Source organism: Salicola sp. AFF1 (assembly GCF_056783195.1).
Map to the genome: position 1 here is coordinate 1 of NZ_JBXAYL010000014.1, position 57,001 is coordinate 57,001.

The 57,001-nt window shown below is 61.0% G+C and carries 52 protein-coding genes (1 of these 52 cut by a window edge); 32 read left to right on the forward strand and 20 right to left on the reverse strand.

What is annotated here, in order from left to right:
* Positions 1-263 precede the first annotated feature (263 nt).
* The gene (locus AC1RQI_RS10640) at positions 264-1,235 is read right to left on the reverse strand and encodes a glycerophosphodiester phosphodiesterase family protein (RefSeq protein WP_481904764.1); all 972 of its coding nucleotides are present in this window, start codon (positions 1,233-1,235) and stop codon (positions 264-266) included.
* A gap of 327 nt (positions 1,236-1,562) precedes the next feature.
* Positions 1,563-2,066, reverse strand: a complete 504-nt coding sequence (locus AC1RQI_RS10645; protein WP_481904766.1) for a hypothetical protein — start codon at positions 2,064-2,066, stop codon at positions 1,563-1,565.
* A 317-nt stretch (positions 2,067-2,383) separates the two neighbouring features.
* Between AC1RQI_RS10645 and AC1RQI_RS10650 the strand changes: the two genes are divergently transcribed.
* The gene (locus AC1RQI_RS10650; RefSeq protein WP_481904768.1) at positions 2,384-3,142 is read left to right on the forward strand and encodes a substrate-binding periplasmic protein; all 759 of its coding nucleotides are present in this window, start codon (positions 2,384-2,386) and stop codon (positions 3,140-3,142) included.
* A gap of 29 nt (positions 3,143-3,171) precedes the next feature.
* Here the strand turns inward: AC1RQI_RS10650 and AC1RQI_RS10655 are convergent, their stop codons facing one another.
* From AC1RQI_RS10655 to AC1RQI_RS10665, 3 genes are read right to left on the reverse strand one after another with little or no spacing between them, the layout of a single operon-like run.
* Positions 3,172-4,200, reverse strand: a complete 1,029-nt coding sequence (locus AC1RQI_RS10655; RefSeq protein WP_481904770.1) for a sodium:calcium antiporter — start codon at positions 4,198-4,200, stop codon at positions 3,172-3,174.
* A 17-nt stretch (positions 4,201-4,217) separates the two neighbouring features.
* A complete protein-coding gene (locus tag AC1RQI_RS10660) occupies positions 4,218-5,573 on the reverse strand; it encodes a YihY/virulence factor BrkB family protein (protein ID WP_481904772.1) in 1,356 nt (451 codons plus the stop codon).
* Positions 5,574-5,586: 13 nt separating this feature from the next.
* On the reverse strand, positions 5,587-6,006 hold the full coding sequence (locus AC1RQI_RS10665; protein ID WP_481904773.1) for a secondary thiamine-phosphate synthase enzyme YjbQ: 420 nt from the start codon (positions 6,004-6,006) through the stop codon (positions 5,587-5,589).
* A 192-nt stretch (positions 6,007-6,198) separates the two neighbouring features.
* Here AC1RQI_RS10665 and ilvD point away from each other — a divergent pair, with 192 nt between their 5' ends.
* The 5 genes from ilvD (at position 6,199) to AC1RQI_RS10690 (ending at position 15,439) form a co-directional block, all read left to right on the forward strand.
* Positions 6,199-7,878 (forward strand): dihydroxy-acid dehydratase, encoded by a 1,680-nt coding sequence (ilvD, locus tag AC1RQI_RS10670; RefSeq protein ID WP_481904775.1) that lies wholly within the window; start codon positions 6,199-6,201, stop codon positions 7,876-7,878.
* A 75-nt stretch (positions 7,879-7,953) separates the two neighbouring features.
* Positions 7,954-9,915 (forward strand): hypothetical protein, encoded by a 1,962-nt coding sequence (locus AC1RQI_RS10675; protein WP_481904776.1) that lies wholly within the window; start codon positions 7,954-7,956, stop codon positions 9,913-9,915.
* 756 nt (positions 9,916-10,671) lie between these two features.
* Positions 10,672-12,594, forward strand: a complete 1,923-nt coding sequence (locus AC1RQI_RS10680; RefSeq protein WP_416635497.1) for a PrkA family serine protein kinase — start codon at positions 10,672-10,674, stop codon at positions 12,592-12,594.
* Positions 12,595-12,617: 23 nt separating this feature from the next.
* Positions 12,618-13,907 (forward strand): YeaH/YhbH family protein, encoded by a 1,290-nt coding sequence (locus AC1RQI_RS10685; protein ID WP_481904777.1) that lies wholly within the window; start codon positions 12,618-12,620, stop codon positions 13,905-13,907.
* A gap of 11 nt (positions 13,908-13,918) precedes the next feature.
* On the forward strand, positions 13,919-15,439 hold the full coding sequence (locus AC1RQI_RS10690; protein WP_481904778.1) for a SpoVR family protein: 1,521 nt from the start codon (positions 13,919-13,921) through the stop codon (positions 15,437-15,439).
* A 17-nt stretch (positions 15,440-15,456) separates the two neighbouring features.
* Here the strand turns inward: AC1RQI_RS10690 and AC1RQI_RS10695 are convergent, their stop codons facing one another.
* Entirely contained in the window at positions 15,457-16,041 is a 585-nt protein-coding gene (locus AC1RQI_RS10695; RefSeq protein ID WP_481904779.1) for a hypothetical protein, read from the reverse strand.
* Between the two features lie 192 nt (positions 16,042-16,233).
* Between AC1RQI_RS10695 and AC1RQI_RS10700 the strand changes: the two genes are divergently transcribed.
* Positions 16,234-17,010, forward strand: coding sequence for a hypothetical protein (locus tag AC1RQI_RS10700; RefSeq protein WP_481904780.1), 777 nt, complete (start codon positions 16,234-16,236; stop codon positions 17,008-17,010).
* Positions 17,011-17,061: 51 nt separating this feature from the next.
* Here AC1RQI_RS10700 and AC1RQI_RS10705 read toward each other — a convergent pair whose 3' ends face one another.
* Entirely contained in the window at positions 17,062-18,093 is a 1,032-nt protein-coding gene (locus AC1RQI_RS10705) for a hypothetical protein (RefSeq protein ID WP_481904781.1), read from the reverse strand.
* 188 nt (positions 18,094-18,281) lie between these two features.
* Between AC1RQI_RS10705 and AC1RQI_RS10710 the strand changes: the two genes are divergently transcribed.
* Positions 18,282-19,445: an MFS transporter gene (locus AC1RQI_RS10710; protein ID WP_481904782.1), complete on the forward strand. Its 1,164-nt coding sequence runs from the start codon at positions 18,282-18,284 to the stop codon at positions 19,443-19,445.
* A gap of 7 nt (positions 19,446-19,452) precedes the next feature.
* On the opposite strand, the gene AC1RQI_RS10715 is transcribed toward AC1RQI_RS10710, so the two are convergent.
* On the reverse strand, positions 19,453-19,791 hold the full coding sequence (locus tag AC1RQI_RS10715; RefSeq protein WP_481904783.1) for a tRNA-binding protein: 339 nt from the start codon (positions 19,789-19,791) through the stop codon (positions 19,453-19,455).
* Between the two features lie 332 nt (positions 19,792-20,123).
* On the opposite strand from AC1RQI_RS10715, the gene sufB reads away from it, so the two are divergent.
* The 7 genes from sufB (at position 20,124) to AC1RQI_RS10750 (ending at position 26,556) form a co-directional block, all read left to right on the forward strand.
* Entirely contained in the window at positions 20,124-21,653 is a 1,530-nt protein-coding gene (gene sufB / locus AC1RQI_RS10720; RefSeq protein ID WP_416635508.1) for a Fe-S cluster assembly protein SufB, read from the forward strand.
* A gap of 194 nt (positions 21,654-21,847) precedes the next feature.
* Positions 21,848-22,609, forward strand: coding sequence for a Fe-S cluster assembly ATPase SufC (sufC, locus tag AC1RQI_RS10725; protein WP_481904784.1), 762 nt, complete (start codon positions 21,848-21,850; stop codon positions 22,607-22,609).
* A gap of 9 nt (positions 22,610-22,618) precedes the next feature.
* Positions 22,619-23,926, forward strand: a complete 1,308-nt coding sequence (sufD, locus tag AC1RQI_RS10730) for a Fe-S cluster assembly protein SufD (RefSeq protein WP_481904785.1) — start codon at positions 22,619-22,621, stop codon at positions 23,924-23,926.
* On the forward strand, positions 23,923-25,140 hold the full coding sequence (locus tag AC1RQI_RS10735) for a SufS family cysteine desulfurase (protein WP_416635514.1): 1,218 nt from the start codon (positions 23,923-23,925) through the stop codon (positions 25,138-25,140). The genes sufD and AC1RQI_RS10735 overlap by 4 nt, the downstream gene beginning before the upstream one ends.
* Positions 25,141-25,175: 35 nt before the next feature.
* Entirely contained in the window at positions 25,176-25,532 is a 357-nt protein-coding gene (locus tag AC1RQI_RS10740) for a HesB/IscA family protein (RefSeq protein ID WP_481904786.1), read from the forward strand.
* Between the two features lie 17 nt (positions 25,533-25,549).
* Complete coding sequence (gene sufT, locus AC1RQI_RS10745; RefSeq protein WP_481904787.1) at positions 25,550-26,089, forward strand: putative Fe-S cluster assembly protein SufT; 540 nt, start codon at positions 25,550-25,552, stop codon at positions 26,087-26,089.
* Positions 26,089-26,556, forward strand: a complete 468-nt coding sequence (locus tag AC1RQI_RS10750) for a SufE family protein (protein WP_416635520.1) — start codon at positions 26,089-26,091, stop codon at positions 26,554-26,556. The genes sufT and AC1RQI_RS10750 overlap by 1 nt, the downstream gene beginning before the upstream one ends.
* A 28-nt stretch (positions 26,557-26,584) precedes the next feature.
* On the opposite strand, the gene AC1RQI_RS10755 is transcribed toward AC1RQI_RS10750, so the two are convergent.
* Positions 26,585-27,739: a flagella assembly protein FlgT middle domain-containing protein gene (locus AC1RQI_RS10755; RefSeq protein WP_481904788.1), complete on the reverse strand. Its 1,155-nt coding sequence runs from the start codon at positions 27,737-27,739 to the stop codon at positions 26,585-26,587.
* Positions 27,740-28,143: 404 nt separating this feature from the next.
* On the opposite strand from AC1RQI_RS10755, the gene AC1RQI_RS10760 reads away from it, so the two are divergent.
* The 3 genes from AC1RQI_RS10760 to AC1RQI_RS10770 all read left to right on the forward strand — a co-directional run bounded on the left by AC1RQI_RS10760 (position 28,144) and on the right by AC1RQI_RS10770 (position 30,289).
* A complete protein-coding gene (locus tag AC1RQI_RS10760) occupies positions 28,144-29,481 on the forward strand; it encodes a conjugal transfer protein TraF (protein WP_481904789.1) in 1,338 nt (445 codons plus the stop codon).
* 96 nt (positions 29,482-29,577) lie between these two features.
* A complete protein-coding gene (locus AC1RQI_RS10765) occupies positions 29,578-29,838 on the forward strand; it encodes a YkgJ family cysteine cluster protein (protein WP_416635526.1) in 261 nt (86 codons plus the stop codon).
* Positions 29,839-29,929: 91 nt separating this feature from the next.
* Entirely contained in the window at positions 29,930-30,289 is a 360-nt protein-coding gene (locus AC1RQI_RS10770) for a rhodanese-like domain-containing protein (protein WP_481904790.1), read from the forward strand.
* Between the two features lie 29 nt (positions 30,290-30,318).
* Here AC1RQI_RS10770 and AC1RQI_RS10775 read toward each other — a convergent pair whose 3' ends face one another.
* Entirely contained in the window at positions 30,319-31,050 is a 732-nt protein-coding gene (locus AC1RQI_RS10775) for a Crp/Fnr family transcriptional regulator (RefSeq protein ID WP_416635530.1), read from the reverse strand.
* Positions 31,051-31,212: 162 nt separating this feature from the next.
* On the opposite strand from AC1RQI_RS10775, the gene AC1RQI_RS10780 reads away from it, so the two are divergent.
* Together AC1RQI_RS10780 and AC1RQI_RS10785 are read left to right on the forward strand one after the other, a co-directional pair.
* On the forward strand, positions 31,213-31,788 hold the full coding sequence (locus AC1RQI_RS10780) for a DUF2452 domain-containing protein (protein WP_481904791.1): 576 nt from the start codon (positions 31,213-31,215) through the stop codon (positions 31,786-31,788).
* Between the two features lie 256 nt (positions 31,789-32,044).
* Positions 32,045-32,977: a carbohydrate kinase family protein gene (locus AC1RQI_RS10785; protein WP_481904792.1), complete on the forward strand. Its 933-nt coding sequence runs from the start codon at positions 32,045-32,047 to the stop codon at positions 32,975-32,977.
* A gap of 222 nt (positions 32,978-33,199) precedes the next feature.
* Here AC1RQI_RS10785 and AC1RQI_RS10790 read toward each other — a convergent pair whose 3' ends face one another.
* Positions 33,200-34,156 (reverse strand): radical SAM protein, encoded by a 957-nt coding sequence (locus AC1RQI_RS10790; protein WP_481904793.1) that lies wholly within the window; start codon positions 34,154-34,156, stop codon positions 33,200-33,202.
* Between the two features lie 317 nt (positions 34,157-34,473).
* On the opposite strand from AC1RQI_RS10790, the gene AC1RQI_RS10795 reads away from it, so the two are divergent.
* On the forward strand, positions 34,474-35,247 hold the full coding sequence (locus tag AC1RQI_RS10795) for an enoyl-CoA hydratase (protein ID WP_416635538.1): 774 nt from the start codon (positions 34,474-34,476) through the stop codon (positions 35,245-35,247).
* Positions 35,248-35,275: 28 nt separating this feature from the next.
* On the opposite strand, the gene AC1RQI_RS10800 is transcribed toward AC1RQI_RS10795, so the two are convergent.
* Complete coding sequence (locus AC1RQI_RS10800) at positions 35,276-36,409, reverse strand: patatin-like phospholipase family protein (RefSeq protein WP_416635540.1); 1,134 nt, start codon at positions 36,407-36,409, stop codon at positions 35,276-35,278.
* Positions 36,410-36,510: 101 nt separating this feature from the next.
* Between AC1RQI_RS10800 and AC1RQI_RS10805 the strand changes: the two genes are divergently transcribed.
* Positions 36,511-36,819 (forward strand): hypothetical protein, encoded by a 309-nt coding sequence (locus AC1RQI_RS10805; protein ID WP_481904794.1) that lies wholly within the window; start codon positions 36,511-36,513, stop codon positions 36,817-36,819.
* Here AC1RQI_RS10805 and AC1RQI_RS10810 read toward each other — a convergent pair whose 3' ends face one another.
* Positions 36,820-37,242 (reverse strand): hypothetical protein, encoded by a 423-nt coding sequence (locus AC1RQI_RS10810; RefSeq protein ID WP_481904795.1) that lies wholly within the window; start codon positions 37,240-37,242, stop codon positions 36,820-36,822.
* A 52-nt stretch (positions 37,243-37,294) separates the two neighbouring features.
* The gene (locus tag AC1RQI_RS10815; protein ID WP_481904796.1) at positions 37,295-38,050 is read right to left on the reverse strand and encodes an outer membrane protein; all 756 of its coding nucleotides are present in this window, start codon (positions 38,048-38,050) and stop codon (positions 37,295-37,297) included.
* Positions 38,051-38,236: 186 nt separating this feature from the next.
* Here AC1RQI_RS10815 and selD point away from each other — a divergent pair, with 186 nt between their 5' ends.
* Positions 38,237-40,510 (forward strand): selenide, water dikinase SelD, encoded by a 2,274-nt coding sequence (gene selD / locus AC1RQI_RS10820; protein WP_481904797.1) that lies wholly within the window; start codon positions 38,237-38,239, stop codon positions 40,508-40,510.
* 15 nt (positions 40,511-40,525) lie between these two features.
* On the opposite strand, the gene AC1RQI_RS10825 is transcribed toward selD, so the two are convergent.
* The 3 genes from AC1RQI_RS10825 to senB form a co-directional block, all read right to left on the reverse strand.
* Entirely contained in the window at positions 40,526-41,269 is a 744-nt protein-coding gene (locus tag AC1RQI_RS10825) for a putative 4-mercaptohistidine N1-methyltransferase (protein ID WP_481904798.1), read from the reverse strand.
* Between the two features lie 159 nt (positions 41,270-41,428).
* On the reverse strand, positions 41,429-42,784 hold the full coding sequence (senA, locus tag AC1RQI_RS10830; protein WP_416635551.1) for a selenoneine synthase SenA: 1,356 nt from the start codon (positions 42,782-42,784) through the stop codon (positions 41,429-41,431).
* Between the two features lie 45 nt (positions 42,785-42,829).
* On the reverse strand, positions 42,830-43,801 hold the full coding sequence (gene senB / locus AC1RQI_RS10835) for a selenoneine biosynthesis selenosugar synthase SenB (protein ID WP_481904799.1): 972 nt from the start codon (positions 43,799-43,801) through the stop codon (positions 42,830-42,832).
* A gap of 150 nt (positions 43,802-43,951) precedes the next feature.
* Here senB and AC1RQI_RS10840 point away from each other — a divergent pair, with 150 nt between their 5' ends.
* From AC1RQI_RS10840 to AC1RQI_RS10870, 7 genes are all read left to right on the forward strand, one after another.
* On the forward strand, positions 43,952-44,809 hold the full coding sequence (locus AC1RQI_RS10840; RefSeq protein WP_481904800.1) for a putative selenate ABC transporter substrate-binding protein: 858 nt from the start codon (positions 43,952-43,954) through the stop codon (positions 44,807-44,809).
* The gene (locus AC1RQI_RS10845) at positions 44,809-45,459 is read left to right on the forward strand and encodes a phosphonate ABC transporter ATP-binding protein (RefSeq protein ID WP_481904801.1); all 651 of its coding nucleotides are present in this window, start codon (positions 44,809-44,811) and stop codon (positions 45,457-45,459) included. The genes AC1RQI_RS10840 and AC1RQI_RS10845 overlap by 1 nt, the downstream gene beginning before the upstream one ends.
* A gap of 1 nt (position 45,460) precedes the next feature.
* Positions 45,461-46,933, forward strand: coding sequence for a PhnE/PtxC family ABC transporter permease (locus AC1RQI_RS10850; RefSeq protein ID WP_481904802.1), 1,473 nt, complete (start codon positions 45,461-45,463; stop codon positions 46,931-46,933).
* Positions 46,934-47,099: 166 nt separating this feature from the next.
* A complete protein-coding gene (locus AC1RQI_RS10855) occupies positions 47,100-48,221 on the forward strand; it encodes an HD-GYP domain-containing protein (protein ID WP_481904803.1) in 1,122 nt (373 codons plus the stop codon).
* 131 nt (positions 48,222-48,352) lie between these two features.
* Positions 48,353-48,844 (forward strand): copper chaperone PCu(A)C, encoded by a 492-nt coding sequence (locus AC1RQI_RS10860; RefSeq protein WP_481904804.1) that lies wholly within the window; start codon positions 48,353-48,355, stop codon positions 48,842-48,844.
* A 17-nt stretch (positions 48,845-48,861) separates the two neighbouring features.
* Positions 48,862-49,386, forward strand: a complete 525-nt coding sequence (locus AC1RQI_RS10865; RefSeq protein WP_481904805.1) for a DUF2489 domain-containing protein — start codon at positions 48,862-48,864, stop codon at positions 49,384-49,386.
* Positions 49,387-49,393: 7 nt separating this feature from the next.
* Positions 49,394-50,980, forward strand: coding sequence for a sensor domain-containing diguanylate cyclase (locus tag AC1RQI_RS10870; protein ID WP_481904806.1), 1,587 nt, complete (start codon positions 49,394-49,396; stop codon positions 50,978-50,980).
* A 21-nt stretch (positions 50,981-51,001) separates the two neighbouring features.
* On the opposite strand, the gene AC1RQI_RS10875 is transcribed toward AC1RQI_RS10870, so the two are convergent.
* The 3 genes from AC1RQI_RS10875 to AC1RQI_RS10885 all read right to left on the reverse strand — a co-directional run bounded on the left by AC1RQI_RS10875 (position 51,002) and on the right by AC1RQI_RS10885 (position 55,488).
* A complete protein-coding gene (locus tag AC1RQI_RS10875) occupies positions 51,002-52,369 on the reverse strand; it encodes an HDOD domain-containing protein (protein ID WP_481904807.1) in 1,368 nt (455 codons plus the stop codon).
* A gap of 73 nt (positions 52,370-52,442) precedes the next feature.
* Positions 52,443-54,521, reverse strand: a complete 2,079-nt coding sequence (recG, locus tag AC1RQI_RS10880; protein ID WP_481904808.1) for an ATP-dependent DNA helicase RecG — start codon at positions 54,519-54,521, stop codon at positions 52,443-52,445.
* Between the two features lies 1 nt (position 54,522).
* Entirely contained in the window at positions 54,523-55,488 is a 966-nt protein-coding gene (locus AC1RQI_RS10885; protein WP_481904809.1) for a hydrogen peroxide-inducible genes activator, read from the reverse strand.
* A 68-nt stretch (positions 55,489-55,556) separates the two neighbouring features.
* Here AC1RQI_RS10885 and AC1RQI_RS10890 point away from each other — a divergent pair, with 68 nt between their 5' ends.
* Together AC1RQI_RS10890 and AC1RQI_RS10895 are read left to right on the forward strand one after the other, a co-directional pair.
* Positions 55,557-56,414, forward strand: coding sequence for an NAD(P)H-binding protein (locus tag AC1RQI_RS10890; protein WP_481904810.1), 858 nt, complete (start codon positions 55,557-55,559; stop codon positions 56,412-56,414).
* A 30-nt stretch (positions 56,415-56,444) separates the two neighbouring features.
* Positions 56,445-57,001, forward strand: partial view of a hybrid sensor histidine kinase/response regulator gene (locus tag AC1RQI_RS10895; protein WP_481904811.1) — the beginning only. 2,941 nt of this gene lie beyond the right edge of the window; the window shows 557 of its 3,498 coding nt (coding positions 1-557); it begins with the start codon at positions 56,445-56,447; its stop codon lies beyond the right edge, outside the window.

Below are 57,001 nucleotides of genomic sequence, written 5' to 3' on the forward strand. Positions count from 1 at the left end.
TCTTCACGATGGTTGACTGTTCACTCACCATTTTGGCACTTCGATGCCGGTTAGGTGAGGAGGAGTCCATCCCATTGCTTACGATGCCGGTGTCAACAAACGCATATTTCGTGGTTCAGTCATCGCCACCTTACTCGTTGCTCAATTCCATTGAAATCGGTATTGCTTAGTTCGGCGATTTTATAAGCAATGATCTCTCCAAAAAATTGGATCTATTCAAAGGCAGGAAAAGCGTCGGCCAAACTGGCCGACGCTTTGGGTTCTCAGTTACTGGGACTGACTTGCGCGAGGCGGTCCGGGAAGTTCGTGAAGATCCCATCAACACCGAATTCGTCGATCAGGGTCTCCATAGTATCCGTCTCGTTGATGGTATAGATATGCACGAGCAAGCCCGCATCATGCGCCTTCTGAACGAAAGACGGCGAGAACATCTCGCGATCACCATAGACATGGTTGGTGCCCAAACCAACCGCATACTCGCTCACGGCTTCGAAGTCAGAGGCTTTGAAATCTTCTGGTGCCGGTAAACCGCTGACCCAGTCAGTGATTTCGTCGCTCGTGCGATTGCCATCCTCATCCTTCTTGGGCCAATAATAGACCAGCTGGACCAGCGGGATGTCTTCGTTCATCTCGTGCATTTTCTTCAGGCTGTTCGGCTGGAACGACTGCAGCACAACATTGTCCCGCTCCACCAGGCCCTTGGATTCAACCGTATTCACCAGCTTCTCTTCAAGCGCGTCCGAATACATCTCCGGCGACTTGGTTTCGATGTAATACTTCATGTTGACGCCGAAACGGTCAATGACCTCATCAAGAGTCATGATCTCAAGACCCTCATAGTCGGAGCTCGCCTTTTCGGGGTATTCCTCGTTGAACCAGGAGCCCGCATCAAGCGCCTTGAGCTCCTCAAGCGTATGCTCCTTGACCTTGCCCGAGCCATCGGTGGTCCGGTCCACAGTGGTGTCGTGGATGACAACGAGCTCGCCGTCTTTCGAGAGATTGACATCGAATTCCAGGTAGTCCACATCGCCGATGCTCTGGGCGAGTTCAAACGCGGGCTCGGTGGCTTCCGGCGCGTGCCCGGATGCGCCCCGGTGCGCGATGTTGGCGAAGTCGGGGATGCCGGCAACGCTGACCTCGTCATTATTGCTGCTGTTACTGCTGTCATCATCGTTGCACGCCACCAGCATCAGGCTCACGGCGAGCAATGCCAGGGTTTTTAGTGTTTGTCTCAAGATTAGAGCCCTCTCTACTTTCATTCAGTTGTTTAATGGGAGTTATCGGGCATTCCATCGCTCGCTTAGCCCAGGCGGCGCGGAAACCGCCTGGTAGCAGCACGGTCTTGCAGGGATACGGAATCCGGCACCGAAACCATTCGCCCCCTGCTGCATTTGTGCGGAAGCGGATAGTAGGGAAGGCAAGGGTTAGATTCAAGCAAAAAATGTGGTTTTTACGTATTGCAACAAAGTGGCCGCCCAGATCGCACTAGGCGGCTATCCCACCCCAAAGACCGCTTGAGATGGGCTCTGGACTGCCCACGCCGGAAAACAGAACGTCAGCGTTCAGGAAGCGGGCTGGTCGGCGCTACGTCCAGTAACCGCGATCCAGTGCGCGAGATAGAGGTATAGAACCACCTGGACCAGATAGTTGACTCCAAGCTCCATAAACATCCTGGCTTGGGAACTCTCGCCTGACTGCTGACCCCCTTCAGAACCTGCGACAATTCCAGCGACAAGCCCCGCAATAAAACCGACGACCAGCGCCAGGATCAGGATGCGAACGGCCACCGGTACGCTCAGGCACAGGAAGCGGCGAAGGAAGTCCTGATTGTCCGACGCCTGATTGCGGTAATAGCAGTAGAAAACGCCAACAACGGTGATCCCAATCATGATGGCCAGGTCGACGGCCCGTAGCCAGCCTGGGACAGCGCTCGCGCCCGCTGCTGCCATTACGGTGCCCAGGATGCCGATGAGGCTGAAGGCGAGGATGTACTTGAACTCCTCGTTCTGGGTTACCTGACCGTTTCGCAGGTCACTGGCAACGTAATCCACTTTCCATAGGTACATTGAAACCTCCATTGTTCCGAATATTGGTAAGAACGCCCTGAGGCGGGGGCGTCAGGCTAACGAGGAACGTTTCCAGGCTTCAACCCTGCCCCACGCAAGACGTATTGTGAGACTGTGTTAACAGGATCCGCCGACCCTGCTGGTCAGCCATGCCCCCGAGCTTGCTATCCTTACGTCTAAAGAGTGCTCCTTTACCCTTGAGCTGGCCCTATTTTGAATTTCTTTACGCACCCCCAAGGACACAGGGCGTTGGTGTCGATAGAATCAACGACCTCGCGACACTTTTGCCCATGCCCCCGCTGAACACCAGGTGATCGATGACACGCTCCAGCCGCGCCCGCTTCATTCCCGCGCTTGTGCTGCTCATGACATTATCAGCGTCAGCGGAACCTGAGCGAAAGCCGCTGGAATTCGGCTTCATCCACTTCCCCCCCTTCGGTTACCTTGATGACCAAGGCCATCCGAAAGGCTATCTAGTGGCATTGTCCCGCCGCGTTTTCCGCGCGATGGACCAGCCGGTAACGTTTGTCCAGCACCCGGCTACCCGCCTGTATCGCCAACTGGACGCCGGAGATACCGCCTTCACCCTTGGTGCCGCCAAGCTTCAACGACTGGCCGATACCGCGATTGAAACCGAGGAAGCCGCTACAACCCTTACGCTCGCCGTTTACCGGCGAAAGGATACGGAACCGGTTTCAGGCATAGAATCGCTCAGGGGCAAGCGCCTGGTCCTGATGAACGGCTACTCCTACAGCCGGCTTGGAGAGCGTCTTGAAGAGGCAAGTGATGCCATCCAGACCACCGAAGCGCGGACGCACAAATCGGCCCTTCGGATGATCCAGTTCGGGCGCGCGGATTACCTGCTCAATTACATGACCCCGGCTGATACCACCATTGCCCGGAACAAGCTCTCCGGGCTGCAACGGGATGTCCTGACCCGTGTGGACGTTCACCTTTATGTCTCCAAAGCTGTCCCTAACGCCCGGGCACTGGCCAGGGAATGGGACCAGAACCTCAAAGCGCTCAAGCGGCATAACCAGCTGCCACACACCAACTACTACGAGATGGGAGAGTGAACGGCCCTATTGAACGGCTTTCAGTCTGACTATCCCATTGGAGGCAAGCCGGGTACCCAGTTCACCATGGCAAGGCTCTCAAGGGTAATCCAGAGCACGAAGAGCCCATACAGCCCCAGAAGCAACCAGGACTCCCCACGGGTCAGGACCATGTGAGTGCGCATCATCAGGAACAGCATTACGGTGGCCAGGGTCAGGACCCCCATCATGGGCGCAGCCACCGAGAAATTGACAATGGCCGTCCCGGCAATCAACACCCCTGCTGGAATACACACAAGGAGATCAAATGTATTGCTGCCCAGCACATTGGCGATGCTGGTGATCCCGCGCCCATCCCGGGCGGCCCGGACGGAGACGAACGCATCCGGTATGGATGTGCCGGCCGCGACCACGGTAATCCCCCAGAGGAAACTCGGCGTTCCGAAGAGCTCGCCAAAGTTGATGGCTGACCGAACCAGGGCCTCAACCCCGACAAGGATGATGGCCAGGGCAGCCACCAGCCTCAGCCACTCACGGCCAACGCGGATGGCCGACGCATCCAGCTCCTCGGAGCCTTCCAGCGTGTCCTGATACTGAACGAACACATAGAGGCCGTAGAGCGCGATCGGCATCAATGCCAACCAGCGATTGATTTCACCCTTGATGGCGTTTTCCGAGGCAACTGGGTAATAGATGGCGGCAAATGCAAACGTCAGCGTCAGCACCGCCACTGCGATCATATAGAACTGGGCTTCCTTGTACACCAGGTCCCGGTTCGCCTCGAGCGGGTTTCGGCTGGCCAATCCCGAGGCCGCCGGAACAATCATGATATTAAACAATGCCGACCCCACGATGGCGGCCACCCCAAGCTCAAACTCCCCGTGAACCAGTGTGGAAATGACCGTGGTGGACAGTTCCGGAAAGCTGGAGCCAATTGCCACCACAATGGCGCCCTGAACAATGTCGGGCAACTGGTAATAGGCGGACAACCGCGCTGCCGAGCTCTCCAGAAGGCCACTGCCTTTCCAGATGATGCCAGTGCCGATCAGGGCCACTGCAGCCCATAGTAAAACAGTCATAGTCACTCCCTTGCTCGTTAGGGGGAATCGTCACCCTGACGGGGGACAGGCACGAACCCAGAGCCTCCTCCACCCTGCTTCCTGATAAGAGCCGCCAGGGTGACCTCCAGGCGTGGGTCTTCAAGCTCGGAAAATGTAATCCCAAGCGTCACTGGCAACCGAACAGTCAAGCCATCTTCATCCAGCCGGGCTGCATTCAGGACATCCCTGACACGGATGCGGTCCAGGGAACTGCCGGGAATCAGCTCATCCCCATCCTCACCGCCGGGGTGGAGGATGCCGCACCGGATCAACTTGTCGCTCACACGCTGGGTAATCTCCCCGGGAATGCCAAAATCCAGTGCCAGGAGTTCCTGGCGCGGCGGGTTATCCCTTTGATCGAAGGCTCTGGCCACACGTTCCATCAACGCCAGCGCCAGGCGTTCCTCCACCTCTGGAGAAGAACGGACCTCCCGACGCGAGGAAATCGCTTCTTCATGCTGGTGGTAGTAGCTGATGCTGGCACCGGACAGCAGAATGATCCAGTTGATATAGAGCCAGATCAGCAACAGAATCCCGATGGCAAAACTGGAGTAAATGGCCTCATAGCGGCTGGCGTTCACCGCAAAGGTGGCGAAGGCCAGACTCGCTGCCTGCCAGGCCACCCCTGCAACCAATCCACCTACCAGTGCACTCTGAAAGCGGACCCGGGTATTGGGGACAAAAATGTAGACGAAGGTGAACGCCGCCACCGTGATCAGGAATGGCGTTGAACGACTGATTACCGCAATCAGGGTGCCAAAGGGCTCGATCTCACTCAGCTGTTGCACGGTATCGGAGCCGAAAACCGTGGCCGAAAGACCAATGCCGGCTACCATCAGCAGTGGACCAATGGTGATCACGCTCAGGTAGTTGGAGAAACGCTGGCCCAATGAGCGGCCCATGGGCGCGCGCCAGACCATGTTGAACGAGCGCTCGATCTTCTGCACCAGCGCGATGACGGTGTAGACCAGTAACAGCAGGCCAACGGAGCCAAGCACCCCAACCTTGATGTTGTCCACGAAGGTGATGACCTGCTCTGCCATTTCGGCGCCCTGCTGCCCCAGGGGCTCGAAGAACTGGTAAAGCACTGGCGTGAACCGGTTGTGCACCCCCATGGCCTTGAGTACGGAAAAGCTCAAAGCCAGCAGCGGCACCATGGACAACAGTGTGGTATAGACCAGACTCATGGCATGCAGGTTGAGTTGCCCTGCCATCAGGTCCCGGATCACCGCGTAGGCGACCCGCAGCTGACGCCTGGCAAAGGCCACTGCGCGGGGATCATCCCGCTCCGGCTTTTCCAGCAGCCAACGTTCCCAGTCCTGGAGCCGTTTTTTCAGATAGTCCGGGATCACAGGGTGCTCCTGATCATTCGCCGTTAAGCGTGGCTACGAGGCGGCGGGCACCTCCATTGCGACGGTGCTCGCCCAGGTAGATACCCTGCCAGGTGCCCAGCAGAAGCCGGCCCTGCCCAACCGGCAGGCTGAGCGATTCCCCCAGGGTCACGGCGCGGATATGGGCCGGCATATCGTCCGGCCCCTCCAGTGTGTGCTCGTAGTAGGGCGCGTTCTCTGGCACGGCATGCTGGAAGTGGCGCTCCATGTCGCCGCGCACTGTGGGGTCCGCGTTTTCGTTCAGGCTCAGCGACGCCGAGGTGTGCTGGATGAACAGGTGCAGGAGGCCGGTCTGGAGAGTGGCGATCTCTGGAATCTGGTCAACGACTTCGCGGGTGATCAGGTGGAAGCCCTTGGATTTGGGGGATAACTGGAGAATGCGTTGCTGCCACATTGATGGATTCCCTTACCCTGAGTTCTGTGTCGCGGTACTATGTCGGGTTTCAGAACAACCATACCAGCGTTCCAGCTCGTTGCGGTAAGGGAGCGGCGATTCCGGGACAGGACTCCCCGCTCCCTTGCTTCCATCGCCACGATGAACGCCGGTAAACCGAAACGAAACGTTCACAGGAAAGAGAGTTCAGCCATGGCCCAGGACAACAACCGCCGCTATTCCAGCCAGATCGTCGACGGGGTCGGCAAATCCGCCAGCCGGGCCATGCTCCGGGCGGTGGGGTTCCAGGATGAGGATTTCCAGAAGAACCAGATCGGCATTGCCTCCACCTGGAGCATGGTCACGCCCTGCAACATGCACATCAACAAGCTCGCTGAGCACGCGGGCGCCGGGGCGGATGAGGCGGGTGGCAAGAGCGTCATCTTCAACACCATCACCATCTCGGACGGCATCGCCAACGGCACCGAGGGCATGAAGTATTCGCTGGTCTCGCGCGAGATCATCGCGGATTCGGTTGAGGCGGTGACCGGTTGCGAGGGCTTTGACGGGCTGGTCACCATCGGCGGCTGTGACAAGAACATGCCTGGCCTGGTCATGGGCATGGCGCGGCTGGACCGGCCCTCGGTCTTCGTTTACGGCGGCACCATCCAGCCGGGTGAGAACCATACGGACCTGGTCTCGGTGTTCGAAGCCGTTGGCGCCTACACCAAGGGCGATAAATCACTGATCGATGTGAAGCAGATCGAGGAAACGGCGATTCCCGGACCGGGCTCGTGCGGCGGCATGTACACGGCCAACACCATGGCTTCGGCCATTGAGGCGCTGGGACTGAGCCTGCCGGACAGCTCCGCTCAGAACGCGGTTTCCAAGACCAAGGAAGAGGATTGCCGGGCAGCGGGCGCAGCCGTCCAGGATCTGATCGCGAAGGACATCAAACCTTCCGACATCATGACCCGCCAGGCATTCGAGAACGCCATCACCGTGGTCATCGCCCTGGGCGGTTCCACCAACGCGGTGCTGCATCTGCTGGCCATGGCCAACACCATTGGCGTGGCGCTGTCGCTGGATGATTTCACCGACATCGGCAAGCGCGTCCCCGTACTCGCGGATCTGCGCCCGAGTGGGCAGTACATGATGTCCGAGCTGGTGGCCATTGGCGGCATCCAGCCTTTGATGAAGATGCTGCTGGACCGTGACCTGCTGCATGGCGATTGCCTGACAGTAACCGGTAAGACACTGGCCGAAAACCTTGCAGGCGTGGCGCCCTACCCGGAAAGCCAGGACATCATCCACAGCTTCGACAACCCCATTAAACCAGACAGCCACCTGCGCGTGCTCTACGGCAACCTCTCACCCACCGGCGCCGTGGCCAAGATCACGGGAAAGGAAGGCACCCGCTTCACCGGGACCGCGCGCTGCTACCCCTCCGAGGAGGAAGCCCAGGCGCGCATCAACGACGGGACGGTACAGGCTGGCGATGTGGTCGTCATCCGCTACGAGGGGCCGAAAGGCGGCCCGGGCATGCGCGAAATGCTCACCCCCACCTCCGCCATTATGGGCCGGGGTTTGGGCAGTGAAGTGGCACTGATCACCGATGGGCGCTTTTCCGGCGGCAGCCACGGCTTCGTGGTCGGCCACGTCACCCCCGAGGCGGTCGACGGCGGCCCCATCGCCCTTCTCCAGGACGGCGATACCATCACAATCGACGCCGAAACCAACCGGATCGACGTTGATATCAGCGAATCCGAACTGGAACAACGCCGCGCCCAGTGGCAGAAACCAGCCCCCAAATACCGCCGCGGCACCCTGGCCAAGTACGCCAAGACCGTGAACTCCGCCTCTGAAGGTGCCGTTACAGACATGCCCGACTGACATCCGGCCCACAGAGTTCAAACGCTGCTGAGTAAAAAGCCAATGTCAGTTCAAACGTGGTTCAGGAAGAGACACATGCGCTCAGAAGCAAGCATCTCCAGCACCAAGACCGAGCCTTCCAGCAAACGAGAAGCGTTTTTTATCCTGGCGGGGGTTACTGCACTGCTCGTGGTTCAGTGGAACCACTTCATGTCGGGATACCGCCTCACCGCTGACGACGTAATGTTCTACTGGTATTACATTGAGGGTTGGGACAAAGTCTGGCAAAACGCTTCAGAAATGGCGGCCTTTAGTGGCCGCATTGGTCACTACCTGATGACGCCCCTCAATGCTGTCGGGGCTTATCTCGCAGGCGACCCAGTGTTACGTGGCCTTATGGTACTGGGTCATTTCGGCTTAATGCTGGTGTTTTGCGTTTACGTTGCCAGGCTATTGATTCAGGAGAATCGCAAAATGGTGGTGCTTCTCCTTTTTCTGATTCTCTTGAGCCTTCACCCACTGGCTTACAGCCATATGCCCCCCAATGCTTACCCCTTGCAGAATACCCTCCCTTTTCTGATGATCCTGGGAGGGCGGCTTCTGCTTCTGCGAAAAAACGGGTTGCCCCCCATCAGCAGCACCGGGATTTACCTCTTATTGGCATTAGCCATGCTCGTGAGCGAGTATGCTTTACTGTTTGCAACGGCGCTTATGGCCGCCGAACATGCCCTGATCCTGAAAAGCCCAGCTGGGGCAGGGAAAAAACGCATACTGGGAAAGTGGACAGTCAACACTCCCAGACTCGCGGCTGATGCAGCCGTGGCATTCGGTGTGCTGGCGTTATATCTCGGTTACCGCTGGTTCAACCCGTCGGAATACGTTGGCAATCAACCCGATGGTTTCTCGGATCCAGGCCAAGTTCTCTACACCGCATTTGCGCACGTCTTCGCGGGCACTACGGTTCCATACCTGGACATTCGCTCCCTGACGCACGCTGAGCTCCCGGTTTTATTGGGGGCTTGCGCCGTAGGCCTTATAACCTTTGCTTGCAGCCGCCGCCTGATTGCCCACTTACCCTCAAGAGCAACCGTTCCTATTACGGGAATATTCCTCTTAACACTGACACTCATGTTGTACATGGCACTGCCCCTGGCAATTACCGAAAAGGCACAAGACTGGTGTCTCAACGGGTCTTCCTGCGGCTACCTGGACAGCAGGGCCTCTTTCCTGGGCTTCGCTATCCTCGGTTTTTGTATCGCCACCTTGTTGAAGCAAATGCCGATACGCTTTCAAAAAGTGACACCTGTCATGGTATTTTCGGTATGCCTCGGCATCCTGGCCGGAGCAACCCATTTGCATAACCATAAAACCGCCGAGGGTATGGCTGAAAAAATGGTCCCGTGGGAGCACGCTGAGCGCCTGGCCTGCAACGATCAGCTGGCAAACGTTAACAATGCTTCAATATGGCGATTAGTCGATTCAGAGAAACGGGTCAGCTTTCATCCTTGGCTTGACCGTGGCGCTTTCTGGCGCGACCACATGAAGGAAATAGAATCTGAGATCGACTGCAGCAACAGACAGGGCAGCGGGTTACTTGAAAAGCTTCCCTCCCACCTTCGGTTTCCCGTTTCCTTTGCTGATGGCAAGGCGGATCGTTTTCTGGACTCTGGCTGGTCGTACGCGGAAAGCTGGGGGGTCTGGTCTGATGGTGCAGAGTCCACTCTATCCTTTAAAGTAACAGCGAATGAAGCCTCCCGTTTAGAGGCAGTCGCTTTGTACTTCCACCTTTTCTTTGGTCCCTCGGTGTCCGAACAACGAATCAATGTTTCCGTGAACGACGACCATGTAGACACTTGGGTTTTCGAGAAGAATCAGGGCTCGGCGAACTGCTGTCGCCGGGTTATCCCCATGCCCACGAATCTGAATGATGGTAAAGTAACGATCACCTTTAAGTATGAATCAACTCGAGACCCTTCAGTGAAGGGTGAAAGTAGCGACCCCAGGGCACTAGCGCTTGGGATAGAAGAGATGGAATGGCTGAAGGAACGGAAACTATGACACAGGCCCCGACTAGGAAGTGCCGCTAGGCCGAGACCAAACCGGAGAAGCCGCTGGTGAGCATGGTGGTATCTGACAGGATTTACTGGAGTGGGATTTCTGGACGATTTCGCCGCGATCTGCGTATCAGTGGTCAGAAACATTATGTCTAAATCGTCCGGCGACCTCGAAATGCCGGGGTCGAGAATGTCTTTCAGGAAGGCGCGATGACAGGATGTCATCGCGCCAGCGCCCACAACCTAAAGCCCGTCCGTGCATGATCAATGACGTTCTGGAAAAGCGTGTGCAGGGATTCGTTGAGCAGTTTCCCACCTATAGGGATCGACGTCTGGCCTGTGTGCTAGATGTCATGTCCCGGGCTCGGCGTCTGCCCTCGGTGGCCAACAGGCCTCTGTGAGCGCTGGGCAACGGATCTGACCCATGTCTGGTGCGACAAAGACCGTCGCGCCGCCTTGGCAGTGATCATCGACTAAAACCAGTGCCCTACAACGGAATCGTAGCTCACACGGCCCGCCGATCAGAAACCTTAATCCACACCACCCTGTTCAACCCCACCACCGTCTACTAGTCTCAATAGAAAGCACCCGGTCGCGAACGAGTCACAGAAATGCGAATGAGGCTCGCAACCCGCGCCGGCTCACCCATAATTGAAAACAGAACTTACCGGAACAGAGGCATGATGAACTGACACCAGCGGGGCCCAGTGCGGCCAGCGTTCCGCCCGGGCCTTCCCAGGTCACAGCAAGGGGGCCAAGCATGAGCATATTGCAGCGCTATCAGGACCGTTATGAGGCAACCAAGGAAGAGGAGATGAGCCTCGAGGAATACCTCAGCATCTGTAAAGAGGATTCCTCCGCCTACGCCACCGCCGCCGAGCGGATGCTGCTCGCGATCGGCGAGCCGGAGCTGATTGACACCTCCCTCGACCCACGCCTCTCGCGGATTTTCCAGAACAAGGTCATCAAGCGCTATCCCGAGTTCTCCGAGTTCTACGGCATGGAAGAGGCGGTCGAGAACATCGTCTCCTACTTCCGCCACGCCGCCCAGGGTCTGGAAGAGAAGAAGCAGATCCTGTACCTGCTGGGCCCCGTTGGCGGGGGCAAGTCCTCGCTGGCGGAGAAACTCAAGCACCTGATGCAGAAGGTTCCCTTCTACGCCATCAAGGGCTCACCGGTGAACGAATCGCCGCTCGGGCTCTTCGACCCGGAAGAAGACGGGCCCATCCTTGAGGAGGAGTACGGCATCCCCAAGCGTTACCTCAAGCCCATCATGTCGCCCTGGGCGGTCAAGCGCCTGCACGAGTACGGCGGCGACATCAGCCAGTTTCGGGTGGTCAAGAAATACCCCTCAATCCTGGACCAGGAGGCAGTGGCCAAGACCGAGCCCGGTGACGACAACAACCAGGACATTTCCGCCCTGGTGGGTAAGGTCAACATCCGGATGCTGGAAGACTACAGCCAGGATGATCCGGACGCCTACAGCTTCAGCGGCGGCCTGAACCGCGCCAACCAGGGGATCATGGAATTCGTGGAGATGTTCAAGGCGCCCATCAAAGTGCTGCATCCCCTGCTGACCGCCACCCAGGAAGGTAACTACAACACCACCGAGGGCATGTCCTCGATCCCGTTCGACGGCATCGTCCTGGCACACTCCAACGAATCCGAATGGCAGACGTTTCGCAACAACAAGAATAACGAAGCCTTCCTCGACCGGGTAAACATCGTCAAGGTGCCCTATTGCCTGCGGGTCACCGAGGAAAAGCAGATCTACGACAAGCTCCTGCGCGAAAGCTCACTGGCAGGCGCTCCGTGCGCACCAGACACGCTCAATATGCTGGCCCAGTTCACGGTGCTGTCACGGCTGGTGGAGCCGGAAAACTCCAGCATCTACTCCAAGATGAAGGTCTACGATGGCCAGAACATCAAGGACACGGACCCCAAGGCCAAGTCCATCCAGGAGTATCGTGACGCGGCCGGGGTCAACGAAGGCATGGACGGACTGTCCACACGCTTCGCCTTCAAGATCCTGTCCAAGGTGTTCAACTTTGACACCACCGAGGTCGCGGCCAACCCCGTGCACCTGCTTTACGTTCTGGAAAAGCAGATCGAGCAGGAGCAGTTCCCGCCGGAGACCCACGAGCGCTACCTGCGCTTCATCAAGGAGTTCCTGGCGCCGGAGTACGTGGAGTTCATCGGCAAGGAAATCCAGACGGCTTATCTCGAGTCCTACTCCGAGTACGGCCAGAACCTGTTCGACCGCTATGTGACCTATGCGGACTTCTGGATCCAGGACCAGGATTACCGGGATCCGGAGACCGGGGAGATGTTTGATCGCGCGGCCATCAACGAGGAGCTCGAGAAGATCGAGAAGCCGGCCGGCATCAGCAACCCCAAGGATTTCCGCAACGAAGTGGTCAACTTCGTGCTGCGGGCACGCGCCAGCAACAACGGGCAGAACCCCTCCTGGCTCAGCTACGAGAAGCTGCGCAGCGTGATCGAACAAAAGATGTTCTCCAACACCGAAGAACTGCTGCCGGTAATCTCGTTCAATCCCAAGGCATCGGAGGAGGACCAGCGCAAGCACCAGCAGTTCGTGGACCGGATGATCGAACGAGGCTACACCGAGAAGCAGGTCAAGCTGCTGGCGGAGTGGTATCTGCGCGTCCGGAAATCCCAGTAGGGTAAGCAGGTGTCTGCATGGGCATGAGTCACGTTGTTGACCGTCGCCTCAACGGCAAAAGCAAAAGCGCGGTGAACCGCAACCGGTTCCTGCGCCGTTACCGCAAGCACATCAAGAAGGCGGTCTCGGAAGCCGTTCATGACCGTTCCATAACGGATATGGAGCAGGGCGAACAGGTCAGTATCCCCGCGGAGGACATCCACGAACCAGTCTTCCACCACGGCGCTGGCGGCAACCGCGAAATGGTGCACCCGGGCAACAAGGAGTTCGTGGCCGGTGACCGTCTTCCCAAGCCCCCCGGCAGCGAGGGCGAAGGGGGCGGCCAGGGCCAGGCCAGCGACCAGGGCGAAGGCATGGACGAGTTTGTCTTCCAGATCACACAGGAGGAATTCCTGGACTTCCTGTTCGATGACCTGGAACTGCCCTTCCTGGTGCGCAAGAAACTCAAGAGCGCGGACGCCTACCAGTACGTCCACGCCGGATTCACCAGTGAAGGCACGCCGGCCAAGCTCAACGTCGTGCGTTCATTGCGCAAGGCTTACGCCCGACGCATCAGCCTGGCCGGCAAGCGCAAGCGCCGGATCAAGGAACTGGAGCAGCAGATCGCGGCCCTGAAGGCCCAGCCGGATTCGGACGATCCCGCCTTCTCCAGGGAGCGCCAGATTGAAGACCTCCAGGCAGAACTGGACGAACTGCGTCGGCAGGTCAAGCGCATCCCCTGGATCGACGAGATTGACCTGCGCTACCGCCAGCACCGCAAGGACCCCAAACCCGCCACCAGCGCGGTCATGTTCTGCCTGATGGACGTCTCCGGCTCCATGACCCAGGTTCACAAGGACATCGCCAAGCGCTTCTTCATTCTGCTCTACCTCTTCCTGCAGAAGAACTACAAGCGCATTGAGGTGGTGTTCATCCGCCACCACACCGCCGCCAAGGAGGTGGACGAGGAGGAGTTCTTCTACTCCCGCGAGACCGGCGGCACCATTGTCTCCAGTGCGCTCAAGCTGATGCACCGCATCATCGAAGAACGCTATCCACCGGATGACTGGAACATCTACGCCGCCCAGGCCTCGGACGGCGACAACTGGAACGACGACTCGCCCGTCTGCCGCAACCTGCTGCAGGACAAGATCCTGCCCCTGGTGCAGTACTACTCCTATGTGGAAATCACCCCCCACGAGCACCAGGCCCTGTGGGAAGAGTACTCAGCGGTCCAGGAGCGCTTCCCGGAACGTTTCGCCATGCAGCAACTGTCAGACGCCAGCGAGATTTATCCGGTCTTCCGGAAACTTTTCGAGCAGAAAACCGTATGAGGGAGGTGGCCATGAACAAGCCCCTATCCAGCGGCGCCGACTGGTCCTTTGAGCAGATCGAGGCTTACGACCGGGAAATCGCCCGCATCGCCGCCGAGTTCGGGCTCGACACCTACCCCAACCAGATTGAGGTAATCAGCGCCGAGCAGATGATGGACGCCTACAGCTCAGTCGGCATGCCCGTGGGTTACCACCACTGGTCCTTCGGCAAACAGTTCGTCCAGACCCAGAAGGGCTACCGCCGGGGCCAGATGGGACTGGCGTACGAACTCGTTATCAACTCCAACCCCTGCATCGCCTACCTCATGGAAGAGAACACAATGACGATGCAGGCCCTGGTCATTGCCCACGCCTGTTACGGCCACAACTCCTTTTTCAAGAACAACTACCTGTTCCGGAGCTGGACCGATGCCAGCTCCATCATTGATTACCTGATGTTCGCCCGGAACTACGTGGCCGAGTGCGAGGAGCGCTACGGCGTGGACGAGGTGGAAGCCATCCTCGATTCCTGCCACGCCCTCATGAACCAGGGCGTTGACCGCTACAAGCGCCCGGCCCCGATCTCTGCTGAGGAAGAACGCCGTCGCCAGAAGGAGCGCGAGGAATACCGCCAGCAACAGGTGAATGATCTCTGGCGCACCATTCCGGAGATGGGCAACGATGACGACCCTGAAAGCCAGCAGCGGCGTTTCCCCGAGGAGCCCCAGGAAAACCTGCTGTACTTCATCGAAAAGAACGCGCCCCTGCTGGAAACCTGGCAGCGCGAGCTGGTTCGCATCGTGCGCAAGATCGCCCAATACTTCTATCCACAGCGCCAGACCCAGGTCATGAACGAAGGCTGGGCCAGCTTCTGGCACTACACCATCATGCATCGCCTGTACGAGGAAGGCCTGGTGGATGATGGCTTCATGCTGGAATTCCTGCACAACCATACGGCCGTAATCTACCAGCCGCCGTTTGACAGTCCCTACTACTCGGGACTGAATCCCTACACGCTCGGGTTCTCCATTTATAGGGACCTCAAGCGCATGTGCGAGACGCCCACCGACGAAGACCGTGAATGGTTCCCCGACATCGCCGGCGGTGACTGGCAGAAAACGCTCGACTTCGCGATGCGCAACTTCAAGGACGAAAGCTTCATCCTGCAGTACCTGTCCCCCAAAGTGATCCGGGACCTCAAGCTCTTTGCCATCGCCGACGAGGAAGGGGATGACGCCTACGAGATCAAGGCCATTCACGAGGAACGCGGTTACCGGCGGGTACGCGAAAAGCTTGCCCGCCAGTACAACCTGAGTTACCGGGACCCGAACATCCAGGTCTGGAACGTGAATACCCGCGGGGACCGCTCGCTACTGCTGCGCCACACCCGGGTGGATGGGATCCCCATGGCGGATCAGGAGACGCAGGAGGTGCTCAAACACGTGCACCGGCTCTGGGGCTTCCATGTAACCCTTGAGAGTGTGGATAACGGCGAGGTCATCAAGCGTTACCGGGTGCCGTTCGAAAGTGGCGACCGGAGTTCTGCGGCCTGACTGTCCCTGACCCGGCATCAGAAATGCAGTGACAGACCGCCAATGACTCCGAAATTGCCATCGTAGAAATCCGCCTCTGCCACGACACTGACATTGCGCTGCCAGTGGTAGCGGGCGGTGCCGGTGACGCCAAGGTAGTCCATGTCACCCGTGACGTAACGCGCCGATGCCCCAATTTCCAGATCCCGGTGCAACTGGCGCCGCAACCCCGCTCGCAGTCCCGGTGCCGTGTCATCCGTGCTGACACTGGAACAACGATTGCCCTGAAGCGGATTGGTCACGCATCGCTCAAGCTCAATGTCCTGATACGCCAGCGTCAGCCCGCCCCAGACATCCGTCCGGTGGTCCAGAGCATAGCGATAGCCACCGCCGCCATGGGCCGAGGTCACGTCAATATCCCCGGTCAGCACCTTGAGACCGCCAAACATGAACCACTCCGTGCTCAGCATCTGGCTGCCCCGGGCGTGAGCGCCCAACAGGGATTCACTCTCGAAATTGGGATACAGTGCCGCCCCCGCCTCCGCGAAGGAAAAGGAGGGCCCCTGAGCCCATGCGGGCATTGCCAGACAAACCAGAAACGGCACAACAAACCGGGATAACATAGTCGTCACTCTCCCTTACTGCCACGAAACAGGAAGCCCCGAGGATAACGCTGTGGCACGGCGGCAACAGACCGGAACCACGGAAATGTGGTTCCTGTCACAGGTTTAATTGAACCAATCCAGCGCCCGCGTTTACATTGCTTTTGCACGCCATATCCAGGGATCCACCCACCCGACACCAAGGAGAACGCCATGAACAAGCTGTTCCGTGCCACCACAATGACGTTGGCAACGGCTACAATGGCCGGCAACGCACTGGCCCAAGCACAGGAATACAACGAGCCCACGCGTGGTTTCATGCTTGAGCGCGGCACCACAGCTGCCAACAAACGAGCAACCGTAGACCTGCGCAGTGGCGGTGACCAGGATTTCGGGGCTGGTGTACGCCTGGGGCTCCCAAACGCCGAACTGGTTCTGAATCACAGCCGGGTCAATCCCCGCACCCGCCAGAACGAAGCCCTGTTCAAGGTTGGATTGCGGCCACTCCAGGCCGGGGAAGGCGTCACGGTCAACTGGGCTGCCTACGGAGCCGTGGCGCATTATGACGGGGATGATGCCAACCCGCCGGCCTACCCGGAAGAGAGCACTACGAACCTTGGAGCAGGTGCCGCCTTCACAACCAACGTGGAGCGATTCACACTCAACTTTAACCCGGAACTGATCTATGATGATGGAGCCCGGAATGATGCCAGCAATGCTTACCTGAACCTGGGAATGGGCGCCCATTACACACTACCCGAAACCGAGTTCGGCCGCTTTGAGCCCGGAATCGAAGTCGGCCTGACCACCCGGGAAGACCGTTTCGGGGACAGCGTTGACCCTTCCCTGATGCTGGGAGCCCGTTGGCTGTACAACCAGAACGTGACTCTGGACGTTTCCATGATCCAGGCAAGACCGAACAACGGTCTGGCCGAGGCACCCACTGAGGTCAGCATCCCGGGCTACATCCGAGTGAACGTTGCCTTCTGATGCCTGGGCCGTAACCCTAAGCGGGCGGCCTATCAAGTCGCCCGCATAGCCTCACCCCTCCAACGCAGCTCGCGCTTCATCGCTGTTATAGAACCCTTCAAGCCGGCGCCGTACAATCCCCTCAAGCAAGCCATTCGCTTTCAGGGATTCCAGGACCCGTGGCAGCACCGCCTCCAGCTCCGTCATCACCGTCGCCCGGTCAATATTGAACTCTGCCAGCAGCTCGCCGAGCGTGCGATCCCCATAAAGGTGAAACAACCGGTTGACCACGGTTTCATAGGCATTGCGGTAATAGTCGCTCTTTCGGAAGGCCAGCCAATAGTCGTAGCCCATGACCACGAACTCACTCCATTCAACCTCGCCAATCCCATCCGCCAGCTCCGCCAGGGGGCGATCACAGAACGCATCCCAAGCATCCATTACACTGGACTTGATCTCCTCATCAGTGAGGTGCTCCATAAGGAAGTCAGCACTCTGGCGGGCCAGCTTCTCCACGTTGCGGGAAATGTAGCTCTTGATGCTCTTCTCCCAGACCTCGTCCAGCCCGGAAACCGCCTTGTTCAGAGCCTTTGAGCTGAACTTGAGCGCCGAGCTAACGCCCGGCACATGACGGCTCAGAAGATTCTCCTCGTACACATAGCGCACGATGGCCTCGTACATCAGGTTGGCCACCAGCTCCCGGTACACCGGCTGATCCAGGAGCCGGTCGATCAGCTGCTCCCGCTGCTCCCGCAGCACCAATGCCTGGTCCACGAACGCTTCCAGGCGCTGACGGTCCATCAGGTCACTGGGCGTTGCCTGGCGATGAAAAGCGGCGCCCACCACCTCTTGGGTGAACGTCGCGGCCATTTCCGGGATGATCGCTGGCATCTCGCGCTCGACCGTGTGGCGATGGATGATCCCGTTAATGGTCTCTGGCGTCATCACATCGTTCAGCCGGATGCGATCGGCTGCTTCAAAAACGAACCCAAGCTCCCTTTCCAAATCCTCCCGCAATGCATCCATGTCCATCCGTGCCAGCTCGTGCTGCACATGGGCCTCCAGCAGCTGCGCCAGCACCTGCTCCGAATCACTCTGTTCCATCACATCCTCAACCTGATACCTGTCATCTGATACTGTTACGCATTGCCTCAGCCAATCACACTTACAACTCAATCGCATTGTCCGTTATGACGGGAGACGGCGCACCACAATCTCGGTTACCCCCCATGGCCTGGATGAGGTCCCCGGCCTAACCTACGCTGGTCAACGTTTTGCCTGGAGAAATCGCTATGGTTGCGGAGCGTCAAAAGCTCCAGAGCGCCGGTCTATTGGTGCTGCTTTGGCTTGCCGGCCTCTATATGCGGTTGCCCATACTGGTTGCGCCCCCGCTCGCACCCGCCATCGGCGAAGAGCTGGGCCTGAACCAGACCCACATCGGGGCACTCACCACCCTGCCCGTACTGATGTTGGCACTGGGCGCGCTCCTGGGTTCATTGCTGATTATACGACTGGGGCCCCGCCAGGCACTTGTCACCGCTCTTATGGTGGTGGGAATAGCATCTGCTACCCGCGCGCTTGCCCAGGGGCCGAGCCTGTTGCTGGGCGTCAGTGCCCTGATGGGCCTGGGGATCGCCGTTATGCAACCCGCGTTGCCGGCCCTGCTGCCACGCTGGCTATCACCAGGCCGCATCGCCATGGCAACCGCCTGTTACATGAACGGCATGCTGATGGGCGAATTTGTCGGTGCCGGCCTGACGCTGCCCGTGATCATGCCACTGACCGGCGAGAGCTGGCGGCTCACCCTCCTGATATGGTCACTGCCGGCAGTGGTGATCGCCCTGTTGCTCTTGATTCCGGTTACCGCCGCTGATGGCGAAGACCCGAGCACCCAGTGGCTGCCCCGCCTTCGCGATCCCCTGATGTGGAAGCTGGGGCTGTTGCTGGCCGGCACCTCCTCCCTGTTCTTCGGAACCAATGCCTACATGGCCAGTGTCCTGGAAGATCGAGGGGAATTGGCCCGGCTGGATACGACGCTGCTGTGCTTCAATTTCGCCCAGGTGGCCGCCTCCGCCCTGTTGCTGAAAATGGCCGGGCACTGGGTGGGCCGCAAGCGCCCCATCCTCTGGAGCGCTGGGTTTGCCGTGATGTCCATGCTGGGGTTCCTGCTTATTGAGGGCTGGCCCGGCGTCGCGTTTGCGGTACTGATGAGCTTTTTCTCGGGCACACTGCTCATCCTGATCGTGGCACTCCCTCCCCACCTGGTTTCCAGCGCCGAGGCAGGGCGGCTTTCAGCCGGTAACTTTACCATCGGCTACACCGGCGCTTTCCTGGTTCCCCTACTGGGCGGTGTACTCGCCGATGCAACAGGCCATGCACTGACCGCAGTGGCTTTCATCACCCTGTGCAGCGCACTGACCGTGCCGCTGGCCTTCACCCTGAAACTGCCCAGGTGAACCGCCCTCAGCCAAGACGTGCGCCATTGGGCACTGGCTGATCCGGCACCGCCAGCACCACGGCCCCGTCCTCACGATACAGTCCTGTAACCAGGCACTCGGAGCGTATGGGGCCAATCTGCTTGGCCGGGAAATTCACCACGGCCAGGACCTGCCGCCCCTCCAGGTCCTCGTGCCGATACAGGTCCGTAATCTGGGCACTGGATCTCAACACCCCCAACGCCTCGCCAAAGTCCACCTTCAGCTTGTAAGCCGGACGCCGCGCCTCCGGGAATGTAGCCACCTCCACAATGGTACCAGCCCGGATCTCAACCCGCTCGAATTCATCCCACTCAATCGTATGCATCCTGTACCTCCCGGCATTTCAATCCGCAAATCCGCGGATTATACCCGGACGCCCAGCCTATCAGCACGATTAACCCCGGCCATGCCGGTTCCGGTATAATAGAAGTCAACAAAGCGGAATACCTGACAAATTTACTCAGGTATTGTACAATCAATCTCCAAAAGAACGCTGGGCGTAAAAGCCAGAGCACACCGGAATCGACAGCCCGATTCCGTGGGGGTAGTGGATGAATTCCGGCAAGACACTGCTAGGCACTGTCTTCCCCGAATTTATCCGTACATGAAAGGTCGGCGCCGTGCGCGCCCAGGCCCAGAACCAATGGAGTTGCAGCCATGGCCGAATCCAACAAGCCCGAAGATTTCGTCAAGCACGAATACGAAGCCGGCTTTGTTACCGACATCGAATCGGACACTTTCGAGCCCGGTCTGAACGAAGACGTCATCAAGCGTCTTTCCGAGATCAAGGGCGAGCCGGAATGGATGCTCGAATGGCGCCTGGAAGCCTATCGCCAGTTCCAGGAAATGACCGAGCCCAACTGGCAGAAGGTCAACTTCGAGCCAGTGGATCTGCAGTCCATCTCCTATTACTCAGCGCCCAAGAAAGACACCGACAAGCCGCAGAGCCTCGATGAGGTCGACCCCGAGCTGCTGCGCACCTACGAAAAGCTCGGCATCCCGCTGCATGAGCAGAAGGCCCTCGCTGGCGTCGCCGGTGCTGGCACACCGGCAGAGGCGGAAGCCGGGAGCAGTGACCAGGCAAGTGAACAGGAAGGTGGCGCTTACAGCAACGTCGCCGTGGACGCAGTCTTCGACTCCGTATCCGTCGTCACCACCTTCAAGAACAAGCTGGCAGAAGCAGGCGTTATCTTCTGCTCCATCTCGGAAGCCCTGCAGGAGCACCCCGAGCTGGTGAAGAAGTACCTTGGCTCGGTTGTGCCGCGTGGCGATAACTATTTCGCCTCACTCAACTCGGCAGTATTCAGTGACGGCTCCTTCGTGTACGTACCCAAGGGCGTCAAATGCCCGATGGAGCTTTCAACCTACTTCCGCATCAATGCCGAAAACACCGGCCAGTTCGAGCGCACACTGATCATCGCCGACGAAGGCGCGTCCGTCAGCTACCTCGAAGGCTGCACCGCCCCCCAGCGCGACGAAAACCAGCTTCACGCCGCCGTCGTGGAACTGGTGGCGCTGGACGACGCCGAGATCAAGTATTCCACCGTCCAGAACTGGTACCCCGGTGACGAAAACGGCAAGGGCGGCATCTTCAACTTTGTCACCAAACGCGGTATGGCGCGGGGCAAAAACTCCAAGATCTCCTGGACCCAGGTCGAAACCGGCTCCGCCGTCACCTGGAAGTACCCCAGCTGCATACTCAAGGGCGACAACAGCGTGGGCGAGTTCTACTCCGTGGCGCTGACCAACAACCATCAGCAGGCCGACACCGGCACCAAGATGATCCACCTTGGCAAGAACACCCGGAGCACCATCATTGCCAAGGGCATCTCCGCCGGCAAGAGCGACCAAGCCTATCGCGGCCTGGTGAAGTTCCAGCCCACAGCGGAAGGCGCACGCAACTTCACCCAGTGTGACTCGCTGCTGATCGGCGACACCTGTGGGGCGCACACCTTCCCGTACATCGAGAACAAGAACAGCTCGGCAACGGTGGAGCACGAAGCCACCACCTCCAAGGTGAGCGACGAACAGATGCTGTTCTGCCGCCAGCGCGGCATCGACCCGGAACAGGCTGTCTCCATGATCGTTAACGGCTTCTGCAAGGAAGTCTTCCAGGAACTGCCCATGGAATTCGCGGTCGAAGCCGGCAAGCTGCTGGAAGTGAGCCTGGAAGGCTCGGTCGGGTAAAGCGCCAGCCCCCGGCGTCCTGCAACGAGTCAGAAACCGGGTGGCGGGGGACGTCGATCCGGGAAGCTTGGTCGCCAGGGATGGCGACCGCGCAGCGTCCATGGACGGATTCATAGCGATTCCCGGAGCGACGTCCCCCGGCGCCCGGAGCTAAACGTTCATCAGTCTAGAGAAAACAGATAGAGAGCACCCACATGCTGACCATCAAAAACCTCCACGCCAGCGTCGAGGGCACCCCCATCCTCAAGGGCATCAACCTCGAGATCCAGCCCGGCGAAGTGCACGCCGTGATGGGCCCCAACGGCTCCGGCAAGTCCACCCTCGCCCAGGTGCTCGTCGGCCACGAAGCCTTCGAAGTCACCGACGGTGAAATCCTGTTCGACGGCCAGAACCTGCTCGACCTGGAAGTCGAAGAGCGCGCCCTCGCCGGCCTCTTTCTCGCCTTCCAGTACCCCGTGGAGATCCCCGGTGTCAGCAACCTCCAGTTCCTGCGCGAAGCGGTCAACAACCTGCGCAAACACCGCGGCCAGGATGAGCTCGATGCGCCAAGCTTCATGAAGCTCGCCAAGGAAAAAGCCAAGCAGGTTGACATGAACCCCGACTTCCTCAAGCGCGGCGTCAACGAAGGCTTCTCCGGTGGCGAGAAAAAGCGCAATGAGATCATGCAGATGCTGCTGATGGAACCGCGCCTGGGCATTCTCGACGAAACCGACTCCGGGCTCGACATTGACGCGCTCAAGACCATCGCTGGTGGCGTGAACTCCCTGCGCGAAGATGACCGCTCCTTCCTGGTGGTCACCCACTACCAGCGCCTGCTCAACCACATCGTCCCGGACGTGGTGCATGTTCTCGCCGACGGCCAGATCATCAAGACCGGCGACAAGCAGCTGGCCATGAAACTGGAAGAAGAAGGCTATGGCTGGCTCGGGATCAACGAAGCGGAAGCTGCCGGCTAAGGAGGTTCCATGACACTCGCGCACAAGACGCCCATAACCCCGCTGGACTCCGCCTTCACACCGGCAGGCGGCCAGCAGCTGCCAGCACCGCTGAAAAATCTGCGGGACATCCGCAGCAAGGCCATCACCGGTATGGGGCTGCCCAACCGCCGGACCGAGAACTGGAAATACTCCAGCCGCTACCTCAAGATGGAACCGGAACTGGCGCCTCTGACCCAGCCTACGGGAGACGCTGACTACCGCCATGTTGAAGGCGTTTACCGCCTTGTCATCCGCAACGGCGTGGTGGATCTGGACAGCAGCGAACTGCCCACTGGCAGCGGCGTTGAGTTCCACCGCTTCGCCGACCTGGACGACGTAACCGCCCAGAGCGTGGCCAAGAAGCTGGATACCACACTGGATCACGGCACCACCCAGCTGGCGGCGCTCAATACGGCACGGCTGGAAGATGGCCTGCTGATCCGGCTCGGCGCCGATACCAGCGTGGACAAGCCGGTCTACGTCCAGTACGTCACGGATGCTGAGGCCAGTGGCTCCAACTACCCGCGCCTGATGCTCGAAGCCGGCCAGGGCAGCAAGATGACGTTGGTGGAAGAGTACATCAGCAACGGCGACCAACCCGTCCTGGTGGACGGCGTCACCGAGCTTCTGCTCGATGACAGCGCCAATATCACCTACATCCGTCTGTGCATGGAGCCGGTCAACATCCGCCATGTAGGGGCAACAGGGGTGAAGGTCGGCGCCAATGCCAAGCTGGACAGCCACTGCATCGGCTTCGGCGGCGACCTGCGCCGGCACGACCTGCAGGTGCGGCTGGAAGGTGAAGGCGGCTATACGCGGCTCAACGGCATCGCCCTGACCCAGGACCGCCAGCACTATGATAACCACACGGCCATTGACCATATGGTCCCGAACTGCAACAGCGACGAGAACTACCGCTGCCTTGCGGCTGACCGCTCGCACGCCGTGTTCAACGGTCGCATCCATATTCATCCGGATGCCCAGCAGTCCCACGCGGACATGAACAACAAGAACCTGCTGCTGTCGACCAACGCCGAAATCGACACCAAGCCGGAACTTGAAATCTACGCGGACGACGTCACCTGTGCCCATGGGGCCACGGTTGGCCAGTTGGATGAGACATCGCTGTTCTACCTGGTCTCGCGCGGCATTGATCGCGACACCGCGGCCACCATGCTCAGCATGGCGTTCGTCCACGAACTGGTGGGTCAGGTGCCGTTGGAGGACATCCGTGAGGTGGTCAACACCCGGCTGACCGACTTCATCGAAGCCAGCTTCCGGAGGGCCGCTGAATGAATCTGGAGCAGGTGCGCGCCGATTTCCCGATCCTTGAGCAGGACGTCAACGGCAAGCCGCTGGTCTATCTGGACAACGCCGCCTCGGCCCAAAAGCCAAAGGCGGTGCTTGAGGCCATGAACCAGTACTTCCGTGAGACCCACTCCAACGTGCACCGCGCCGCCCATACCCTGGGCGACCGTGCCACGGCCCTGTTCGAGGGCGCGCGCGAGACAGTGCGCGGCCAGATCAACGCGGGCAGCACCAATGAGATCATCTGGACCCGCGGCACCACCGAGGGCATCAACCTTGTGGCGAACGGCTTTTACCGCAGCCTGGGCCAGGGTGACGAGATACTCATCTCGTGCATGGAGCACCACTCCAACATCGTGCCCTGGCAGATGCTGGCTGAGGCCACCGGCGCCACATTGAAGGTGATCGACATTACAGCGGATGGTGAGCTCGACCAGCAGAGCTTCCACGAACAGCTCAGTGAGCGCACCCGGGTTTTGGCCATTACCGAAGTATCCAACGCGTTGGGCACGATCAACCCGGTACAGAACCTGGTTGCGGCGGCGAAAGAAGTTGGCGCCATCACGCTGGTCGACGGCGCCCAGGCCATTCCGCACATTGGTGCGGATGTGCAGGCGCTGGGCTGCGACTTCTACGTCTTCTCCGGCCATAAGCTGTTTGGCCCCACTGGAATCGGCGTTCTTTACGGCCGCGAAGACCTGCTCAACGAATGGCCCGTCTACCAGACCGGCGGGGAGATGATCCATCGTGTCAGCTTCTCGGGCACCAGCTTCCAGAAGGCCCCCTATCGCTTTGAAGCTGGAACGCCGGCCATTGCCGAAGCCATCGGCCTGGCCGCCGCCATGCGGTACCTGGATGACCTGGGCCACGATAATCTGCGCGAAGCGGAAGCCGCACTGGATCGGCGCGTGGATGAATGGGTAGCGGAGTTCCCCGGCCTGACACGCTACGGCCAGGCGCAAAGCAAGGTGCCGGTGCTATCGTTTGCGCTGGAAGGGCTGCATCCCAGCGACCTGGGTACGCTGCTCGACCAGCAGGGCATCGCGATCCGCACCGGCCACCACTGCTGCATGCCGCTGATGGAGCGCTTCGCCATACCGGGCACTGCCAGGGCCTCGTTCGCGTTTTATAATACGGTGGAAGAGGTGGACACTTTCTTTCAGGGTCTTCAGAAAGTCCAGCGCCTGTTCACCGGCCAATAGAAGGCATCAACGCCCATCGTAATAGGGAGGGCAACATGACAGTGGAAACCGTAACGCCTCAAAGCGGCGTCACAATGACTGAACCCGCCATTGAACATTGCCGTGAACAGCTGAAAAAGCGCCCGGAAATGGCCGGCATCCGCTTGGGAACCAAGAAATCCGGCTGTTCCGGGTTCAAGTACACCACGGATTTCGTGCGCGAACCGGATGACGACGACGCCGCCTTTCAGGTCGCGGAGGATGTGACCGTCTATGTCAGCAAGACGGACCTCACCATGGTCGGCGGCACCGAAATCGATTTCGTCACCCAGGGCATCAACAGCATGTTCGAATTCCGCAACCCCAACGCCAGCGCTGAATGCGGCTGTGGCGAGAGCTTTGCGGTCAACTGAGGCAGCCGGAACACACTATGAAGGATCGGGAAGTTGTCGTAACCCAGCGTGATGTTGAAGCCCGACTGGTGCCTTCCGGTACCGCCATCACCATTCCCGAGGGAACCTTTGTTACCCTCACCCAGGCCCTGGGCGGCAGCTTCTCCGTGGCTGTCAACGGTAACCTGGCGCGCATCGATGGCAAGGATGCGGGCGCCATCGGCAAACAGGTCGCGGCAAGCGAATTCGAAACGCCCAGCGACGGCAGCATTAACGAGGATCAGGTCTGGGAAGCGCTCCAGACCTGCTACGACCCGGAAATCCCCGTCAACGTCGTCGACCTGGGCCTGATCTACGACTGTAAGGTCTGGCGCGACAGTGAGGGCAACCACGCCTACATCCTCATGACATTGACCGCTCCCGGCTGCGGCATGGGCCCGGTGATTGCCGACGATGTCAAGCGTAAGGTAGAGTCCGTTCCGAATGTGGACGATGTCGAGGTGGAACTCACTTTCGACCCGCCCTGGAGCAGTGAGATGCTCACTGATGAGGCCAAACTCGAACTTGGGCTGCTGTAATGACCGCTGAAACCGCCGCCAACTTCACCAATACCGAACTCGGCACCGACATCACCACCGAGGATGTCCGGGACGGCTTCGAACTGCTTGATGACTGGGAAGACCGCTACGGTTACATCATGGACCTGGGCAAAAAGCTGCCGCCCTTCCCGGAGGCGGAAAAACGGGAGGAAAACTACGTTCATGGGTGCCAGAGTCAGGTCTGGCTCATCCATTGGCAGGATCCGGAAACCGGTCGGCTCTATCTACTGATCGACAGCGACGCCATGATCGTTCGTGGCCTGGCGGCCATTATCATGATTGCCCTCAACGGCCGCACGCCCGCGGAGCTGCTCGCGGTGGACATCGAGGGGCTGTTTGAGGAACTGGACCTGATGCGCCACATTTCCCCCACCCGCGGGAATGGGCTGCGCGCCATGGTGGAACAGATCCAGGCTCTGGCACGGAAAGAGAAAGAAGCAGGGTGAGCGGCCAGCCTCAGAATCCAGCCTGACGCTACCAGATCACTACCCTGTCCCCGCGCTGGATGTTGATCCTCCCTCCTTCGACCGGCAAGCGCCCACTACTGAAACGCGGCTGGACCTGTTGCACCTCCAGAGTCTGGCCTGTCGGCCTTAGAGCAGGAGACTCCCGGGGTTGATCCAGATAGCGTTCAGCCCTCAGCAACTCCATGCTCTGGCCGGGACGCAGGCCGGAATCCGCCCCCGCACTGATCCGGATGCGCTCACCATCCACCCGCTCCACAGAGGCGATGAACGGCTGACACCCGAGGTTGATAGCCACCTCATCCGCCAACGCCGATAGCCGTTCGCCGATGCGTTGCCCGTACTCGGTCTCGAAAAACGCCGGCGTGCCAAACCCGACCTCCGCCGCCAACGCACGATCCCACTTGCCACGCACTTCCAGGCGCTCGCTCATCACCATCACGCCACTGAGCCCATCATAGACAAACAGCTCAACGGCCAGCCGACGCTGCCGATTGGCGATCCCCAGCCCCCGGCGCAACTGGGAAACCGTTGAGGTTCCCCAGGCTTCCGGCGCCTCGGCCCCAATATCCCGGACCACACCAGAAATTACGAACTGGACGCCCATGGACCGGCTCAACTCGGAAGCCCGCGTCAGGCGCCGGTCCTGAGCCTGCACCGTGGGCGCATTAGCCAGGCGCTCATAGAGACGCCGGTCAAAGGCGGAATGCATAAGAATCGTGTCACGCGGGCTCAGCTCCTCGCTCAGCATTCGCGGCAGAGCCGAGGCCACGTTATCCAAGCGCCCCAGCACCGCCCCCTCGGTATCCTGCAGCGGGAAACGGGTAACGGCCACACTCTTGCGGAAGCGGCTGGTATCCCGTCCCGGACAGGAGGGCCCCTCCTCCAAAGCCGGAGCGCGCTGCAGGCGACGCAGGTACTCCCTGAAACGGGTGCGGTTGTCGGTCTCCCTCGGCGCCAGGGCCTGGCTGGACCCGTCCCGCACTGCATCACCTTGTGACGGCCCCTCCAACCCGGAAACAGCGGGCCGCGGCCGAAGCCGCTCCGGGAAGTGTACCTGGACCGGCATCGCCCGAACGCCGTCTTGCTGTTGCTCCGCGCCGGTCCCCAGCAGCGGGTACGCTGCCAGGATCGCCATCAGACAGCCCAGAACATGCCGATTCATGACCCCTCCAGAAAAAACAGTGGTTCCGGTCCCATGCGCACTGCATGAAAACCGGCAATTCCTTGCCTTCCCCGTGCAAGGGGAGTTTCTCCGGCGTCCCACCAGCCCCTGAGCGTGTACCACCAGAGTCCTGCCCCCACCCGCCAGCAGGCAGGGCCACACCAGTATGGCCATTCCCAGACCTTTCACCGCTGCCTCCTGGCCCCCTATGGGCTGATCAACACCCTAAGGGATGCAAATACTGGACCATGGTGCTAGCTCCCCGCGGATCCCATGTGAGATCAACCTGAAACCCAGTGTAAAATGTCGTTTCTGCACGTTGCGGGAAGTGGCCATCCCGCCCGATTCAGCTACCCTTCAGTCATCAACATTAAACTCATGTTAGCTTAAAGGAAGACCCGACCATGACATCAGCCAGCCCCGATCAAGCCATCCTCTCCCACCTTGCCGTCGCTGTTGGCCTCGCTACCGTCGCCGCCAGCGTGCAGGCCGCACCACCCCAGTTCAATGACGTCCGAGCTTTCGGCATGGGCGGCACCGGCGTTGCCGCAGCCCGCCCCAGTGGGGCGGCTCTGGTCAACCCCTCTCTGCTGGCGGCCGATCACAGCGGCTGGAATGACGGGTTCTCGGCAACGCTGCCATCCGTTAATGCGCGCTACGCGGAAAACGAAGACGTCGTTAACGAGGTGGACCAGATCCAGGATACGATCGAAGCTCTGGAAGTGGCGGTTGACTCGGCCACTAACAACCCGAGCCAGTCGAGTGTTCAGGACGTCAAAGACGGAGCCGACACCCTGGCTGGTCAACTCCGGGGCATCAATAATGAGTTCGTTCGGGGGGATGCCGGCCTGGGGACCCTGTTTGCGGTTCCATCGCCCTCCCTGGCGGTCGGGCTTCACCTGGATGCCCGCATCCGCGCCACTGTGGAAAGTCGCATCGACGAGGATGACCTATCAGCTCTGGAGGATGTCACGAACCTCCCCCAAAGCCCGACTCAACAGCAGCTCGAAAACGCGCTTGCCCCCATCTACGACCCGAACTCCGGCGAGCTGACGCCCGAGTCCGACGGCCGTATCCTGGCCAGCGCGATGAGCGAGATCGGCCTGACGCTGGCACGGTCCTTCAACATTCAGGGCCACGATGTCAATCTTGGTGTTACCCCCAAACTGGTCCAGATGCGCACCTTTGACTATGCGCAGGGTGTTGATGAGTTTGAGGAGGATGATTTTGATTCCTCCGAGTATGAAACGGACGACAGCCACATCAACATCGACATCGGGGCCAGCACCGATCTGGGCGATAACAACCAGTGGCGGCTCGGTGCCTCCGTGCGCAACCTGATCCCTGAATCCCTGGACACCGTTGAGGATAATGGACGCCCCCTGATCTACGACCCGGAAGAAATGACGTTGGATCCGCTGGTTACCGTTGGCGTCGCCCACAGTAGCGGCTGGCACACCCTCACCGCTGACTTGGACCTGACCAAGAACGAAGGTATCGGCCCGGCAGCGGACCAGCAATGGCTGGCGCTGGGTGGGGAATTCAACGTCTATGACTGGATCAACCTCAGGGCTGGCGCCCGTCAAAACCTGGCCAGTAACACCGGAAGCAACGGCATCGAGGAGGAAACCCAGTACACTGCCGGCTTTGCGCTGTCACCCTGGGCCCTTCGCATCGAAGCGGGCGCTCTTTTCAGTAGCGAGGAAACCGGCGCCGCGCTGGAGCTGGGCATGTCCTTCTGAACGCCTTTCCTCAAAGGGCAAGTGCAGGGCCTTGTAAGGGCCCTGCCACTGTCTCACAATACGCAGCGCCAGCAACCACCGGCCTGCTCATTGCCAATGCCAGAAACCGTCCCCTTCCAATGCCGCCCAGGCTGCGGTGCCTGCTGTATCGCGCCCTCCATTTCATCGCCCATTCCCGGCATGCCGAACGGCAAACCCGCGGGAACTCCCTGCGTCCAGCTCGACGAGAACCATCACTGCAAGCTCTTTGGCGACCCTTCCCGCCCCAGGGTCTGCGAAACATTCCAGGCGGAATACAGCGTTTGCGGCAACAGCCGCGAGGAGGCGCTGGTGATCCTCACAGATCTCGAAGGTTGAGGCCCCGGCGCGCGCAGGCCCAACAGCCTTGTTGCAGACTCAGGACAGACACTTTAGATTATTCTAAACGCACAAACACAGAGTGATGGTCATGAGCATCCGAAGCCTCCCCGAGATCGTTGCCGAAACCAAGGCCAACCTGAGCTGCATCACGCCGGATGCGGCCCGCGATAGGCTATCGAGTGAGCCGAACACACTGGTCATTGATGTGCGCGAACCGGCAGAAGTCCATGAAAAGCAGGCAGCCGGCACCATCAATCTACCGCGTGGCATTCTGGAGATGAAAATCCCGGAGTATACGACTGATGCGGACACCCCCATCCTGTTGCACTGTGCCACAGGCGGTCGTGCCGCGCTTGCCGCTGAGGCGCTTCAGCGGATGGGGTTCCGCAACGTGAGCATCATCGATTGCAGCTGTGATGAGGTCATGCAGGCCCTCGGCGCCGCCTGAGCCTGGCCCGGGCGCGCCGACGACAAGCCTCAAAGACAGCGGTCTTCCAACGCCCGGCGGTCAGGGATGAACAGCCTGCCCCGCCTCAGCTCAAAGACCCCCTCTTCAGCCATATCCCGCATCAGCCGGGAAAGGGTTTCCGGCTGCATCGCCAGGCGGGTGGCAATCTGATTCTGGGGCAGCGGCAACTCCACCTCAATGTTGTAACGCTGGTCTTCGGGCACGAATTCCAGCAGGTAGCGCATGACCCGCTGTACGCCACGGCGCACCGTCATCACCTCCAGCTCGCGGAAACGCTGCACCATCCGAGAGGCATACTGGCGCAACAGCAACTGATTGTATTCCGGGTCCCGATCCAGAATCTGGCGGAAGCGCTCCGTGGGAATGGCCAGCAGTTCCGTGCGCCGCAATGGCTCCGCATACGCCACGTACCGCGCGGGGTCCGCATAAATCATGACATCCGCAAAGACCTCTCCCGGGCCATGACTGTCCAGCGTGCGCTCCTGGCCGGAGGTGTCCAGCCGGTACAGCCTCATTCGCCCGCTCACCACATAGAAGAACTCATGAGCCGGAGAATCCTGTTTGTAGAGCACCTGACCACGGCGTAGCTGCACCAGCCGCACACTCTCAGCCAGGTCCTCAAAATCCGCCCTGGAAAGACCATTGAACAGCGGATGCTGGCCAAGCAGCGCCATGCCGGAACCGGGGTTCCGGCACCGGTAATTCTTGGGTGGCACGACAGTTTGGGTGTCATCGCTCATGCAGTCATTCATGCAGTAAAATCAGCTCGCGCCGTAAAGTTATGACTCGGTATACAGATTATCAATCCACTCCTATCCTGACTCTTGCTCTGATGGCTGATCGAGCTATCCCTAAATGGGTAAACATAGGATTAGAAGGCGCTTTGTGGTACGGTTCGGTTTATGCCAGATAATCCGAACCCCCAGGGCAAGGGCCTGAGACCGGTTCTGGCCTTCCTCGAGGAAAGCCGGGCGCCGGCACTCATGGCCCAGCCCAAGCAGATCAAACAGATTTCACTGGAACTGTTCACCTCGCTTTTCGTTCTGGAGAGCGACTTCAAGTTCAAGCCAGTCCGTGGCAGCAACTACTGGCTCTACCAGAAAAACGGTCGCTTCTGGCTCTCACCCATCAGCCCGGATGAGTGGAACGAGAAGGTCTATGGTCGTTACATTGGCGAATGTGAACTGCACGAAGACATGACCTGGTCGCTGGAGATGTCCGAAGAGGCGGCCAATGATACCGAGCTCATGGCCAGCCTGGAACGGCGCTGGGAAGCCTTTGAGGAGGCCATGGAGGAATCTGAGACGGTGGAGGACGCCTTGCCCCGGTACCAGGAGCAGATGCCGTTCTATCAGCGTGCCTACGCTTTCGCCCTGGCCCACTCACTGCGCTCCTCCATGCAGGGGTCCGGCATCCAGACCCTTTCCTACCGCGAGGCTCAGGCCCAGCTGCCCGACGAGCCGGAAGCCGGCGCCTAGCTGCCCGTGCAAAACCAGTCCCGGATAATGAAACTTATCCGGGGCTCGGTTTTTCCGGATTGATCTTCCTTCCGCTCCAACAACAGGTTACGCATGTTCCTGTTGCAGTCACACGTTTCCGATTTGAAACAAAGGCCAGACAAAGGTAGCCTGCAAGGCGACCATGGGGCCGGAAGCCCCTCACATAACTTAATGACAGGCACCGCACGCGGGGGCGAACAGCCCGGCGCACTGCGGAAAACAAAGGAGACTACCGATGACAGCACTGATCTGTGGATCGTTCGCTTACGACACCATCATGACCTTTGATGGCAAGTTCAAGGATCACATCATGCCGGATCGCGTTCACATGCTGAACGTGGCCTTCCTGGTACCGGAGCTGCAGCGCAACTTCGGCGGTACCGCCGGCAACATCATCTACAACATGAACCTGCTCGGCGGCGATGGCCTGGCCATGGGTACTGTTGGTGCGGACTTCGGCGGCTACCGCGAGTGGCTCAAGAAGCACAACATCAACGACAAGTACGTGACGACCATCGATTCCGAGTACTGCGCGCAGGCCTACATCACCACGGACATGGAAGACAACCAGATCACGGCCTTCCACCCGGGTGCGATGAACCATGCGCACACCCAGACCGTGCCCACCGACGAAGGCATCAAGATGGGCATTGTCGCGCCGGACGGCCGTGACGGCATGATCGAGCACGCACGCCAGTTCGCGGACGCGGGCATTCCGTTCATGTTCGATCCGGGCCAGGGGCTGCCGATGTTCGATGGCAATGATCTGGAGTGGTTCGTAGAGAAGGCGACCTGGGTTGCCGTGAACGACTATGAAGCAGGCATGCTGGAAGAGAAGACGGGCCTGAGCCGTGAGCAGATCGGGGCGAAGGTTGAGGCGCTGATCGTGACCCTTGGCGGCGACGGTTCCGTGATCTATGCCGATGAGGAAGTCCACGTTGAGCCGGTCAAGCCCGCGGCCATTAAGGACCCGACCGGCTGTGGCGATGCCTACCGTGCGGCGCTGCTCACCGGTCTGAGCGAGGGCAAGGATTGGAAGACGGCGGGGCGCATGGCGTCCCTGATGGGCTCGATCAAGGTGGCCAGCACCGGGCCGCAGAACCATTCGCTGACTCGTGATGAGTTTGCGAAGCAGTTCAAGGACGCTTTTGGGGTGGCGCTGGACTGATTGCCAGCTCTCCCTTTTGAGCTTTTGGAAATGCCCGGCCTTGTGCTGGGCATTTTTGTTTTGGCTGCCTGCGGCTGGAAGGGGGAACCCTTTCCGGGACCGCTGTGAACCCATCCATGGGCGCTGGCGCGATGGCATCCCTGCCATCGAGCCTCCCGGAAAGGGTTCCCCCTCCCATCCTTGATCAAACGTTTTGGGTTAACGCCGGCCTTTCACGGGCTTTTATCCCGAGCAGCTGGCGCCGCCGAGGACGCAGAACTTGGCGCAGTGGGGGTGGTTGAGGGGCACTTCCTGGAAGCTCTCACTCAGGGTCTGGCCCAGCTCGAACTCGGGCTGATACGGCAGCAGGGTGCAGGGAACGACCACGGGGTGGTCGGCGCCCTTACGCTTGATAACCATGCGGGAGCTGGCGCACATCTGGTCGTCCGGCGAGGCTTTGAGCTTGCGCCAGCAGTCGGTGGTGATCTCGGGCACATCCACGCGCTCGTCCATTTCCGGGAACAGCACCACCTGATGCCGGTTCCAGGCGTCCATCTGGATGCCTTCACGCTCAAACAGCCGTGCAAAGCCGGCGCGCATCTGCTCCTCCGTCTCGCCGGAAAACAGCCGCCCGGCAATATCGAGATGGAACCCATGCTCGCTGAGCCACTGCATACCCTGAATCGCCGGGTCCCAGGAGCGTTTACCGCGCTCCTGCTCGTGCACGTCCTTGCTGTAATGGTCGATGGAGATGCGCATGGTCAGGCGGTCGCCGTACTGCTTATGGACTGCCAGCAACGGTTCGCTCACCTTCATCATCGGTTTCATGGCGTTGGTCAGCACCAGCGCCTCATAGCCCCGCCGCAACACCTCATCCAGGATCGGTACCATGTCCGGGTTCATGAACGGCTCACCGCCAGTGAAGGCAATGGTCTGCGTCCCCAACCCTTCCCGCTCAATCTCATCCAGATACGCCGCCACCTCGCCCACACTGATGTAAACCAGGCTGTCGTTACTGGGCGAGGACTCGATGTAGCAGTGCTCGCAGGTGAGGTTGCACAGAGTGCCGGTGCAGAACCAGAGCGTCTCCAGCTTCACCAGGTGCACACTCGCCCGCAGCTCCCCGTGCGCGGTTGTCCACGGATCCCGGAACTTGCGCGGATCCAGCAGCTTCAGCGGTTGGGCTACGGTTTCTTCCATTATCGTTTCCTGCTCTGTTACCGACTTCTATTGTTTCTCATACGCACCAGACAGCGTGTGGACCATGATGTTACAGAATCGATGCGGGGCGTTATACTCTGAGCGAACCTCAGCTTGATAATGGCAACTATCTCAAACACATGGAAGAAAGGATGCGGGGGTGGGCTTTCAGGGAGGCTCGATGGCATGGATGCCATCGCGCCAGCGCCCATGGATGGGTTCACAGCGATCCCTGAAAGCCCACCCCCGTAGCCTTTCGTAGGTGTTAGACCAAGGCAGTTGCGTTGCATGCCACAACCGTATTTTCGAGGCACACTATGACCGACCACATCATCCAGGAAAAAAGCCACCAGATCCTGATCCTGCGCATCAACCGTCCGGACCAGAAAAACGCCCTCACCCACGCCATGTACACCGCGCTCGCGGACGGTGTGGCCGAAGGCCATAACGACCCCGACATCCGCGCCATCCTCATTACCGGCAACACCGAATGCTTTACCGCCGGCAACGACCTCTCCGAATTCGAAAACGGCCTTCCGGACACATTCCAGAACACGCCCGTCGGCCGCTTTCTATTCGCCCTGGCCGAAGCCACCAAACCCATCGTCGCCGCCGCCAACGGCCCCGCCGTGGGCATCGGCACCACCCTGCTGCTGCACTGCGACCTCGCCTGGGCCGGCAGCAACACCACCTTCCGCATGCCCTTCACCAACCTGGGCCTGTGCGCCGAAGGCGCCTCCAGCCTGCTGCTGCCGCGCTGGCTCGGCCGGGCACGCGCCGGTGAACTGCTGCTGCTCGGTCGCCCCTTTGATGCCGCCAAAGCCGAACGCTACGGCCTGATCAATGGCGTCTGCGACCCCTCGGAGACCGAGACCTCGGCCTGGAACGCCTGCCTGGAGCTGGCCGCCCTGCCACCCGCTGCCCTGCGCGCCACCAAGGAACTGATGAACGCCGCGACGGCCGAGGAAGTCTCAGAGGCCATGCAACGTGAAGGACAACGCTTCGCCCAGCGACTGGAATCACCGGAGGCTGGCGAGGCGTTTGCCGCGTTCAGGGACAAGAGGGCCCCGGACTTTTCCCGTTTCAACTGAGGTATCACGCTCCCCGATCGCCCCTCAGTCAGAGGTTGCCGGTGCCGAAGAAGCGGGCAACCTCGTCACTCTGGGCCTGGGCATCGCGATAACCCAGTTCAATGAGCTCCCGACAGTAACGCGAATCAAACAGCAGATAGCTGCCGAGACTGGCCCCGGAAACATTGCCATCCTCGGGCACCCCCGCCAGCGTTCTCAGAACGGTCGGGAGGCCATCCATGTATTGCTCTGCAATCTCCTCCAACGGCTGACTGGGTGAGATATTCAACAGTTCGACCGGCTTTAGATCCACATCGCTCTGGGCCAGCGCCTCCTCCGGGATCATCGAAAGGAGCCGATTGATGAGATCCAGCCGCTCAATATCGTAATCAAGAGTGTCCAGAAACAGACCGTTGAAGACATGGCTCATGACCTGACCGAACGTAGGCACTGGCGGATGGGCCGGGCGCTTGGGCGCACACTGGCTGTTGGCACTGACGCCAATGATGAGCACCTTGTCCGCCCCCAGACGGATGGCGGGACTGATGTGGGCTACCTGGCGTGTCACGCCGTCACCGAAGAACTCCCGGTTGATATGGACCGGCTCAAAGAGTGTCGGGATCGCGGATGAGGCCATTACATGATCCAGCGTGAGCTCTGTTCGGGCTCCGGCACGCTGGCCGTTGCTCCAGCTGGCGATCTCTGTGCCTGCCTCAAAGAAGCACAGGTTCTGGCCCGTGGTATAGCCACAGGCATTAAGACCGAGCGCCCGCAGATGGCCCTGCTCAATGGTGTTATGCACGGCCTCAAAATCAAGCTCCTTCTCCAGAAGGCTGCGTAAGGGGCTGTTATTCAGTAATGACAGACTGTGGCGCTGCTCCCCGCCCGAGATCAGCTTGCTCGCAACCCGGCTCATGCCCCGCATTATGGCCAATGAGCCGGAATGGTAGACCTGATCCACGCTCAGGTTCGCCCAGATGTTCTCCAGATGGCTGACGTTGTGCCGGAATATGCCGCCACCACCAGCCAGCGCCGCCGCATTGATCGCACCCGCCGAGGTGCCCACCACCACATCGAACGGGTAACCGCTGCCTGGGTACATATCCGAAATCGCCCGCAATACCCCAACCTGATAGGCGGCCCGGGCGCCACCGCCGGTCAGTACCACACCGGTATTGGTCATCCTGCACTCCTGGCTGTATTGGTCACTCGTTTGTCACCAGCATAGCCGCTCAACAGCGAATCGTGTTATCAAGGCGGTATTGGTAAGGAGGATCTGTGGCAATGAACCCAAGAGCAGCAGCACTGACCACCGTGTTCGCGATACTGGCGGGCTGTGCAACTGGCCCCGGCACCAGGACAGCAGGGATCGTGGAAGCACACCACTCGGAAGTCGCAGACTGCAAGCGTGTTGGATCAGTCTATGGCAGCGCCTCCGGATTCCACTGGTCCCGTAGTAGGGCCATGGCCAGCGCCCGCAACAAGGCTCTGGAAAGCGCCGCCAAGCAGGATGCCACCCACGTGGTCTGGCAGCATGATGAACAAAGCACGACCCCCGAAGTCAGCGGTACTGCCTACCACTGCCCCCGGTAATCACAGTTCATCGGCGGGTGGGCGGCGCGCTCCCATCAGGACCATGAACAACGCCGTACCAATGCCCCAGGCCCCGTTCAGTATGAAACCACCAATCCAGGTGGCGACGGAAACCTCCATGCCCTTGAGTGGAAATACCACCAGCATCGCAACCGCAGTGGGCAACAAGGCACCGAACAACAACGAGAGGCCCCAGTAACCGACGTTCCCCATGCGCCGGACGACCGCCCACAACGGCAGACCCCAAAGCCCTCCCCAGAAGGCCAGCGATACCACTGCCGGAACCCCCAGAGGCGGGGTCGACTCCAGATTGAAAGGTGGCGCCGGCACCATCCCGGCAAGGTACATCAACCCAAAAACGCCCTGGTGGAACACCAGGGTTGCCAGAAAAGCCGCTACAAAGGACTTGATCCAGACCATCATCTTCCTTCCGGTTGGTGAGCACTGCTCGTCAGCCTAGCAGTTCCCAACCGGATTAAAACCGTACCCGCATACTCCCGATCAGATTATGGGAGCGCACGGAAAGCTTGCTTTTCACGCCGCTGGCCGAACGCATGCTGATGTCCTCCCAGGAGCGGTAACGATAGGACACCTCCAGATCCAGCATGCTGAACGGTTGCCAGGCCACCCCACCAATCAACTGGTAACCATAGGTGATGTCACTGTCATCCATGACCACGCCACCGGTCTTATCCCCGCCAAGCGCATTCTCATTGGCGCTGTGCGTGTCAAAGGTCACCTCACCAACACCGAAACCCAAACCACCCACCAGCGCCGTACTATCGGTCAGGCTGAAATCCCCGATGGCATTGGCAAACCCGAAAGTGGCCTCCGACTGGCCGGACACATCACGCACCCGCTCACGGCTGCCCTCCTGCTCCACCTCACCCGTGTCCTCATCAACCACTGGGTCATCATCAATAGCCGGCTCTTTATTGGGCGTATTATCAAACACCATGCTGTCCACCTGGTCACTCTGCAGCCCAAACTCCAGCTCCAGCCGGCCACTGACGGCGGCGCCGCTTTCGAATGCCTGCCCGATACTCACCGACGCTGTGTCACCCCCCTCATAGGCCCCGGTCACGCGGGTACGCCCCTCGTCCCCCTGACTGAAGCGGGTATCCCGGAATTGGGTATAACCGCCATTCACGCCAACGTAGTAACTCTGCGCCTGCACCGGTGTCGCCAGTACCAGCATCACCACCGCCACCGCGGAAAAGGCCTGCCTCATGCGATATCTCTCCCTATCGCTGTATCGCGAAAGGCATTGATACCATAGCGTGGCCGGTGATTCCGTGGCGCTCTTAACAGTGCCGGGAATCAGGTTGCGATCTTCAGGCACTTACCGTACGTAAATAACGGCCGGTTCCCCGCTGGCACCGCCCGGGACCCAAAGCAATCCACAGATGAGGCACCAATGGACCAACCAGACCAGCCAGTACTTCGCGACATCGTCCTCATCGGCGGCGGCCACAGTCACGCGGGGGTACTGCGCAACTTCGCCATGAACCCCATCCCCGGCGTGCGCCTCAACCTCATCTGCCGCGACACCCACACCCCCTACTCCGGCATGCTCCCCGGCTACATCGCCGGCCACTACCGCTACGACGACGTCCACATCGACCTCAGCCGCCTGGCCGAGTTCGCCGGTGCCCGTTTCTACCGCAGCGAAGCCATCGACATCGATCGCACCAACCAGCGCGTCATCTGCCGCGACCGCCCAGCGATCCCCTATGACCTGCTCTCCATCAACATCGGCTCCACCCCAAGGGTCGACCAGGTCGCCGGGGCGGAGGACCACAGCGTGCCGGTCAAACCCATCAACCGCTTCAATAACCGCTGGCAGTCGCTGCTGGAACGCATGGAAAACCACAAGGGCGAACTCAACGTGGCCGTCGTCGGCGGTGGTGCTGGTGGCGTGGAGCTGACGCTGGCCATGCAGTACCGCCTGCGCCATGAGCTCAGCGCCATGGGCAAGGACCCGGAGGCCGCCCGGTTCCACCTGTTCAATGCCTCCGAGCAGCTCCTGCCCACGCACAACAGCAACGTTCGCCGCCGTTTCGAGTCCGTTCTGCGGGAAAGGGGCGTCAACGTTTACGAAAAAACCCGCATCAATCAGGTCAACGACCGCCAGCTGGTCGCCTCCAGCGGCGAGACCTTCGAGGCGGATGAAGTCCTCTGGGTCACCCAGGCCGGCGGCGCCGAATGGCTGACCGGTACCGGGCTGGAGCTGGACGAAGGCGGCTTCATCAGGGTCCGGGATACCCTGCAGACCGTCACGGATCCCAATATCTTCGCCGCCGGCGACATCGCCACCATGATCAACCACCCGCGTGAAAAGGCTGGGGTGTTTGCTGTGCGCCAGGGCAAGCCGCTGGCGGAGAATCTGCGGCGGGCTGTGCACGGCAAGACCCTCAAGGACTACCACCCGCAGAAACAGTGGCTGGCCCTGATCAGCACCGGCGATCAGTATGCCGTGGCCTCACGCGGGCCCATGGGGGTCGCCGGCGAATGGGTCTGGCGCTGGAAGGACTGGATCGACCGGCGTTTCATGGCGAAATTCAACAATCTGCCGGCCATGAGCGAGGACAGCAAGGACGACCCGACCTCTGGCATCGCCCTCAGCAATGACGAGGCCCAGCAGGCCATCTCCGCCGTGGCCATGCGCTGCGGTGGCTGCGGTGCCAAGGTCGGCAGCACCGTGCTCTCTCGGGCCCTGAACAGTCTTCAGCCCATTGAGCGCGACGACGTCCTGGTGGGCCTGCACGCCCCGGACGACGCCGCCGTGGTGCGGGTTCCGGACGGCATGGCCATGGTGCACACCGTGGACTTCTTCCGCGCTTTCATCGACGATCCCTACATTTTCGGCCAGGTCGCCGCCAACCACAGCCTGGGGGATCTCTTTGCCATGGGCGCCGAAGCCCAGAGCGCCACGGCCGTGGCCACGGTGCCCTACGGGCTGGAATCCAAGGTGGAGGATGTGGTCTACCAGATGATGGCCGGCGCCGTGGAAACACTGAACGCAGCCGGCTGCGCCCTGGTTGGCGGCCACACCGGCGAGGGCAAGGAGCAGGCCCTGGGCTTTGCCGCCAATGGCTATATCGACCCGGACACCGTCATGAGCAAGGGCGGCATGAAGGCCGGAGACGTGCTGATCCTGACCAAGCCCGTAGGCACCGGCACCCTGTTCGCGGCCCATCCACGCCTGGAGGCCAAGGGGCGCTGGATCGATTCGGCCCTGGCTTCCATGCTCGTCTCCAACCAGAAGGCCGCCCGCTGCATCCATGAACACGGCGCCCAGGCCTGCACGGACGTGACCGGCTTCGGCCTGCTTGGCCACCTGGTGGAAATGACCCGCCCCTCGGGCGTGGATGCGGAGCTGGACCTGAGCGCCATACCCGTGCTGCCCGGCGCCGAGGAAACCGCCGCCTCCGGCATCCTCAGCTCACTGCAGCCGGCCAACGTGCGCCTGCGCCGCGCCATCCGCAACCAGGAGGAGGTGGTGAACCATCCCCGCTACCCGCTGGCCTTCGACCCCCAGACCGCCGGCGGCCTGCTGGCGAGCGTGCCGGCGGACCAGGCGGATGCCTGCGTTGCCGAACTGAAGGCACTGGGTTACCCGGAAACCGCCATCATCGGCCGGGTGAAGGAGCAGGGCGAGGCACTGGAGCCGATCCTCCTCAATCCCTGAGGCGGAAGCGCCAGCTCACTCCCGGCGCGTCCAGACCGTCAGCTGCGCCAGCGTATGCTGGTGCTTGCGCCGCGTCTCCCGGATCACGAAAGGCACATCCTCCGGCTCCGCCGCGAGCGCCAGCCCCGGCTCCAGGTGCGCCCGCATGCCATCCAGCACTGTCACCGGCTCACCATCGGCACCGTAGTACCCACCAATCCAGCTGTCGCGCGGCGTAAATTCGGGCAACAGCGTGTACGGCGACGTCACCACCAGCACCCCGCCTGGATTCAGGCGCTCCCGAAGTCCACCGAGAAACGGCCCCGGATTCGGCATGCGATCAATCAGGTTACCGGCGAAGATCAGGTCATAACCGCTGTACTCCGGGCCTGGATTGCCCGCATCACCCTCCTCGAACGACACCCGCGCGGCTTCCTCGGCCAGCCCGAGCTCGGCCAGGGACGCGGTCTCCTGGTGGCCGATCTCACCTTCATCAACCAAGCGGTAGCTCAGCTTTCCATCCCGGCGCAGCCGTTCCGCAGCATCAATGAACCGGTGCGACAGGTCCATGCCCAGCACATGCTCAAAGCCCCTGGCCAGCTCCAGGGTACTGCGCCCGGTGGCACAGCCCAGATCCAGGGCCCGGTTACCCCGGGGCTTGGCTTGCAGGCAGCGCTCGGCACAGGCTTTCGGGAAGTTCGGTACGCCGAAATGCTTGGGGCCGTAATGGAAGTCCATGTACTGGCCCAGCTGCTCATCAGACTCATAGAAGTCGGTCATAGAAAAAGGTCTCGTACACCATGAAGGTCTGAAAGCAGGTGGTCGGGTAGTGTTTTACGGGAAGCTCGGTCGCCACGGATGGCGACCGCGCAGCGTCCATGGATGGATTCATAGCGATTCCCGTAAAACACTACCCGAGCACCTGCCCGCAATAAGTTATCAGTCCTGTGACAAAGCACAGGTCCGGAACCCGGTATAAACATCACACCGATCCGGATGATACGCCTGCCGGTAAGTGCCACGAATCAACATGGACGACGCCGCACAACCACCCCCCTTGGTGGTCTTGTGCGTCGCGAACTGCAGCGTCGACATGAACGGATACATATCCACCGAGAACCCGTCATAGGGCATGAAATGATTGCCCGTCCACTCCCAGACCGTACCCAGCATCTGCCGACACCCGAAGGGACTTTCGCCCGCCGGGAACGCCGTTACCGGCACACGGCCCATGTAGCGCTGATCCATATCCAGCTTCGCCGGGTCCATCTCATTGCCCCAGGGATAGCGCCGACGCGCCTCACCCGGCCTGTTGGCCAGGGCCGCCACCTCCCACTCATACTCAGTGGGCAACCGCCGCCCGGCCCAGTTGCAGAACGCCTCCGCCTCCCAGTAACTGACCTGCTTCACCGGATGCCCCGGCTCCAGAGGCAGCCACTGATCAAAAACGCGCTCGTACCAGCGGCCATCACGCTTGCGCCAATGAAAGGGGTGCGTCTGAGCGCCCATCAGCGGCGGCTCGCCGGTTCCGAAGTTCAGGTTGATCTCACGCTCCAGCCACTTGCGGCCGCCCTGGCTCCAGAACTCGGGGCGCTCATAACCGCCCTCCTCCACAAACTTCTGGAACTCGCCGTTGGTGACCAGGGTTCGGGAGATACTGAATTCGGGCATATCCACCTCAAAAGCCGGCTTCTCGTTGTCGAAGCCGAAGTCCTCGGTGGCATAGGCATCGGTATCCCGGTTGGCCGGCAGGCCGATCAGGTAACGCCCAGCAGGGATGGTTACATCACCGCGTGCGTCCTGATCCACGCCCTCACCGGTGAAGCCCTGGGGTTCCGCGAAGGGCGGCGCCGGGTAGCCCACGGTCTGGCGGCACCAGGTCATGGACTCCACGTGCATGTTCTGGTGGTAGATGGCGTAACGGTACAGGTACAGCGCCTCGTCCGTCAGCGGCTGGTTGCGGATGCGGTCTTCCACACGCTGGACGATGGTGTCCATGTAGGTGAGCGTATCCTCGCGCGAGGGGAAGAGGCTCTTCGACCAGCGGTCCTCGTGATCCATGTAAAAGGAATCCCAGAGTTCATCCATGGAGGGATCGTAGCTCGGGGTGCCGTCGAGCCAGTTGAGGACGAACACCTCGTAGAAGAAGGTGGAATGGCCCATCTCCCAGACTGGCGGGTTCACGCCCGGGTGATAGGGAACGCTGAGCTGGTCCTCGCGCAGGCTGCAGACCAGATCCTTCACGCGGTCCCGGGTATGGTGTAGGGCGTGGATCAGGCTTTCGCGGTCGTTCATCCCGTGCGTTCTCCGTAGCAAACAGTTCGACAGGGTTTACGTTGTCTAGCGGCTACCGTATTGGTCCACAACGGCATTGACCACCCGTTCCAGCGCCGCCTGCTCGGTTTCCGGCCGGAACAGGGGAGCGCGCGCCTCGACCCGGCTCTTCAGGGCCGCCAGGAATTCCGGCTCGCACTCGGCGCGCAGGAGCTGCCTGCGCAACGCGGCAGTGTCCTTCACTGGATAGGTACCGGGATAGTCCCCACCGAGCAGCCCTGCATTGCCGGGGATGTCCGAGGCGATCACCGGCAGGCCGGCCACGCAGGCCTCTGAGACCACGTTGGCACCGCCCTCCATCACCGAGCTGATCACCATCAGCCGGGCCTTCGCCATGTGCTGGCGCACCAGCCAGCGGGGCAGTTCGCCCTTCCAGTCGAAGCGCGGGTTCTCCCGTAGCGCCTGCTGCGCCAGCGCCTGCCACTGGTCATCATGCGCCCGGCCGAGCTGGATCACGTTGAGCCGCGAGTCCGGCGGCATCTGTCGGGCCGCCCAGGCAGTGCGCAGGGGATCCTTCTCGTCACGCAGGTGACCGATGACCACAACGTCGAACCGGGACTGTACCGGAGCCCGTCGGGTGGGGAGCGGCTCCGCCGATTGAAAGACTGTATGCAGGCGATTGTGGAATTCTTCCGGAATGTCATCCGCTACCCGTTCATGCAGCCCGATCAGAGCGTCCGCCTCGGCCATGCTGTAACGGGTGACCTCCGGGTGCGTCTTCTGGAAACGGTAGATATCCGTGCCCGTGAGCGCCACAATCAGAGGCCCCGAAGGGGCATGCGCCCGGTACGCACGCACGGAGTCACTGCTGCGCCAAGCGTGAAGGGCCACCAGCAGGTCCGTGGGTTGGGCATCGTATTCCGTTATAATGCGCGCCCGGTGGCCAGCACGCCTCAGCAGAGTAGCCCAGCGTTCCGCGGTCGCGCGGTTGCCGGCCCGGGAGCCACGGGGAGCCGGGGTGATGAGCGTTATGTGCAAAGTCTCGGACCTCCCGATGTAATGCTTGCTGTGGGCACTTGCTGTAATCACGAACGAGGCTCGCTCTTACGATAGCAGCTGATCGCTGGCGCCGTCCGCGGCGTATCGTTACGTTACTTCATGAAGAACAAGGACTGAGGAGACACTACCATGCGATGGATCACCGGCCTGATTTCGGCCCTGATAATGGCAACGCCGGCCATGGCGGAGCCAACACTCTACTTCACCGCCATCCCGGACCAGGACGAGACCAGCCTTGAAGAACGCTTTTCCAAGGTCGCGGATTACCTTGAGGCTGAGCTGGACGTGCCGGTACGTTTCGTGCCGGTGAAGTCCTACGCCGCTTCGGTCACCACTTTCCGCAACAATCAGGTGCAGCTGGCGTGGTTCGGCGGCCTTTCCGGCGTTCGTGCCCGCGAAGCCGTTCCGGGCTCCAGGGCCATCGCCCAGGGCGCGGAAGACCAGGAATTCCGCAGCTATTTCATCGCCCATGAAAGCACCGGCATTGAACCCTCCGAGGGCAAGCTGCCGGAAGCGGTGAAGGGCAAGACCCTGACCTTCGGTTCACGCGGCTCCACCTCCGGGCGCCTGATGCCGGAGCACTACATCCGAGAGCGCTTCAACCAGGCGCCGGGTGAGGTCTTCAAGCGCGTCGGCTTCAGCGGTAACCATACCCGAACTGCCCGGCTGGTCGAATCCGGCTCCTACCAGGTCGGCGCCCTGAACTACAGCGTCTGGGAGGAGATGGTCGAAAATGGTGAGGTGGATACAGACGATGTCCAGGTGATCTGGAAGTCGCCCACCTACCCGGATTACCAGTGGACCATCCGCGGTGACGTCAATGAACGCTTCGGCGACGGCTTCAGCGACCGGGTCCAGCAGGCGCTGCTGAACATGGAGGATCCGGAGCTGCTGGAAAGCTTCCCTCGCTCTTCATTCGTCCCCGCCAGCAACGACGATTACGCGACCATCAAGCGGGTTGGCAGGGAAACGGGTCTGCTCGACTGATGGCGATACTGGCCGTCAATGACCTTTCCGCCAGCTATGGAGGAGAGCGGGTTCTCGGCCCGCTCTCACTCAGCCTAGCATCCGGGGAGCGTGTTGCGCTGGTTGGCCGCAGCGGTGCCGGCAAGTCCACACTGCTCAGCCTGCTCTACGACGAGGCGGAATCCGGCACGGCCTACATGCCCCAGGACCTGGGGCTTGTGGATACGCTGTCGGTCTTCCACAACGTCTACATGGGCCAGCTTGACCGCCACACCGTTCTCTACAGCCTCTGCAACCTGCTGCTTCCCCTGAAAAAGCCCAGACGGGCGATTCAGGAGCTTCTGGATGAGCTCGGTCTTGGGGATAAGCTGCGTGAACCCGCTGGCGAACTCTCAGGCGGTCAACGCCAACGCGTGGCGGTAGCACGGGCGCTTTACCAGCAAGGCAGCCTGCTGCTGGCGGACGAGCCGGTTTCCGCACTGGACGGCCCGCTGGCCCGGCGCATCATGGAAGCCCTGACACGGGTCTACCCCACATCCGTGATCGCGCTCCACGATGTGGATCTGGCCCTGGCCTACTCCGACCGCATCATCGGTATACAGGACGGCCACATCGCCCTGGATGAACCCAGCGCTCGACTGACCGTCGCCGACCTGCAGCCGCTGTACTGACATGCTTCGATCCCGCACCGGCCTCACAACCCTGACCTTCATCGGCGTGGCGCTGGCCTGCCTGCCGTTTTCGGACCTGGCGATCACCACGCTCAACCCCTGGCAGGAGCTGCAGCGGCTGCTTTACGGGCTGGCCACACCGGATTTCACGGCCACCAACGAGCTGTTCACCGCCTTTACACGGACCCTGGCCTACGCCTTCACCGGGGTCGCACTGGGCGCGCTGGCCGGCTTCGTGCTGACCACCCTTTTCAGCTCCCGGCTTGTGCGGGCCTTCTGCGCCTTCATCCGCTCCATTCATGAGATCTTCTGGGCACTGATCTTCCTGCAGTGCTTTGGCATCCACCCACTTTCCGGGGTTCTGGCCATCGCCATTCCCTTTGCGGGCATCTTCGCCAAGGTCTACTCAGAGATCATCGACGAGGCGGACCCTCTGCCCGCCCGGGCGACCCCGAAGAACACCCGCCGCCTGCTGCGCTATTTCTTCACCCAGGTGCCTGAGGCCTGGCCGCACCTGCGGACCTACACCGCCTACCGCCTGGAATGCGGCCTGCGTTCCTCTGCCATTCTGGGTTTCATCGGACTGCCGACCCTGGGCTTCCACCTGGAGGCGGCGTTCTCACAGGGGTACTACTCCCAGGTGGGCGCGCTGCTGCTGGTGTTCTATGCGCTCATCGCCACCATGCGGCTCTGGCTTCGGCCACGGCTGGTCCCCGTCTATCTGCTGGCCGCCCCCTTTTTTCTGGGCGAGGGGCTGCCCATCATGTGGGGCAACGTTACCCGCTTCGTGACCCAGGACATTGTGCCCCGGCCGCTGCGTGAGGGCGAAGGCTGGGACGGCCTGCAACCCTGGCTCATGGACCTCCTCGCAAACCAGGCGCTACCAGGCATCTGGAACACCCTGCTTCTGACCCAGGTGGCACTGGTGGCCACGGGCGTGCTGGCGCTGTTGGCCTTCCCGCTGATCTCCACTCATTTCACCGGCCCGGTCCGGCGTACCGGTGGCCATGTCCTGCTGGTCATCGCCCGTTCCACGCCGGAATACATGCTGGCCTACATTCTGCTCCAGCTGTGGGGTCCATCCATGCTGCCGGCGGTGGTGGCGCTGGCGCTGCATAACGGCGGCATCATCGGCCACCTGGTCGGGCGCATGAGCGACGAGGTTCCCCTGCGACAGGGCGCGCCCACCGGGTTCAACCGGTACGCCTGGGAGCTGGTGCCACGGGTCTATCCGCCCTTCCTCGCGTTCCTGTTCTACCGCTGGGAAATCATCATGCGCGAGACGGCCATTCTGGGCATTCTCGGCATCACCACACTGGGATTCTACGTGGAGGGGGCAATTCAGGAGATCCGCTTTGACCGTGCCATGGTACTGATCCTGATCACCGCGCTACTGAACATCGGAGTGGATGCCCTGTCACGCCGGATCAGGGCATGGCTGAGGCTCCGGACGCGCCCCACCTGCGAGGCCTGAATCCTGGCTCAATGGTCTTTCTCCCGACTGTGTATGGCGTACAATTCTGTTTAGATAGAGTTGATAAAATGTCGAGGCTCAAGAAAACGGCGTCTTTCAGAACTCTGTCCTGAACACCCACTCTGTGCTTTATTGTCAGGGCTGGATCATCTGCAAGAGGTATTGAATGTCGGACCTGGTACGGCTCGGGCCCGGGCTGCTGACCGTAGGCAAGCCACTCCCCTGGCCGGTTTACGATGAAGCCGGCAACCTGCTGGTGGCACAGGGGTACGTGATCCAGAACGAATGGCAGCTGGAGCGGCTCTACGAACAGGGTATGTACGAGCCACCGGCACGGCGCGCGGCAAAGCGCCGCTATGACGACGTCACGCCCCGAGTCAGTCCGTTCGCGGAATACTCGGTATTGCTGTACGAGCTGGAGCAGGCGTTGAACCGGATCATCAATACCGACACGCGCGCTGGTGACCACCTTGAGCACCTGGCCCGGCGCATCCAGCGTCTCTGCCAGCAGGATGCCAACGCCTGTATTGGCCTGATCCACGTTTATGCCGTGGAACCTTCCGCCTACGAGCAAACGCTGTTCTACGCCATCATCTGCTGGCTGGCTGCGCACCACTTCGAGCTGGATGAAACGCGCACCCTGATTCTTCTCCAGGCAGCACTGACGGCCAACATTTCCCTTTTGCCCTATCTCGACAAACTCAACAAAACGAACCGCAAACTCAACGACGAACAGCGCCGGGTCCTCCAGAAGCACCCCCAGGCCAGCGCCAGGGGACTGCGCAAGGCAGGGGTCAAGCAGAGCGTCCTGTTGCGGATCGTGGAACAGCATCATGAGCGGTTTGACGGCAGCGGTTACCCGGAAGGGATCAGTGGCGATGACCTGCTGGCCGAGGCCAAGGTCCTATCGCTGGCGGAGCGCTATACCGCCATGATCACCAAGCGGGCCTACCGCGAGCGCTACCGCGCGGATCACGCCATGGAGGAGATCTCCACTTCCATGGCCGAGGACCCTCACCAGGTGGTCTATGAGGCGGTATTCCAGCAGCTTACCCCTTACCCGCCTGGCGTACTGGTACAGCTGGCCAATGGCGAAACCGGACTGGTCACCCACCGTCGGCACAACCCCAGGTCTCCCATTGTCCAGGCTCTGTTCAATGCCCAGGGGAAACGCTATCTGGGACCGCTCCGGCGCGACACCAGTGCGGAGGAGTACCAGGTACAGAACACGCTGGTTCCGGACATGCTGCCCTCCCTCAACCTGGCCCTTCTCTGGGGGTATGGCTGACGCTATCCCCGGTGGCCATCGATACCAGCCTGTCAGCAATGTCGAAGCCTTCTTGCACTGGTATAATTGGCATCCGGCCCCGCGCAAGCAGTTCCGCAGCAGCCGCTGGTCGGTGATTGGGAGATGACATCATGAGCACCTGTTTGAGCTCGCGCAGAACCCGCGCCTACACCAAGGGCGCGCTCTTGCTGATGGCGTGGTTGGCGGTCATCCCGGTCAGCGCCGACACGGGCCAACTCCGTGTAGAGCGGGCCTGGTCCCGGGCCACTCCGCCGGGAATCGAGCGTGGCGCCGGTTACATGACACTGCACAACGGAGGGGATCAGGCCCGTACCCTGGTGGGAGCCCATGCGGACTGGGCCCAACAGATCCAGATCCATGAATCACGCGAATCCGATGGCCAGATGCAGATGCAGGCCCTGAACAACGGCCTGAGACTGGCGCCCGGCGAAACCGTTGAACTCGCTCCCATGGGGCTTCATCTCATGTTCATGGGCCTCGACGGGCCACTGACCGAAGGCAACCCACGCGCGCTTACCCTTGAGTTTGCCAACGGGGAAACGCTGGATACCCAACTTGAAGTGCGGCCCCCGGGCGCCAGCGCCAGCCAGCACAATCACTAAACGCCAGGAGCTGCCCAATGCCCCAGAACCTACAATGGATGGTCATCCTCGCCGGCCTCATCGCCATCGTCGGGCTCAGCCTCTACATCGCCCGCCAGTGGCGACGTCTTTACCAGTACCGGCGCGCTGTAGAGCGCACACGGGCACTGCAGAACGAGCGCCGGGACAGCATGATCGAAAGCATCCGTATTCTGGCCATGACCCTGCAACAGGAACAGGTGGAACCCTCCGAGGGATGCATCCGCATCAAGGGCCTCCTTGATCATGTCGAACCCGAGCTGTTGAACCACAAACCCTACGACGTCTTCCAGACCATCTACGAGAAGACGGAACACATGCCCACCCATGAGGCGCGCCAACAGGCCGATCCGAAGCTGATCCAGCGTCTGGACGAAGAGCGTTTTGCACTGGAGGCGGAATACGCCGACGCCATCCAGGAAGCCGCCATGGCGATCCGTTACTACGGTTTTGACGGCAGCGTCGCAGCATCCACCGGTGAGCCCAGGACCGTTGATCCGGGCCGGTCCACCCTCCAGCCATGAGCCGCCAGTGCCCACACACCGTGGCAACAGTCACCATAAGCGACCCCAGGTACTGATGAACAGCTCCCTGTCCCAGCTGGCCCATTCCGTTTCATCAGCGGTATCGCTGGAGGGCCTGGTTCGCCCCATGCTTGACCTGATCCAGCAGGCAACCGGTCTGGACTCCGTATACCTCACAAGGCTGAACCACGAGGAAGACACCCAGGAAATCGTCTATGCCCGTAATTCCGGCCAGCTGACTTTGAAAGAGGGCAGGCGGATCCCCTGGCAGGATACCCTGTGCCGCCGCGCCCTGACCGAGAACCGCCTTTTCACCCAGGACGTCCCGGACGTGTGGGGCGACTCCAGTGTGGCACGGGAACTCGGGATCCAGACCTATGTAACGGTCCCCGTGCGCCAGAGCGATACCCTTTCGGGAACCCTTTGCGGTGCCAGCGCTTCCAGGAAGGCCATTTCCGATGCCAACCTGGCGACCCTGCACCTCTGCGCAGACCTGATTGCCCACCAGATCAGCCGCGAAGAACACGCCTGCACTGTCCGCAATCAGGCACTTGAAGCGGAAAGGCAGATGCAGCGGATGGCGCTGGTGTCCCACGTCAGCCGCCTCTGTCTCTCCGCTTCGCGACTCTACGAGGCCGTCACCCAGGTGGCCACGGAGCTCGAACGCTCAGGCCTGTGGGAACGGGTCATCCCCCTGCACCTGAGAGACAATGGCTGCAGCCAGGCCATGGGCCGGCATGATCCGGAAGCCACCCGTCTGGCAGATGCCTTGATGGAGGCCAACCCCGACCACCTGGAGGGCATGCTGCACAGTGACCATGAACACCTGATCTTCCCGCCCAAGGACATGGACTGGGTCCGCGAACAGCGCCGTCGCGAGGCCCTGCCCGAGGACGGGGACGCGGCACTGCTGGTGGTGACCTCCTCCGAGAAGGCGGAAGCGGCCATCCTGATTCTGTCCGGGCACGACCTCAACCGCGCCCCGGATGAACACCAGCTCCTGAACAGCGTGGCCAATGCGCTCTCACTGCTCGCCAACCGGCTCCTGGATCACGCACGCCTGGAAGCAGCCAACCTGGAACTCAAGCACAACGCGCTGCATGACACGCTGACAGGGCTGCCCAACCGGCGCTACCTCATCGAGGAACTGAAGCGCCTCCTGGCCCAGGCGGAAAGGGTGGATGGCGCCCTACACGTTGCTTTCATTGATCTCGACGGCTTCAAACAGATCAATGACACCTATGGCCATGAAACCGGAGATGCGTTCCTGGAGCAGCTTGCCGTGCGCCTGCGCAACCTGTCGCGGATGGGCGACCTGGTCTCTCGCTATGGAGGGGATGAATTCGTGTTCGTGGGCAAGCCCAGCCCCTCCGGCGATCCGGTTCAGGAGCGCACGACAATCACCGAGCGCCTGCGCGAGGGCACCACAGGGCGCTATGAACTGGGGAGCCTTTCCCTGGACTATCCCGGCCCGAGCATTGGGGTTGTCACCTGGCAAGCCGGAGACGAAGCGGATGTGGACGTACTACTGGCGCGCGCCGACCAAGCCATGTACACCGACAAACAGGCGCGCCGCGCAACCCCCCAGGAGTAGAGGGTCCCGCAGCCCCGCTGTTCAGGAAAGCATACCGGCCATGCTGGCTACAGAATCACTGTTCTCTACCAGAATGTCCATTTCTTCGGCCACCCGCTCGCGTGGCAGCTTGAGCCGCTCATAGAGCGAATCCGGCACGGGCAGCTCCGGACCCAGCCGCACGCCCCGTTCCACCAGCAGAGCCCGAGCCATGTAGAGCGCATTGGCGTAGGCCGCGTAGTCTCCCGCGTAATCCGGGTTTTTCTGGTGACGGATCGCGGTAACGACCTCATCGGGCATATTCCAGAGCCCCATCAGCACGCCGCCAATCTGCTCGCGGGTTATACCGATCAGATGATGCTCCACCAGCTCATGGGGCACATGACTGTTGACCTCGGTATAACGGCAGATCAGTGAGAAATGCGGCGGAAAAACGTGCGCCAGCACCAGGTACCCGAAATTGTGCAGAAGCCCTGCCAGATAGCTGAGCCCAAAGGTGGGGCGCTCCCGTCGGGGCATGCAACTGATGACCACGCTCACCGCCTGGGCCATCCAGATGGCCTGGGTCCAGTAGCCAATGAACCCCTCCGGTTGATCCTTGGGCTGCTTGAGCGTGTTCCCCAGGGACAGCCCCATGGCCAGGTTCATCACCAGATCAAACCCGAGTACCCGCTGGATGGCATCGTAGATGGAATTCACGGGCGTATGCGAGGCATAGAACGACGAGGAGGCCCAGCTCACCACCTGGGCGGCCAGACTGGGATCGTTCTCCACAATGTCCGCCAGATCACCGATCTCAGCATTGGGATTCATGCGCAGGTGCAGAATCCGCTGCGCGGTTTCCGGCAGTGGCGGGATCTCCAGGGTATCGTCCAGACGCTGCTTGATCCGAAGTCCGGTAAAACTCTCCAAAGCCTGGCGCAGCTGGGCCTCGTCCTGGTCCGGGGACTGGCGGTTCACAGCGATGTCACCAAGCGGGCGACTGATGTCCAGCCAACGCACGCCCGTCAGCAGACGCTGGTACACGTCCATGGGCAGGGCAACGTCTTCATCCCCTTGCCCGCTGTAGAAGCGGACCTGATTGAGCTCTCCAACGCGGTTGTCCACCGCCGTCTCGAAGTGGGTCATCGCCGGAAGCGGCGGCAGCTGGCGCACCTGGTATTTCTGGCGCAGGCGCCCCATGTCACGCAGCGCCAACCCCCTCATTTCCCGCGCCAGCGCCTGGTTGAGTCGGTCGATATCCAGGAGGCAGTCCTCCCGGAAGAACGCCTGAACGCGGCCCAGCGCATCCGCCAGAACAGCCGTCCGGATACGGGGCTCGGCTGCAGCCTCACTGGCGTCAGCTGTCTCAGGGATGATGGCACCCTCATCAGTGCGGAAGTAGGGTTCAAGATGTTGCGGTGCACTCATGGCTCGTTCCAATAACAAGTGTATTCAGATCCCTCTCACTCCACTTCCGGGACTCGCTGTATTCCAGCATAGCTCAGACGTCGCCATAACGAATACGTTCACCCAGCCAACGGGCAATCAGAGCATCAACCCGGGCGGGGTCCGCCATGAGTTCCGGCCCGACCCGGCGAACTTCCTCGAGCCAGCCCGTGTCCTTCTCCCAGTCGGCCACCCGGAAGCTCATCAACCCCGTCTGACGGGTTCCCAGCACTTCGCCCGGCCCCCGGATCTCCAGATCGCGCTGGGCAATGGCAAACCCATCCTGAGTTTCACGCAGGGCCTTGAGCCGGGCCTTGGCGGTATCCGACAGCGGCGGATGGTACAGCAGAACGCAATAGCTGGCACGCTCGCCACGGCCAACACGACCGCGCAGCTGGTGCAGCTGTGCCAGGCCCAACCGTTCCGGGTTCTCGATGATGATGAGCGTGGCCTCGGGCACATCCACGCCCACCTCAATAACCGTCGTGGCCACCAGAAGGTCAATCCGCCCCTCCTTGAAGGCGTCCATCACCTGGGCCTTCTCCGTCGCCTTCATGCGCCCATGCACCAGCCCAACGTTCAGCTCGGAAAGCTCCGCCTGCAACTGCTGCGCGGTATCTTCCGCGGCCTGGCACTGCAGGGCTTCGGACTCCTCGATGAGAGTACAAACCCAGTAAGCCTGACGCCCCTCGGCACAGGCACTCCGAACCCGTTCCACCACATCGCCACGGCGTGAATCGGGCAACGCGATGGTTTCGATGGGTTGGCGGCCCGGCGGCAGCTCATCGATCACCGACGTGTCCAGGTCCGCATAGGCGCTCATGGCCAGGGTGCGGGGAATGGGGGTCGCGGTCATGATCAGCTGGTGGGGGACGGTCGCCGCGTTGGCGCCCTTTTCCTTCAGCGCCAGGCGCTGATGCACACCAAAGCGGTGCTGCTCATCAATGATTGCCAAGGCCAGTCGCTGGAAGCGGACCTCCTCCTGAAACAGCGCGTGGGTGCCAATCACCAGCGGGCATTCACCATTGGCCAGCTGATCCAGAGTGGCCTGCTTGTGCCTGGAACGGCTCTTTCCTGAAAGCCAGCCCGGCTCGATCCCGAGTGGAGCCAGCCACTCATGAAAGCTGAGATAGTGCTGCTCAGCCAGAATCTCCGTTGGCGCCATTAACGCCACCTGGGCGCCCGCCTCAATGGCCTGGAGCGCCGCCACGGCTGCCACCACCGTCTTGCCGGACCCCACGTCCCCCTGAACCATCCGCAACATGGGCGCTGGCCGGGCCAGATCCTGGCTCACCTCCTCGCTCACCCGCCGCTGGGCGCCGGTCAGTGCAAACGGCAGGCTTTCCAGAAAGCCGGAAACCAGCTGCCCGCTCCCGGTGTTGAGCGCCAGCGCCTGCCAGCTCTGGACCTGGGCCCGCAGCTTGAGCAGGCTCAGATGGTGAGCCAGAAGCTCTTCCATGACCAGCCGGTCCCGTGCCGGGTGGCGCTGCTCCATCAGGGCGGCGAGATCAGCACTGGCCGGCGGCTGGTGCAGCATCCGCAGGGCCTGGTTGATCTCAGGCAGTTGGTAGTCCCCCAGGACGGACTCAGGCAACCATTCCCGCACCGGATGGCGCTCCAGCATGGCCAATGCCTGTTCGCAAAGACGCCGCAGCCGGGGCTGCTGGATGCCCTCGGTCAACGGGTAAACCGGCGTGAGCGTGGCGTCATCACCGGTGGGCAGAGGGCCGGGATGGGTCTGGTATTCCGGATGGTAGATTTCCAGACCGGCCCGCCCGGGCCGGATCTCGCCGAAACAGCGAACCCTCGTGCCGGGTGTGAACTGACGCTGCTGCGCGGCACTGAAATGGAAGAAGCGCAAGGCCACGAAGCCGCTGCTGTCGCGAATGGTCACCTGCAGGCTGCGGCGCCGGCCCTGAACCACGTCGGCGCTGACCACCTCCCCTTCCACCACACCGGCGTCCCCCACCCGCAGCTGCCCCATGGCCAGGATCCGGGTCCGATCCTCATAGCGCCACGGCAGATGGAACAACAGGTCCTGAAGACTGGTGATGCCCAGCCGTTCAAGGGTGGCGGCAACTTTGCTGCCAACCCCCTTGAGCACGGTCACATTCACTGTGGCCGGATCCGCCATCTCAGCTCCGGGTCGGGTTGCGCAGGCTGAGCCCACAAACGGCCTGGGTGGCCGTGCTGTCACGGCAATGGGCAACGGCGCGGGCCAGGGCATCAATGGCCTTGGGCCGGGGGAAGGTGACCCGCCAGGCCAGCGCCACGGTCCGCGACGGCACCGGATCCACAAAGGGCCGAACGGCCAGCAGATCCGGCTGGTAGTTCATGGCGGTAGCCGCGGACAGCGGCAGCACCGTGATTCCCAGCCCGGAAGCCACCATGTGACGAATCGTCTCCAGGGAACTGCCCTCGGTAACCACCCCACCGGTGGTTTCACGGCGCTGGTTGATGGTGTCAATCAGCTCCGGAACGGACTCCAGGACCTGGTCCCTGAAGCAATGCCCGGGGCCCAGCAGCAACAGCGGCTGATCCGCCAGCTGGCTGCTGTCAATGCGCTCACAGTCGGCCATCGGGTGATCCGCCGGCATCAGTACAACGAATGGTTCGTCATAGAGCGGCAGCGTGACCACTTCCGGTTCCTCGAACGGCATGGCGACAATAATGGCATCCAGCTCGGAGTGACGGAGTTTGCGGCGCAGGTCCCCGGTATAGCCTTCCTCAATGAACAGGGACATGTCCGGTGCCTCATCCCTCAGACTCGGCATGAGCTGGGGGAACAGATAGGGCCCGATGGTGTAGATGGCCCCCACCTTGAGCGGCGAACTGAGCTGGTTCTTGCCATCCTCGGCCAGGTCGTGGATGACACCGGCCTGGTCCAGGACCCGCTGCGCCTGCTCCACGATGCGCTGGCCAATCTCGGTTACCTGGATGCTGTTCTTGCTGCGCTCAAAAAGCGCAATACCCAGTTCATCCTCCAGTTTTCTGACGGCCACACTGAGTGTAGGCTGGCTGACATGACAGCGTTCCGCCGCATGGCCAAAGTGCTTTTCCCGCGCGAGGGTGACGATGTAGCGGAGTTCCGTAAGGGTCATGGCCGCTCCCGGGCCGGTGATGATTAAATTTTTCTATTGCAGCATAAAAAAAGAGCGGAGACAGCGCAATGCGCGATGCAAGAATCCTCATGGCCGGCTGCGGCCGGCTCGGCCAGCGCATCGGCGCAGCCCTGGCCGAGCATCACCATGTATTTGGTATGCGGCGTCAGGCCAGCCGGGTGCCCCTGCCCCTGACGCCCATTCAGGGAGACCTGCTTGATCTGGATGGTCTGAGAATGCGGGTTCCCGAGGTTGATATCGCCATCATCTGCCTGACGCCGGACCAGTACGACGAGGCCGGCTATTACCAGACATTCGCGCAGGGGACCACCAACCTGCTCAAGGTACTCGAGGCCGCCGACACACTGCCCCGACGCGTCCTGTTCGTCTCCTCCACCGCTGTCTACGGCCAGAACAACGGCGAATGGGTGGATGAAACCAGCCCCACCGAGCCGCCACGCTACAACGGCGAGGCACTGCTCGCCGCCGAACAGCGGCTCGCCGAGAGCCCACTTGCCGGCACCGTTATCCGCTTCTCCGGCATCTACGGTAACGGCCGCGACAGCATGCTGGCGCGGATACGCGAAGGCAGCATCGCGCCCAACCCGGACAGCGGCTACACCAACCGCATTCATGAAGATGACGCCGTCGGTGCGGTCTGCCACCTGGTGAACAGGGACCTGATCGGCCATGAACTGGCACCCTGCTACCTGGCCAGCGACTGTGAACCGGCCCGCCTGGGCGACGTGGTTGCCTGGGTACGCGAGACCATGAGCTGCGACCCCGTCCGGCCGGATGCCCGAAACGACAGCCGCGCCGGTTCGAAAAAAGTGGATAACAGCCGCCTGCTGGCGAGCGGTTACCAGTTCCTCTTTCCAACATTCCGGGAAGGCTATGCCGGCATGGTCGCGGATCCTGTGCCATAGTGTGGACCCGTTCACTGACCCTGGGAGACCATGGCGAGTAGCGAGCTGATCCTTTTCGGGGGCCTGTACGCACTGGTGCTGGTGGTACTGGCGTGGCTGACCGAGCGCACCGCTGGCTGGCCCAAGCGCATGCGGGGCCTGCTCTACGGCATGTCGCTGGGGGTCTACTGCAGCTCCTGGACCTTTCTGGGGGCCGTGGGCAACGCGGCTGACAGCGGCTGGACCTTCCTGCCGATCTACCTCGGCCCCATCCTGATGTTCCTCTTCGCCTGGCCCTTCGTCCGCCGCCTGCTTCTGGCCGGCAGCCGTAACCGGGTCACCTCCATTGCGGATTTCATCGGCTCACGTTTTGGCAAGGACCAGAAGCTGGCGGCTCTGGTCACCGCCGTGGCGTTGATCGGCACCCTGCCCTATATCGCGCTGCAGCTGCGTGGCATTGCCCTGGCGTGGAGCTCGGCCAGCACCAGTGACTGGTCATTGCCCTTTACCCTGGGCAACAACGTCAGCTTCTTTGCCGCGCTCTTCCTGGCCTGGTTCGCGATCACCTTCGGCACCCGCATCATCGACGGGGCCAACCGCCACCGCGG

Excerpts from the sequence above, each read along its gene's own strand:
- AC1RQI_RS10645 (WP_481904766.1), bottom strand. The coding sequence starts at position 2,066 with ATGTACCTATGGAAAGTGGATTACGTTGCCAGTGACCTGCGAAACGGT.
- AC1RQI_RS10650 (WP_481904768.1), top strand. The coding sequence starts at position 2,384 with ATGACACGCTCCAGCCGCGCCCGCTTCATTCCCGCGCTTGTGCTGCTC.
- AC1RQI_RS10655 (WP_481904770.1), bottom strand. The coding sequence starts at position 4,200 with ATGACTGTTTTACTATGGGCTGCAGTGGCCCTGATCGGCACTGGCATC.
- AC1RQI_RS10665 (WP_481904773.1), bottom strand. The coding sequence starts at position 6,006 with ATGTGGCAGCAACGCATTCTCCAGTTATCCCCCAAATCCAAGGGCTTC.
- ilvD (WP_481904775.1), top strand. The coding sequence starts at position 6,199 with ATGGCCCAGGACAACAACCGCCGCTATTCCAGCCAGATCGTCGACGGG.
- AC1RQI_RS10675 (WP_481904776.1), top strand. The coding sequence starts at position 7,954 with ATGCGCTCAGAAGCAAGCATCTCCAGCACCAAGACCGAGCCTTCCAGC.
- AC1RQI_RS10680 (WP_416635497.1), top strand. The coding sequence starts at position 10,672 with ATGAGCATATTGCAGCGCTATCAGGACCGTTATGAGGCAACCAAGGAA.
- AC1RQI_RS10685 (WP_481904777.1), top strand. The coding sequence starts at position 12,618 with ATGAGTCACGTTGTTGACCGTCGCCTCAACGGCAAAAGCAAAAGCGCG.
- AC1RQI_RS10690 (WP_481904778.1), top strand. The coding sequence starts at position 13,919 with ATGAACAAGCCCCTATCCAGCGGCGCCGACTGGTCCTTTGAGCAGATC.
- AC1RQI_RS10695 (WP_481904779.1), bottom strand. The coding sequence starts at position 16,041 with ATGTTATCCCGGTTTGTTGTGCCGTTTCTGGTTTGTCTGGCAATGCCC.
- AC1RQI_RS10700 (WP_481904780.1), top strand. The coding sequence starts at position 16,234 with ATGAACAAGCTGTTCCGTGCCACCACAATGACGTTGGCAACGGCTACA.
- AC1RQI_RS10705 (WP_481904781.1), bottom strand. The coding sequence starts at position 18,093 with ATGGAACAGAGTGATTCGGAGCAGGTGCTGGCGCAGCTGCTGGAGGCC.
- AC1RQI_RS10710 (WP_481904782.1), top strand. The coding sequence starts at position 18,282 with ATGGTTGCGGAGCGTCAAAAGCTCCAGAGCGCCGGTCTATTGGTGCTG.
- AC1RQI_RS10715 (WP_481904783.1), bottom strand. The coding sequence starts at position 19,791 with ATGCATACGATTGAGTGGGATGAATTCGAGCGGGTTGAGATCCGGGCT.
- sufB (WP_416635508.1), top strand. The coding sequence starts at position 20,124 with ATGGCCGAATCCAACAAGCCCGAAGATTTCGTCAAGCACGAATACGAA.
- sufC (WP_481904784.1), top strand. The coding sequence starts at position 21,848 with ATGCTGACCATCAAAAACCTCCACGCCAGCGTCGAGGGCACCCCCATC.
- sufD (WP_481904785.1), top strand. The coding sequence starts at position 22,619 with ATGACACTCGCGCACAAGACGCCCATAACCCCGCTGGACTCCGCCTTC.
- AC1RQI_RS10735 (WP_416635514.1), top strand. The coding sequence starts at position 23,923 with ATGAATCTGGAGCAGGTGCGCGCCGATTTCCCGATCCTTGAGCAGGAC.
- AC1RQI_RS10740 (WP_481904786.1), top strand. The coding sequence starts at position 25,176 with ATGACAGTGGAAACCGTAACGCCTCAAAGCGGCGTCACAATGACTGAA.
- sufT (WP_481904787.1), top strand. The coding sequence starts at position 25,550 with ATGAAGGATCGGGAAGTTGTCGTAACCCAGCGTGATGTTGAAGCCCGA.
- AC1RQI_RS10750 (WP_416635520.1), top strand. The coding sequence starts at position 26,089 with ATGACCGCTGAAACCGCCGCCAACTTCACCAATACCGAACTCGGCACC.
- AC1RQI_RS10755 (WP_481904788.1), bottom strand. The coding sequence starts at position 27,739 with ATGAATCGGCATGTTCTGGGCTGTCTGATGGCGATCCTGGCAGCGTAC.
- AC1RQI_RS10760 (WP_481904789.1), top strand. The coding sequence starts at position 28,144 with ATGACATCAGCCAGCCCCGATCAAGCCATCCTCTCCCACCTTGCCGTC.
- AC1RQI_RS10765 (WP_416635526.1), top strand. The coding sequence starts at position 29,578 with ATGCCAGAAACCGTCCCCTTCCAATGCCGCCCAGGCTGCGGTGCCTGC.
- AC1RQI_RS10770 (WP_481904790.1), top strand. The coding sequence starts at position 29,930 with ATGAGCATCCGAAGCCTCCCCGAGATCGTTGCCGAAACCAAGGCCAAC.
- AC1RQI_RS10775 (WP_416635530.1), bottom strand. The coding sequence starts at position 31,050 with ATGAGCGATGACACCCAAACTGTCGTGCCACCCAAGAATTACCGGTGC.
- AC1RQI_RS10780 (WP_481904791.1), top strand. The coding sequence starts at position 31,213 with ATGCCAGATAATCCGAACCCCCAGGGCAAGGGCCTGAGACCGGTTCTG.
- AC1RQI_RS10785 (WP_481904792.1), top strand. The coding sequence starts at position 32,045 with ATGACAGCACTGATCTGTGGATCGTTCGCTTACGACACCATCATGACC.
- AC1RQI_RS10790 (WP_481904793.1), bottom strand. The coding sequence starts at position 34,156 with ATGGAAGAAACCGTAGCCCAACCGCTGAAGCTGCTGGATCCGCGCAAG.
- AC1RQI_RS10795 (WP_416635538.1), top strand. The coding sequence starts at position 34,474 with ATGACCGACCACATCATCCAGGAAAAAAGCCACCAGATCCTGATCCTG.
- AC1RQI_RS10800 (WP_416635540.1), bottom strand. The coding sequence starts at position 36,409 with ATGACCAATACCGGTGTGGTACTGACCGGCGGTGGCGCCCGGGCCGCC.
- AC1RQI_RS10805 (WP_481904794.1), top strand. The coding sequence starts at position 36,511 with ATGAACCCAAGAGCAGCAGCACTGACCACCGTGTTCGCGATACTGGCG.
- AC1RQI_RS10810 (WP_481904795.1), bottom strand. The coding sequence starts at position 37,242 with ATGATGGTCTGGATCAAGTCCTTTGTAGCGGCTTTTCTGGCAACCCTG.
- AC1RQI_RS10815 (WP_481904796.1), bottom strand. The coding sequence starts at position 38,050 with ATGAGGCAGGCCTTTTCCGCGGTGGCGGTGGTGATGCTGGTACTGGCG.
- selD (WP_481904797.1), top strand. The coding sequence starts at position 38,237 with ATGGACCAACCAGACCAGCCAGTACTTCGCGACATCGTCCTCATCGGC.
- AC1RQI_RS10825 (WP_481904798.1), bottom strand. The coding sequence starts at position 41,269 with ATGACCGACTTCTATGAGTCTGATGAGCAGCTGGGCCAGTACATGGAC.
- senA (WP_416635551.1), bottom strand. The coding sequence starts at position 42,784 with ATGAACGACCGCGAAAGCCTGATCCACGCCCTACACCATACCCGGGAC.
- AC1RQI_RS10840 (WP_481904800.1), top strand. The coding sequence starts at position 43,952 with ATGCGATGGATCACCGGCCTGATTTCGGCCCTGATAATGGCAACGCCG.
- AC1RQI_RS10845 (WP_481904801.1), top strand. The coding sequence starts at position 44,809 with ATGGCGATACTGGCCGTCAATGACCTTTCCGCCAGCTATGGAGGAGAG.
- AC1RQI_RS10850 (WP_481904802.1), top strand. The coding sequence starts at position 45,461 with ATGCTTCGATCCCGCACCGGCCTCACAACCCTGACCTTCATCGGCGTG.
- AC1RQI_RS10855 (WP_481904803.1), top strand. The coding sequence starts at position 47,100 with ATGTCGGACCTGGTACGGCTCGGGCCCGGGCTGCTGACCGTAGGCAAG.
- AC1RQI_RS10860 (WP_481904804.1), top strand. The coding sequence starts at position 48,353 with ATGAGCACCTGTTTGAGCTCGCGCAGAACCCGCGCCTACACCAAGGGC.
- AC1RQI_RS10865 (WP_481904805.1), top strand. The coding sequence starts at position 48,862 with ATGCCCCAGAACCTACAATGGATGGTCATCCTCGCCGGCCTCATCGCC.
- AC1RQI_RS10875 (WP_481904807.1), bottom strand. The coding sequence starts at position 52,369 with ATGAGTGCACCGCAACATCTTGAACCCTACTTCCGCACTGATGAGGGT.
- recG (WP_481904808.1), bottom strand. The coding sequence starts at position 54,521 with ATGGCGGATCCGGCCACAGTGAATGTGACCGTGCTCAAGGGGGTTGGC.
- AC1RQI_RS10885 (WP_481904809.1), bottom strand. The coding sequence starts at position 55,488 with ATGACCCTTACGGAACTCCGCTACATCGTCACCCTCGCGCGGGAAAAG.
- AC1RQI_RS10890 (WP_481904810.1), top strand. The coding sequence starts at position 55,557 with ATGCGCGATGCAAGAATCCTCATGGCCGGCTGCGGCCGGCTCGGCCAG.